This is a genomic window from Micromonospora sp. NPDC093243 (assembly GCF_044753725.1).
Taxonomy (GTDB): domain Bacteria; phylum Actinomycetota; class Actinomycetes; order Mycobacteriales; family Micromonosporaceae; genus Micromonospora.
On the sequence record NZ_JBIVNT010000010.1, the window covers coordinates 115,344 to 170,364 of the forward strand.

At 70.9% G+C, this 55,021-nt stretch carries 59 protein-coding genes (2 of these 59 only partly in view); 28 read left to right on the top strand and 31 right to left on the bottom strand.

The genetic code is table 11. The annotated features are described in order from the left end of the window. Positions 1 to 136, bottom strand: the start of a protein-coding gene (locus tag ACIP9D_RS28875) for a sugar phosphate isomerase/epimerase family protein (RefSeq protein WP_350874667.1). Its footprint begins 683 nt before the window's first position; only the first 136 of its 819 coding nucleotides appear in the window; it begins with the start codon at positions 134 to 136; its stop codon lies beyond the left edge, outside the window. Next, the gene (locus ACIP9D_RS28880; protein ID WP_350874666.1) at positions 133 to 1,173 is read right to left on the bottom strand and encodes a zinc-binding dehydrogenase; all 1,041 of its coding nucleotides are present in this window, start codon (positions 1,171 to 1,173) and stop codon (positions 133 to 135) included. The genes ACIP9D_RS28875 and ACIP9D_RS28880 overlap by 4 nt, the downstream gene beginning before the upstream one ends. Positions 1,174 to 1,290: 117 nt before the next feature. Between ACIP9D_RS28880 and ACIP9D_RS28885 the strand changes: the two genes are divergently transcribed. The 5 genes from ACIP9D_RS28885 (at position 1,291) to ACIP9D_RS28905 (ending at position 6,011) form a co-directional block, all read left to right on the top strand. Beyond that, the gene (locus tag ACIP9D_RS28885; protein WP_350874665.1) at positions 1,291 to 2,685 is read left to right on the top strand and encodes an extracellular solute-binding protein; all 1,395 of its coding nucleotides are present in this window, start codon (positions 1,291 to 1,293) and stop codon (positions 2,683 to 2,685) included. After that, complete coding sequence (locus ACIP9D_RS28890) at positions 2,682 to 3,641, top strand: sugar ABC transporter permease (protein ID WP_350874663.1); 960 nt, start codon at positions 2,682 to 2,684, stop codon at positions 3,639 to 3,641. The genes ACIP9D_RS28885 and ACIP9D_RS28890 overlap by 4 nt, the downstream gene beginning before the upstream one ends. After that, positions 3,641 to 4,507, top strand: a complete 867-nt coding sequence (locus ACIP9D_RS28895) for a carbohydrate ABC transporter permease (RefSeq protein ID WP_350874662.1) — start codon at positions 3,641 to 3,643, stop codon at positions 4,505 to 4,507. The genes ACIP9D_RS28890 and ACIP9D_RS28895 overlap by 1 nt, the downstream gene beginning before the upstream one ends. A gap of 256 nt (positions 4,508 to 4,763) precedes the next feature. Continuing rightward, positions 4,764 to 5,378 (top strand): methyltransferase domain-containing protein, encoded by a 615-nt coding sequence (locus tag ACIP9D_RS28900; protein WP_350874661.1) that lies wholly within the window; start codon positions 4,764 to 4,766, stop codon positions 5,376 to 5,378. A gap of 30 nt (positions 5,379 to 5,408) precedes the next feature. Continuing rightward, positions 5,409 to 6,011 (top strand): class I SAM-dependent methyltransferase, encoded by a 603-nt coding sequence (locus ACIP9D_RS28905; protein ID WP_350874660.1) that lies wholly within the window; start codon positions 5,409 to 5,411, stop codon positions 6,009 to 6,011. Between the two features lie 17 nt (positions 6,012 to 6,028). Here ACIP9D_RS28905 and eccB read toward each other — a convergent pair whose 3' ends face one another. Then, positions 6,029 to 7,417, bottom strand: coding sequence for a type VII secretion protein EccB (gene eccB, locus ACIP9D_RS28910; RefSeq protein ID WP_350874659.1), 1,389 nt, complete (start codon positions 7,415 to 7,417; stop codon positions 6,029 to 6,031). A gap of 158 nt (positions 7,418 to 7,575) precedes the next feature. On the opposite strand from eccB, the gene ACIP9D_RS28915 reads away from it, so the two are divergent. Continuing rightward, positions 7,576 to 7,938 (top strand): hypothetical protein, encoded by a 363-nt coding sequence (locus ACIP9D_RS28915; RefSeq protein WP_350874658.1) that lies wholly within the window; start codon positions 7,576 to 7,578, stop codon positions 7,936 to 7,938. Positions 7,939 to 8,022: 84 nt separating this feature from the next. Here the strand turns inward: ACIP9D_RS28915 and ACIP9D_RS28920 are convergent, their stop codons facing one another. After that, positions 8,023 to 8,247 (bottom strand): GntR family transcriptional regulator, encoded by a 225-nt coding sequence (locus ACIP9D_RS28920; protein WP_350874657.1) that lies wholly within the window; start codon positions 8,245 to 8,247, stop codon positions 8,023 to 8,025. Between the two features lie 240 nt (positions 8,248 to 8,487). Between ACIP9D_RS28920 and ACIP9D_RS28925 the strand changes: the two genes are divergently transcribed. Both ACIP9D_RS28925 and ACIP9D_RS28930 read left to right on the top strand, forming a co-directional pair. After that, entirely contained in the window at positions 8,488 to 8,691 is a 204-nt protein-coding gene (locus ACIP9D_RS28925; protein WP_350874656.1) for a hypothetical protein, read from the top strand. Positions 8,692 to 8,827: 136 nt separating this feature from the next. Continuing rightward, the gene (locus ACIP9D_RS28930; RefSeq protein ID WP_350874655.1) at positions 8,828 to 9,544 is read left to right on the top strand and encodes a spermidine synthase; all 717 of its coding nucleotides are present in this window, start codon (positions 8,828 to 8,830) and stop codon (positions 9,542 to 9,544) included. 43 nt (positions 9,545 to 9,587) lie between these two features. Here the strand turns inward: ACIP9D_RS28930 and ACIP9D_RS28935 are convergent, their stop codons facing one another. The 6 genes from ACIP9D_RS28935 to ACIP9D_RS28960 form a co-directional block, all read right to left on the bottom strand. Next, on the bottom strand, positions 9,588 to 9,860 hold the full coding sequence (locus ACIP9D_RS28935; protein ID WP_350874654.1) for a hypothetical protein: 273 nt from the start codon (positions 9,858 to 9,860) through the stop codon (positions 9,588 to 9,590). A gap of 7 nt (positions 9,861 to 9,867) precedes the next feature. Next, positions 9,868 to 10,092, bottom strand: coding sequence for a hypothetical protein (locus ACIP9D_RS28940; protein ID WP_350874653.1), 225 nt, complete (start codon positions 10,090 to 10,092; stop codon positions 9,868 to 9,870). Beyond that, a complete protein-coding gene (locus ACIP9D_RS28945) occupies positions 10,089 to 10,601 on the bottom strand; it encodes a GntR family transcriptional regulator (RefSeq protein WP_350874652.1) in 513 nt (170 codons plus the stop codon). Before ACIP9D_RS28945 ends, ACIP9D_RS28940 begins: the two co-directional genes overlap by 4 nt. Positions 10,602 to 10,740: 139 nt before the next feature. Further along, positions 10,741 to 11,625 carry an RNA polymerase sigma factor SigJ gene (gene sigJ, locus ACIP9D_RS28950; RefSeq protein ID WP_350874651.1) on the bottom strand — a complete coding sequence of 295 codons (885 nt, stop codon included), beginning with the start codon at positions 11,623 to 11,625 and terminating at the stop codon, positions 10,741 to 10,743. A gap of 114 nt (positions 11,626 to 11,739) precedes the next feature. Beyond that, complete coding sequence (locus ACIP9D_RS28955; RefSeq protein WP_400451278.1) at positions 11,740 to 12,165, bottom strand: hypothetical protein; 426 nt, start codon at positions 12,163 to 12,165, stop codon at positions 11,740 to 11,742. Continuing rightward, complete coding sequence (locus ACIP9D_RS28960) at positions 12,113 to 12,547, bottom strand: hypothetical protein (RefSeq protein WP_350874649.1); 435 nt, start codon at positions 12,545 to 12,547, stop codon at positions 12,113 to 12,115. Before ACIP9D_RS28960 ends, ACIP9D_RS28955 begins: the two co-directional genes overlap by 53 nt. 175 nt (positions 12,548 to 12,722) lie before the next feature. Between ACIP9D_RS28960 and ACIP9D_RS28965 the strand changes: the two genes are divergently transcribed. The 5 genes from ACIP9D_RS28965 (at position 12,723) to ACIP9D_RS28985 (ending at position 16,119) form a co-directional block, all read left to right on the top strand. Next, complete coding sequence (locus tag ACIP9D_RS28965; protein WP_350874648.1) at positions 12,723 to 13,340, top strand: copper resistance CopC family protein; 618 nt, start codon at positions 12,723 to 12,725, stop codon at positions 13,338 to 13,340. Between the two features lie 152 nt (positions 13,341 to 13,492). Continuing rightward, a complete protein-coding gene (locus ACIP9D_RS28970) occupies positions 13,493 to 14,239 on the top strand; it encodes an SDR family oxidoreductase (RefSeq protein ID WP_350874647.1) in 747 nt (248 codons plus the stop codon). Further along, positions 14,236 to 14,679, top strand: a complete 444-nt coding sequence (locus ACIP9D_RS28975) for a hypothetical protein (protein ID WP_350874646.1) — start codon at positions 14,236 to 14,238, stop codon at positions 14,677 to 14,679. The genes ACIP9D_RS28970 and ACIP9D_RS28975 overlap by 4 nt, the downstream gene beginning before the upstream one ends. A gap of 120 nt (positions 14,680 to 14,799) precedes the next feature. Next, positions 14,800 to 14,976, top strand: coding sequence for a hypothetical protein (locus tag ACIP9D_RS28980; RefSeq protein ID WP_350874645.1), 177 nt, complete (start codon positions 14,800 to 14,802; stop codon positions 14,974 to 14,976). Positions 14,977 to 15,114: 138 nt separating this feature from the next. After that, the gene (locus ACIP9D_RS28985; protein ID WP_350874643.1) at positions 15,115 to 16,119 is read left to right on the top strand and encodes a hypothetical protein; all 1,005 of its coding nucleotides are present in this window, start codon (positions 15,115 to 15,117) and stop codon (positions 16,117 to 16,119) included. Positions 16,120 to 16,211: 92 nt separating this feature from the next. On the opposite strand, the gene ACIP9D_RS28990 is transcribed toward ACIP9D_RS28985, so the two are convergent. The 4 genes from ACIP9D_RS28990 to ACIP9D_RS29005 form a co-directional block, all read right to left on the bottom strand. Beyond that, positions 16,212 to 18,038, bottom strand: a complete 1,827-nt coding sequence (locus ACIP9D_RS28990) for an acyl-CoA dehydrogenase (protein WP_350874642.1) — start codon at positions 18,036 to 18,038, stop codon at positions 16,212 to 16,214. A gap of 57 nt (positions 18,039 to 18,095) precedes the next feature. Beyond that, positions 18,096 to 19,625: an ATP-binding protein gene (locus ACIP9D_RS28995; protein ID WP_350874641.1), complete on the bottom strand. Its 1,530-nt coding sequence runs from the start codon at positions 19,623 to 19,625 to the stop codon at positions 18,096 to 18,098. A 117-nt stretch (positions 19,626 to 19,742) separates the two neighbouring features. Next, positions 19,743 to 20,495, bottom strand: a complete 753-nt coding sequence (locus ACIP9D_RS29000; protein ID WP_350874640.1) for a dienelactone hydrolase family protein — start codon at positions 20,493 to 20,495, stop codon at positions 19,743 to 19,745. Between the two features lie 121 nt (positions 20,496 to 20,616). After that, positions 20,617 to 21,315, bottom strand: coding sequence for a helix-turn-helix domain-containing protein (locus ACIP9D_RS29005; protein ID WP_350874639.1), 699 nt, complete (start codon positions 21,313 to 21,315; stop codon positions 20,617 to 20,619). A 58-nt stretch (positions 21,316 to 21,373) separates the two neighbouring features. Here ACIP9D_RS29005 and ACIP9D_RS29010 point away from each other — a divergent pair, with 58 nt between their 5' ends. Continuing rightward, on the top strand, positions 21,374 to 22,207 hold the full coding sequence (locus tag ACIP9D_RS29010; RefSeq protein ID WP_350874638.1) for an alpha/beta fold hydrolase: 834 nt from the start codon (positions 21,374 to 21,376) through the stop codon (positions 22,205 to 22,207). Positions 22,208 to 22,238: 31 nt separating this feature from the next. Here ACIP9D_RS29010 and ACIP9D_RS29015 read toward each other — a convergent pair whose 3' ends face one another. Continuing rightward, on the bottom strand, positions 22,239 to 22,706 hold the full coding sequence (locus ACIP9D_RS29015) for an SRPBCC family protein (protein ID WP_350874637.1): 468 nt from the start codon (positions 22,704 to 22,706) through the stop codon (positions 22,239 to 22,241). 170 nt (positions 22,707 to 22,876) lie between these two features. Here ACIP9D_RS29015 and ACIP9D_RS29020 point away from each other — a divergent pair, with 170 nt between their 5' ends. The 4 genes from ACIP9D_RS29020 (at position 22,877) to ACIP9D_RS29035 (ending at position 27,225) form a co-directional block, all read left to right on the top strand. Next, complete coding sequence (locus ACIP9D_RS29020; RefSeq protein ID WP_350874636.1) at positions 22,877 to 23,821, top strand: ion transporter; 945 nt, start codon at positions 22,877 to 22,879, stop codon at positions 23,819 to 23,821. A 175-nt stretch (positions 23,822 to 23,996) separates the two neighbouring features. Then, positions 23,997 to 25,166, top strand: coding sequence for an acyl-CoA dehydrogenase family protein (locus tag ACIP9D_RS29025; protein WP_350874635.1), 1,170 nt, complete (start codon positions 23,997 to 23,999; stop codon positions 25,164 to 25,166). Beyond that, positions 25,166 to 26,011 (top strand): PhnD/SsuA/transferrin family substrate-binding protein, encoded by an 846-nt coding sequence (locus ACIP9D_RS29030; RefSeq protein WP_350874634.1) that lies wholly within the window; start codon positions 25,166 to 25,168, stop codon positions 26,009 to 26,011. The genes ACIP9D_RS29025 and ACIP9D_RS29030 overlap by 1 nt, the downstream gene beginning before the upstream one ends. Then, positions 26,008 to 27,225 (top strand): ferritin-like domain-containing protein, encoded by a 1,218-nt coding sequence (locus ACIP9D_RS29035; protein ID WP_350874633.1) that lies wholly within the window; start codon positions 26,008 to 26,010, stop codon positions 27,223 to 27,225. Before ACIP9D_RS29030 ends, ACIP9D_RS29035 begins: the two co-directional genes overlap by 4 nt. 64 nt (positions 27,226 to 27,289) lie before the next feature. Here ACIP9D_RS29035 and ACIP9D_RS29040 read toward each other — a convergent pair whose 3' ends face one another. Beyond that, positions 27,290 to 27,817 carry a GNAT family N-acetyltransferase gene (locus ACIP9D_RS29040; protein WP_350874632.1) on the bottom strand — a complete coding sequence of 176 codons (528 nt, stop codon included), beginning with the start codon at positions 27,815 to 27,817 and terminating at the stop codon, positions 27,290 to 27,292. Between the two features lie 101 nt (positions 27,818 to 27,918). Here ACIP9D_RS29040 and ACIP9D_RS29045 point away from each other — a divergent pair, with 101 nt between their 5' ends. Further along, positions 27,919 to 28,563, top strand: a complete 645-nt coding sequence (locus tag ACIP9D_RS29045) for a class I SAM-dependent methyltransferase (RefSeq protein ID WP_350874631.1) — start codon at positions 27,919 to 27,921, stop codon at positions 28,561 to 28,563. A gap of 79 nt (positions 28,564 to 28,642) precedes the next feature. Here ACIP9D_RS29045 and ACIP9D_RS29050 read toward each other — a convergent pair whose 3' ends face one another. Both ACIP9D_RS29050 and ACIP9D_RS29055 read right to left on the bottom strand, forming a co-directional pair. Then, the gene (locus ACIP9D_RS29050) at positions 28,643 to 29,044 is read right to left on the bottom strand and encodes a carboxymuconolactone decarboxylase family protein (protein WP_350874630.1); all 402 of its coding nucleotides are present in this window, start codon (positions 29,042 to 29,044) and stop codon (positions 28,643 to 28,645) included. 179 nt (positions 29,045 to 29,223) lie between these two features. Further along, positions 29,224 to 29,724 (bottom strand): hypothetical protein, encoded by a 501-nt coding sequence (locus tag ACIP9D_RS29055; protein ID WP_350874629.1) that lies wholly within the window; start codon positions 29,722 to 29,724, stop codon positions 29,224 to 29,226. A 199-nt stretch (positions 29,725 to 29,923) separates the two neighbouring features. Between ACIP9D_RS29055 and ACIP9D_RS29060 the strand changes: the two genes are divergently transcribed. Next, positions 29,924 to 30,337, top strand: a complete 414-nt coding sequence (locus ACIP9D_RS29060) for a DUF6817 domain-containing protein (RefSeq protein WP_350874628.1) — start codon at positions 29,924 to 29,926, stop codon at positions 30,335 to 30,337. A gap of 56 nt (positions 30,338 to 30,393) precedes the next feature. Then, complete coding sequence (gene coaD, locus ACIP9D_RS29065) at positions 30,394 to 30,864, top strand: pantetheine-phosphate adenylyltransferase (protein WP_350874627.1); 471 nt, start codon at positions 30,394 to 30,396, stop codon at positions 30,862 to 30,864. Here the strand turns inward: coaD and ACIP9D_RS29070 are convergent. Beyond that, complete coding sequence (locus ACIP9D_RS29070; protein ID WP_350874626.1) at positions 30,843 to 31,571, bottom strand: alpha/beta hydrolase; 729 nt, start codon at positions 31,569 to 31,571, stop codon at positions 30,843 to 30,845. The genes coaD and ACIP9D_RS29070 overlap by 22 nt on opposite strands. Positions 31,572 to 31,620: 49 nt before the next feature. On the opposite strand from ACIP9D_RS29070, the gene ACIP9D_RS29075 reads away from it, so the two are divergent. Continuing rightward, entirely contained in the window at positions 31,621 to 32,316 is a 696-nt protein-coding gene (locus tag ACIP9D_RS29075) for a YafY family protein (protein ID WP_350874625.1), read from the top strand. An 86-nt stretch (positions 32,317 to 32,402) separates the two neighbouring features. On the opposite strand, the gene ACIP9D_RS29080 is transcribed toward ACIP9D_RS29075, so the two are convergent. Further along, positions 32,403 to 33,296, bottom strand: coding sequence for an SGNH/GDSL hydrolase family protein (locus ACIP9D_RS29080; protein ID WP_350874624.1), 894 nt, complete (start codon positions 33,294 to 33,296; stop codon positions 32,403 to 32,405). Between the two features lie 164 nt (positions 33,297 to 33,460). Here ACIP9D_RS29080 and ACIP9D_RS29085 point away from each other — a divergent pair, with 164 nt between their 5' ends. Continuing rightward, positions 33,461 to 34,720: a hypothetical protein gene (locus tag ACIP9D_RS29085; protein ID WP_350874623.1), complete on the top strand. Its 1,260-nt coding sequence runs from the start codon at positions 33,461 to 33,463 to the stop codon at positions 34,718 to 34,720. A gap of 44 nt (positions 34,721 to 34,764) precedes the next feature. Here ACIP9D_RS29085 and ACIP9D_RS29090 read toward each other — a convergent pair whose 3' ends face one another. After that, entirely contained in the window at positions 34,765 to 35,160 is a 396-nt protein-coding gene (locus ACIP9D_RS29090; protein WP_350874622.1) for a VOC family protein, read from the bottom strand. A 45-nt stretch (positions 35,161 to 35,205) separates the two neighbouring features. Further along, entirely contained in the window at positions 35,206 to 35,832 is a 627-nt protein-coding gene (locus ACIP9D_RS29095; protein WP_350874621.1) for a TetR/AcrR family transcriptional regulator, read from the bottom strand. 139 nt (positions 35,833 to 35,971) lie between these two features. On the opposite strand from ACIP9D_RS29095, the gene ACIP9D_RS29100 reads away from it, so the two are divergent. The 3 genes from ACIP9D_RS29100 to ACIP9D_RS29110 all read left to right on the top strand — a co-directional run bounded on the left by ACIP9D_RS29100 (position 35,972) and on the right by ACIP9D_RS29110 (position 41,654). Continuing rightward, the gene (locus tag ACIP9D_RS29100; protein ID WP_350874620.1) at positions 35,972 to 36,832 is read left to right on the top strand and encodes an SDR family oxidoreductase; all 861 of its coding nucleotides are present in this window, start codon (positions 35,972 to 35,974) and stop codon (positions 36,830 to 36,832) included. Between the two features lie 40 nt (positions 36,833 to 36,872). Continuing rightward, the gene (gene rox / locus ACIP9D_RS29105; protein WP_350874619.1) at positions 36,873 to 38,297 is read left to right on the top strand and encodes a rifampin monooxygenase; all 1,425 of its coding nucleotides are present in this window, start codon (positions 36,873 to 36,875) and stop codon (positions 38,295 to 38,297) included. Positions 38,298 to 38,711: 414 nt separating this feature from the next. Beyond that, entirely contained in the window at positions 38,712 to 41,654 is a 2,943-nt protein-coding gene (locus tag ACIP9D_RS29110) for a beta-L-arabinofuranosidase domain-containing protein (protein WP_350874618.1), read from the top strand. A gap of 163 nt (positions 41,655 to 41,817) precedes the next feature. Here ACIP9D_RS29110 and ACIP9D_RS29115 read toward each other — a convergent pair whose 3' ends face one another. From ACIP9D_RS29115 to ACIP9D_RS29155, 9 genes are all read right to left on the bottom strand, one after another. Further along, positions 41,818 to 43,032 (bottom strand): low temperature requirement protein A, encoded by a 1,215-nt coding sequence (locus tag ACIP9D_RS29115; RefSeq protein ID WP_350874617.1) that lies wholly within the window; start codon positions 43,030 to 43,032, stop codon positions 41,818 to 41,820. 190 nt (positions 43,033 to 43,222) lie between these two features. Beyond that, on the bottom strand, positions 43,223 to 43,801 hold the full coding sequence (locus ACIP9D_RS29120; protein ID WP_350874615.1) for a dihydrofolate reductase family protein: 579 nt from the start codon (positions 43,799 to 43,801) through the stop codon (positions 43,223 to 43,225). After that, positions 43,798 to 44,997 carry an RNA polymerase sigma factor gene (locus ACIP9D_RS29125; RefSeq protein WP_350874614.1) on the bottom strand — a complete coding sequence of 400 codons (1,200 nt, stop codon included), beginning with the start codon at positions 44,995 to 44,997 and terminating at the stop codon, positions 43,798 to 43,800. Before ACIP9D_RS29125 ends, ACIP9D_RS29120 begins: the two co-directional genes overlap by 4 nt. Positions 44,998 to 45,017: 20 nt before the next feature. Further along, positions 45,018 to 45,371, bottom strand: coding sequence for a YciI family protein (locus ACIP9D_RS29130; protein ID WP_350874613.1), 354 nt, complete (start codon positions 45,369 to 45,371; stop codon positions 45,018 to 45,020). A 40-nt stretch (positions 45,372 to 45,411) separates the two neighbouring features. After that, positions 45,412 to 45,825, bottom strand: coding sequence for a DUF6069 family protein (locus tag ACIP9D_RS29135; protein ID WP_350874612.1), 414 nt, complete (start codon positions 45,823 to 45,825; stop codon positions 45,412 to 45,414). A 64-nt stretch (positions 45,826 to 45,889) separates the two neighbouring features. Further along, positions 45,890 to 46,705, bottom strand: a complete 816-nt coding sequence (locus ACIP9D_RS29140; RefSeq protein WP_400451287.1) for a GNAT family N-acetyltransferase — start codon at positions 46,703 to 46,705, stop codon at positions 45,890 to 45,892. Beyond that, positions 46,650 to 48,224 carry an IPT/TIG domain-containing protein gene (locus tag ACIP9D_RS29145; RefSeq protein WP_350874610.1) on the bottom strand — a complete coding sequence of 525 codons (1,575 nt, stop codon included), beginning with the start codon at positions 48,222 to 48,224 and terminating at the stop codon, positions 46,650 to 46,652. Before ACIP9D_RS29145 ends, ACIP9D_RS29140 begins: the two co-directional genes overlap by 56 nt. A 202-nt stretch (positions 48,225 to 48,426) precedes the next feature. Then, entirely contained in the window at positions 48,427 to 49,443 is a 1,017-nt protein-coding gene (locus ACIP9D_RS29150) for an acetamidase/formamidase family protein (protein WP_350874609.1), read from the bottom strand. Further along, entirely contained in the window at positions 49,440 to 50,879 is a 1,440-nt protein-coding gene (locus ACIP9D_RS29155; RefSeq protein ID WP_350874608.1) for an APC family permease, read from the bottom strand. The genes ACIP9D_RS29150 and ACIP9D_RS29155 overlap by 4 nt, the downstream gene beginning before the upstream one ends. Positions 50,880 to 51,245: 366 nt before the next feature. Between ACIP9D_RS29155 and ACIP9D_RS29160 the strand changes: the two genes are divergently transcribed. Beyond that, positions 51,246 to 54,614, top strand: coding sequence for an endo-1,4-beta-xylanase (locus ACIP9D_RS29160; RefSeq protein ID WP_350874607.1), 3,369 nt, complete (start codon positions 51,246 to 51,248; stop codon positions 54,612 to 54,614). Between the two features lie 109 nt (positions 54,615 to 54,723). Next, positions 54,724 to 55,021 carry the 5' end (the start) of a GNAT family N-acetyltransferase gene (locus tag ACIP9D_RS29165; RefSeq protein ID WP_350874606.1) on the top strand. 386 nt of this gene lie beyond the right edge of the window, so the window shows 298 of its 684 coding nt (coding positions 1-298); its start codon is at positions 54,724 to 54,726; its stop codon lies off the right edge, out of view.

The following is a 55,021-nucleotide window of genomic DNA, read 5'->3' on the forward strand; positions in this document are numbered from 1 at the left end:
GTCGACGGGCGAACGCCAGGTCGCCGCGGCCGCGCAGCTCGATCGCGTCGAAGCCGAGCGCAACGGCGAGGGCGTACTTCTGGATCAGGTCGGTGCCGGGCAGCAGTTGCTCCTGGCAGGCGATCGGAATGGTCATCGGAACCTCAGCACCACTTGGAGGACGTCACCGTCACCGCGGTCGAGCAACGCCAGCGCATCGGCCACCGCGCTGGCGTCGACGACGTGACTCACCAGGGGCAACGGGTCCACGGCGCCCTCGGCCACCAGATCCATGAAGGTCTGGGCGACCCGGGCTCCGGTCCACCGGCCGGCCATGCCGGGCGCCGGTGTCGGCCCGGAGACCTGGGCCGCCACCAGCTGGATCCGGTTGTGGTGGAACTCCTCACCGAGGCCGAGGCCGTCGGCCTGTCCCTGGTAGAAGCCGGCGGCCACGACGCGGCCGGCGTGGGTGGTGGCCCGGATCGCCTCGTGCAGCGCCGGGTACGCCCCGGACAGCTCGAGGCAGACATCGGCGCCCCGGCCACCGGTGGCGCCGCGCAGTACCGCGGCGGCCGACTCGCTGCCCGCGTCGACGGCCGCCCGGGCGCCGTAGCGGGCGGCGTGGGTCAGCCGGCTGGCGACCCGGTCCACGGCCACCACCCGGGCCCCGGAGAGCACCGCCAGCCGGGTGGCGAGCAGCCCGATCACGCCCTGCCCGAAGATCCCGACCCAGTCGCCGAGGTGCAGGTCGCCGGCGAGCACCGCGGTGAGCGCGATGGCGCCGGGGCGGGCGAAGACCGCGGCGAGCGGGTCGAGCCCGGGTGGCAGGGGCTGGACGGTGTCGGCCGGCAGGACCGCCTCGGCGCGGTGGCCCCAGATCCCCCAGACGATCTGCCCGGGATGTCGGTCGGTCACCCCGGGCGCCACCTCGACGATCTCGCCGACCTCCTCGTAGCCGAAGCCGACCAGCGGGTAGGGCACCGGGCTCTGGCGCGGCACGAACATCCGGGCGGCGTCGTCCCAGTCCTTGCTGAGCCGCGGGTTGCTGCCTCGGTAGAGGGTGAGCTCGGTGCCGGCGGAGATGCCGGAGTAGCAGGTGCGGACGCGGACCTGGCCCGGACCGAGCGGGTCTGCGGGGCAGGGCTCCAGGCTGATCCGTCGGGGCCCGGCGAGAGAGACAACCCAATTGACCATGAGTCACATCCCGGTAGCGCCGGGTTCCATCGTAGAACAAAAAATCGGTATATGTCTTGTAATTGATCAATCGAAGGGGTTGAATCCCGGATGTACCCTTCGAGAGGAGTGCCGCCGATGTCATTCACTCCGATGCGGACCCTCGCCGTCACCCTGATCATGGCACTTGCCGGGTCCACCCTGCTTGCCTGCGGCGACGACGAGCCCGAGAGCGACAGCAAGAAGATCACCGTCTGGAGCCTGGAGGACGTGGCCGACCGGGTCACCGCCACCAAGGCGATCATCGCCGACTTCACCGCCAAGACCGGGGTGCAGGTCGAGCTGGTCACCGTCAACGAGGACCAGTTCCCCGCGCTCATCGCGTCCAGCGCCGCCGCCGGCGAGCTACCCGACGTGGTCGGCTCGGTCTCGCTGGCCGGCATCCGGACCCTGGCCGGCAACGAGCTGCTGCACCCCGACGCCAACGGCGAGATCGTGGAGCAGCTCGGCCGGCAGACCTTCTCCGCCCGGGCGCTGGAGCTCACCGCCGACGACGGCCGGCAGCTCTCCGTGCCGAGCGACGGGTGGGGCCAGCTGCTCGTCTACCGCAAGGACCTCTTCGACGCGGCGGGCCTGCCCGTCCCCGACACCTACGAGAAGATCGCCGCCGCCGCGGCGCGGCTGAACACCGGCGGGATGGCCGGGATCACCGCGGCGACCGCGCCCGGAGACGTTTTCACCCAGCAGACCTTCGAGCACCTGGCGCTGGCCAACGGTTGCCAGCTCACCGACGACGCGGGCGGGGTGACGCTCGACTCGCCACAGTGCGTCGAGGCGTTCCGGTTCTACGGCGACCTGATGCGCACCTCGTCGGTGCGGGGCGCCCAGGACGTGGACACCACCCGGGCCACCTACTTCGCCGGCAAGGCGGCCATGCTCATCTGGTCGCCCTTCATCCTCGACGAGCTGGCCGGGCTGCGTAACGACGCCAAGCCGACCTGCCCGCAGTGCCAGGCCGACCCGACGTTCCTCGCGAAGAACAGCGGGTTCGTCACCGCGATCAAGGGCCCGAACGGGGCCCAGCCGGCCCAGTACGGCGAGATCAGCTCGTGGGCGGTGCTCGACGGCGCCGCGGCCGAGTCGGCGAAGACGTTCGTGGCGTACATGCTCGACGACGCCTACCCGCGCTGGTTCGGCATGTCACCCGAGGGACGCTTCCCGGTACGCAAGGGCACCACCGGCGATCCGGAGAAGTTCCACACCGCCTGGAACACCAGCCAGGCCGGGGTCGACGCGAAGAAGCCGCTCGCCGACGTCTACGGCGAACCCGTCCTCGACACCCTGCGGACCAGCCCGGACACGTTCCAACGCTGGGGGCTGACCCAGGGGCAGGGCAAGCTCGTCGGCGCCATCCTCGGCGAACTGCCGGTGCCCAAGGCGCTCGCCGACGTGGTGGCCGGCAAGTCCGACGCCGCGGCGGCCGCCGGCCGGGCGAAGAAGGACGTGGAGGCGATCAAGGCCGGCGTCAATTGACCACCACCGCACCGGGCCCCGGCCGCTCCCCCACCCGGGAGCGGCCGGACCCGGACCGCCGCCGCCGACCACTGACCCTGCGCCGGCGCGAGTCCCGGGCCGGGCTCGCGCTGGTCGCGCCGACCCTGCTCGTCGTGCTCGCGGTGATCGGCATCCCGATCGTCTGGACCGTGGTGCTGGCCTTCCAGCGGGTCCGGCTGGCCACGCTGCGCCGCACCGGACTCTTCGGCGAGTTCACCCTGGACAACATCGACCGGGTGCTGCACACCCCCGGTTTCGCCGATTCGCTCTGGACCACGCTGGTCTACAGCGTCGGCAGCACCCTCGGGTCGATCGTGCTCGGCCTGGTCGCGGCGCTGGTCGTCCGCCGCCCGTTCCGGGGCCGCACGCTGGTGCGCGCCTCGATGCTGCTGCCCTACGTGGCGCCGGTGGTCGCGATGACCTTCGTCTGGCAGGTGATGCTCGACCCGCAGCTCGGCATCGTCAACCACTGGGGCCAGCGGCTGCTCGGTTGGGACGCCCCGGTGCCGTTCCTCTCGCAGGACTCCACCGCGCTCTGGACGGTGATCGCCTTCGAGTCGTGGCGATACTTCCCGTTCGCGTTCCTGTTCCTGCTCGCCCGGCTCCAGGCGGTCCCCGGTGAGCTGGAGGAGGCCGCCCGGGTCGACGGCGCCACCCCCACCCAGCAGTTCCGGCACATCCTGCTGCCCCAGCTGATGCCGGTGATCGCCCTGCTCGGGGTGCTGCGGTTCATCATGACGTTCAACAAGTTCGACGACGTCTACCTGCTCACCGGGGGTGCCGCCGGCACCGAGGTGGTCAGCGTCCGGGTCTACGAGTTCCTCACCGCGCGTACCGACATCGGCGCGGCCGCGGCGCAGGCGGTCGTGCTGGCCGTGGTGCTCATCGTGTTCGTCGTGATCTACCTGCGCTTCTTCGGACGGAGGGTGGACTGATGGACCGCGACCAGGTCGAGACGGTGAGCCTGCGCTGGCTGCGGCGGCTGGTGATCGCCGCGTTCCTGCTGGTCACCGTCTTTCCCTTCTACTACATGCTGGTGCTCTCGGTGCGCCCGATCGAGCGGCTGCTGCTCGACCCGGGCGCGCTGGTGGTCGGCCTCGGCGAGCTGACCGTGGCCACCTACGCCGAGGTGCTGAAGTCCACCGACAACGGCGGCCAGGGTTTCCTCACCTTCATCCGCAACAGCGGGCTGGTAGCCGTCGCGGCCACCCTGCTCACGCTGGTGGTGTCGATTCCCGGCGCGTACGCGGTGTCCCGACTGCGCTTCTTCGGCCGGCGCCAGGTGCACTTCCTCTTTCTGGCGGTATACCTCTTCCCGTCGATCGTGATCGCGATCCCGCTCTTCGTGGTCTTCACCCGGGCCGGGCTGCGCGGTTCGTTGATCGGGCTGGTGCTGGTCTACATCTCGCAGACGCTGCCCGTCTCGGTCTACATGCTGAAGAACTACTTCGAGACCATCCCGGTCAGCCTGGAGGAGTCGGCCGCGATCGACGGCGCCGGCCGGCTCGGCATCATCCGACGGATCAGCCTGCCCCTCGCCGCCCCGTCGATCATGGCGGTCGCCCTCTACGACTTCATGATCGCCTGGAACGAGTTCCTCTTCGCCCTGCTCTTCCTGGTCGACAAGCCGAACCGGTGGACGGTGTCGCTGGGGCTGGCGCAACTCGCCGACGGGGTGGAGGTGCCCAAGACGGTGCTGATGGCCGGCTCGGTGATCCTCACCCTGCCCATCGTGATCCTCTTCTTCGCCAGTGAGCGGCTGCTCACCGAGGGCCTGACCACCGGCGCCGAGAAGGGCTGACCGGCGCGGCGGCGGCCCGGTGGGGCCACCGCCGCGCCCGAGCACCACCGAGCGCGGCCGACCGCTGACCAGCGGTGACATCAACCGGCATAAGTCCTGACGTGCCGGTCAGATTCGCCCCACGCAGGTCGCCCAGGCCGTACCATCGGGGCCAGCCACTTTGCAGCGCAACGGGGGACATAGCCGGTCGGCCGTTCGGGTACGACCGGTTCACACGTGCATACCCTCCGTACACCAGCAGGCAAAGGAGCCGGCAATGCCTCGGGCAGGCCAGGACGATCCCACCCAGACCGAGGGCGAGGATTACACTCGCCGGTTGCAGCGGCTCGGCGGCGCACGCTGGAAACAGCTGCTGGACGTGCAGACGCCCTACCGGTGGAACCTGCGCCGGCTGCATCTCGGCCGCACGTTGGACGTGGGCTCCGGGCTCGGCCGCAACCTCGCCAACCTCGACGGCAACGGGGTGGGGGTGGATCACAACCCGACCTCGGTCGAGCACAGCCGGGCCGCCGGGTTCGAGGCGTACACCATCGAGGAGTTCTTCCGCTCCGAGCACGCCCGCCCGGACGCGTTCGACTCGCTGCTCGCCGCGCACCTGCTCGAACACCTGCCGGCCGACGAGGCCGTCAAGGTGGTCGAGTCGTACCTGCCCTTCGTCAAGTCCGGCGGAACGGTGGTGTTGATCACCCCGCAGGAGCGCGGCTACCGCAGCGACGCCTCGCACGTCCGGTTCGTGGGGTTCGCCGAGGCGGCCGAGGCCTGCCAGGAGCTGGGCCTGAGCGTGACGCGGCAGTACTCGTTCCCGTTCCCCCGCGCGTTCGGCAAGCTCTTCACCTACAACGAGTTCGTGACCGTGGCCCGACTGCCCTGACCCCACGGCCGCCCTGGCTACGGTGGGGGCATGGGCAACCCGACCCGCTGGGCCACCGACACCGGCCCGGCGCACTCGCAGTGGTACATCGACCGGTTCCGGCGACTCGCGGCCGAGGGGGTGGACCTGGCCGGTGAGGCGCGCCTGGTGGACACCCTGGTGCCCCCGGGTTCACGGATCCTCGACGCGGGCGCGGGCACCGGCCGGGTGGGTGCCGCGCTGGCGGCTCGGGGACACACGGTCGTCGGCGTGGACGCCGACCCCGCGCTGGTCGAGGCGGCCCGCGCCGATCACCCCGGCCCGCGCTGGCTGGTCGGTGACCTGGCCGAGCTGGACCTGTCGGCGCAGGGCGAGGCGGAACCGTTCGACGCGGCCGTGCTGGCCGGCAACGTGCTCGCCTTCGTCGCGGCCGGCACCGAGCCGGAGGTGCTGCGGCGGGTCGCCACCCACCTGCGCCCGGACGGGGCGCTGGCGGTCGGCTTCGGCACCGACCGCGGCTACCCGCTGACCGCGTTCGACGCCGACGCGGTCGCCGCCGGGCTGCGCCTGGAGCACCGCTTCGCGACCTGGGACCTGCGGCCCTGGCGGGACGACGCGGACTTCGCCGTCAGCGTGCTGCGCCGCCCGGCATAGCCAGCGGCGGGCCGCGCTCAGCCGGGCGCGGCGACCGCTCGCGCCGCCGCAGGGTCGAGGGTCGCGCCGGCGGGCACCAGGCTGACCAGGCCGGCCGGCAACCGGGCCGGTCGTACGTCGCGATAACCGAGCATGCCGAGCACTCCTCGGTCGGCCAGCACGTACCGGCGGCCGAGGTCGGTGACGACCGACACCGCGCCACCGGACGCCCCGGGCGCCGCGACCGCCTCGACGACCGCGCCGCGACCCGGCTCCACCACGACGTGGTCGGCCCGCGGCCCACCGGGCGTCCCGGCGGCGACGCGCGGCGCGGCGACCAGGTCCGGCAGGGGTACGCCGACGTGCACCTCCGCCACCCCGGCGTCGTCGCCCACCCGGGCGCAGAGCCCGCCCGCGTCGACGGTGGCCAGCTTCGGCGGCGCCGCCGGCGGGGCGGTCGGACCGGTCGGGGTCAGGTCGGGCACGGCGGGCAGCGCGGCGAACCGGCCGAGCGTCATCGCCTCCGGCTCTCCCTGACCTGTGCGGGCCAGCAGCAGCCCGGCCTGCAACTCGGTGATGCCAGCCAGCCCCTCCCGGACCACGACCGCGTACTGCCGACCACCGCCGGAGTTGCGCACCAGGTAGACGTCGCCGACCCGCGCGCCGGGCACCCGCTCGGAGCCGCGGCCCAGACTGGGCAGCGTGGGCGGCACCAGGTCGACACCGGCCGGCAGCGCGTTGAGCAGCGCCGGCGCCACCGACACGGCCCGGGCGCGGGTGGTGGCCAGCGCGGCCAGCACCCGGGTGGGGTCGCGGATGAGGTAACGGCGCTGGTGCCAGACCAGGTGCAGCCCGCCGTCGGGGTGGCGCAGCAGCAGCGCCTCCTCACCGAGCGGTCGACCGCGACCGACGTCGGCGCCGATCAGCAGCGCCGAACGGGAGCCGGAGCGGTCGGCGTCACTCGCCGGCACCGAGCAGACCGTCCACGGCGCGGTCGACAGTCGGGCCGGGGCGGGCAGCGAATCCGGCGCGTCGGCGATGCCCAGCGGCAGCCCGCGCGGCACGCCCTCGATCGACCGGCGGGAGACCAGCACCGTACGCGACTGCTCGGCGCCGACGATCAGCAACGCCGAGGCGTAGTTGAGCACCGGATGCAGCTTCTGCTCCCGGTACACGTACCGGGCGCCGGACTCCTTCTCCACGATCACCGCGCCGGCGTCGCGCCAGCTGCTGCCCCCGCCGGTGAAGAGCCCGTAGAGCGCGAAGCCGCCGAGCCCGATCGCCGCCACCAGGACGCTGGCCAGCGCGGCACCGGCCAGTCGCCGGAACGGCGACTGCACCGGGTCCGTCTCCCGCATGACCAGCGCGGCGACCGCCCGCTGGACGGTGAACTGGTACGAGTGCAGCTGGTCCTGCCGCGACGGCATGGGATCCCTTCCGGTGGGTCGTCCGGGGCACAGGATAAGCGTTCCGTCGATCCCTCGTGGACCCTCCGTGGTGGCCTTCCGACCCGGTCGCGGACGTGGTCTCGACGGTCCGGTGCCGGGGACAGGGACCGCCTCGGGCGCACCGGTACGGTCGCCTGATGGATTCCGTAGCCGGCGGCCGGCCGTGGCAGCGACCCGACCGGGGCGACCCGGTGCTGCCCGGGCCGGGCCAGGGCCTCGCGGCGCTGGCGCTGCTCTGCGCGCTGCTCGCCCCGGCCAGCTGGTTGGCCGTGGCCTGCGCCGTCGCGTGGGTCATCGACGGTCAGGACGCGACCGGGGACGCGCTCCGCTTCGTGGATCTCCTCGGGGTCGCCGTCACGACGCCGGTCGCGCTGCTGGTCACCGGCGCGCTGCTCGTACTCCTCCGACGCGAGTCGGGTCTGCGCCGCCCGGTCGGCACGGTGGCGGTGGTGGCGTCGGTCCTCATGGCACCGGCGCTGGCGCTCGCCTGGCCGGGCTGAGCCCGCCCCCGGTCACCGGCTGCCCGACGAGGATGACCGGCACCGAGCGACCGGGCGTCCAACCGACAGGTTCGAGCGGTCTGGCTACTCGGGCTCGGCGACGAATACGCCTTGCCCCTGCTGGCCGTAGACGAGGTTCCGCTCGTGCAGCTCCTTGACCGCCCGATACGCCGTTGACCTCGCGACGTTGTAGAGCTCGCCGATCTCGGACACGGATGGCAACTGATGACCGGGCGGGTACTCGCCAGAGGCGATCTTCTGCTCGATGTCGTCCGCGACGCGACGGTAGTGCGGTGGTCTCGTTGGCATGATCGGCTCTCCTGGACTTCAGCGGAGATCATGTTTCCAGCCACGGCCTGATCGAGACAAGCCGACAACACAGCGAAGTGAAGACAGTGAGAACTTGACTACGGTGAGACAGTGGATACAGTGAGACAATGGTCAGGGGCTCCTGGACTTCAGCAACCCGAGGGCTCCCCGGTCACCGCAAGGCTTGGCGCAGCCCCTGCGGGCGGAGCCAATCGCGATCGCGCGGGAAGGTACCGACCAATGCCGATCGATGAACCGGTCTCGAAGGCCACCCAATTGTTCATGGCCAAGCGGGTGCTCAATGCTCACTGGACTCGGGCGCTCGACCGGCCATGGCGAGTAGGTGGGTGCCTGGAATGCCGAGGTCATCAGAACTGTGCGCAGCTTGATTGGGCCCTGGCCCTGATGGCGGACGTCGCCTCGGTGATGTTCCAGAAGCCGTGATCGGTGAGTGTTCAGAACCAACGCGGCATTCGACTCCTGTTGGCCTCCCCCGGGCGGCGCGCGTGGCCGTGTCCGGCGCGGCGGTCGCCGCTCGGTAGCATTCCGGGACGGATCCGGCGGAAAAGAGGGCACCGACGTGGGCGCGCGCTTCGAGGAACTGGCCTGGCGGGAGACCCCGATCGGCGCCATCAGCCTGCGCCGGCGGCGGGATCCCGCCCTCCAGGTCGAGGTGTACGAGGTGAAGCTCGACGACGAGTTCCTGATGTCCAGCCTCTTCCCGGTCGCGGAGATCGAGCTGGCCAGACTGGGGCTGGCCCCGCTGCCCGGCGGCGACCTGGACGTGGTGGTCGGCGGGCTCGGCCTCGGCTACACCGCGCGCACCGCCCTCGCCGACGACCGGGTGGGCTCGCTGCTGGTGGTGGAGGCGATCGAGGACGTCATCGACTGGCACCAGCGGGGTCTGCTGCCGTTCGCGGCCGGGCTGGCCGACGATCCGCGGACCCGTTTCGTCCACGCCGACTTCTTCGCCGCCGCCGCCCGCGACGGATTCGACCCGGACCGCCCCGGCCGCCGCTTCCACGCGGTGCTGCTCGACGTGGACCACTCGCCGCGCAACCTGCTGGATCCCGGGCACGCCGCCTTCTACACCCCGGACGGGCTACGCCGGCTCGCCGAGCACCTGCACCCGGGTGGGGTCTTCGCGCTCTGGTCGGACGACCCGCCGGACCCGGACTTCCAGCGGAGCCTCGCCGCGGTGTTCGCCACCTCCCGGGCGCACGTCGTGCCGTTCGCGAACCCACTGACCGGCGGCGAGTCGGCAAACACCGTCTACGTCGCGCAGCGCGCCGACTGAGCCGGCAGGCCGGCAGGTCCTGCGGCCGGGGCGGGCGGACGGCTCACAGGACGGCGAATCCCGCTCGCCAGGAGGGATACGTCGGGGTCCAGCCGAGGTGCTTGCGGGCGTAGTGGTTGCTCGCTCCCCGCGCCCAGCCGTGCCGCTCGCCGTCGGTCACCGCGGGAGCCGCGACCCCCACCGCCACGCAGAACGCGGGTACCCACTCCGCGGCCGGGGCGGGCTCGTGGTCGCACACGTTGACCGCGCCGGACGGCCAGTCCAGAGCGGCGAGCGCGGCGGCGACGGCGTCGTCGACATGCAGCAGGCTGCTCACGTCCGCGTCAGGGCTGATGCGCCGGGGTGAGCAGCGCGGCCTGACCCACGGCCTCGTCCGGGCCGGCCCCGCCCGCGCCGACGGTGAGCGGGGTGACGGTCAGGCCCGCGGCACCGAGCACCATGCGGTGAGGGGCCAGACCGGGATTCTCGGTGGCGATGGCGCGTACGCCACGCCGGTGCAGCGCCCGCGCCAGCAGGGACAGACCCTGGGTGAATCCCGCGGTGATCACCACCGCGTCCGGGTCGCAGCGCACCCCCGGGTGCGCGCGAGATACCCGGCCAACGCCGCCCGCAACGCCGGCAGCCCCGTCGGCTCGGGGTAGTCCAGCGTGCCGCGCGACGCCGTCGCCAACGCCCGGCGGACGCTGCCGGCCCAGGCCGCGCGCGGAAACGAACCGAGATCAGGTATTCCCGGCCGCAACTCGATGGCCGACTCGGACGCCGTCGACGGCCGTGGTTTCCGCCGCGAGTCGGGCGGCTCATGGCGTACGTCCGCGACCCGGGTGCCCGAGCCGGGCGCCGACACCAGCCACCCTTCCGCCACCAGTTGCGCGTACGCCTGCACCACCGTGCCCCGGGCCAGGCCCAGGTCAGTGGCCAAGCTCCGGCTCCCGGGCAGACGCGACCCTGCCCGCAGCCGGCCGGTTCGAACGCTCTCTCGTAGCGCACTCTCCAGCGAACGACCCGGGAACCCCGCATCCCGATCGAACTCCAGGTGCAGGTCGAGTGACTCGGCCATCCGCCAACGATCTCATCCGTGCGGCCGGCACGACGTGTTCGACGACGACTCAGGCAGCTCGTCAGCCGATCCACGGCCAGCCGCCGCTGAACCGCCACACACCACATGCGGTCAGGTGATTCGCCTCGACACCGACGGGTTATCGCTGGAACCGGGTCAGCTTCTGCGGGTTGAGGATGATCAGCACTCGTTCGATCCCGTCGGGTGAGGCGTCGACGGTGACCAACCCGACGGCGGTTCCTGCCCGCGACAGAAGGATCGCGGCCTCGCCGTTGGATTCGACGATCTCCAACGAGAGGTCGCTCCCGAACTTGCGGACCAGCCCCAGGATGTAACGCGCCACGTTGTCGCGTCCGACGATGGGCAGCTGTGCGGCCCGGACGGCGCCGCCGCCGTCGGCGTAGGAAACGGCTGTCTCGGCGAGCAGTTGCTCGAGCTGGGTCAGGTCTCCGGATCGGGCGGCGGTGAGGAATGCACGCAGCAGACGGCCGTGGTCCGCGCGGGCGACCGGATCGCGCCGCTCCTGGGCCAGGTGCATCCGGGCGCGTCGGCCGAGCTGCCGCGCGTTCGCCTCACTGATGCCGAGTACCTCGCCGACCAGCCGGAACGGGTAGTCGAACGCCTCGTGCAGCACGTACACCGCCCGCTCGGCCGGGGTGAGCCGTTCCAACAGGAGCAGCACGGCAAGTTCGAGCGACTCGTTGCGTTCGGCCTGGAACATCGGGTCGGCGGACGTGTCGACGGGCTCGGGTAGCCACGGCCCGGGATAGAACTCGCGGCGGGCACGAGCCGATGTCGCGGCGTTCAGAGCGATTCGAGAGGTGGTCGTGATCAGGAAGCCGATCGGGTCCCGTACCTGGCTGCGATCGGTTTGCTGCCACCGAAGCCAGGCGTCCTGCACGACGTCCTCCGCCTCCGTGACGCTGCCGAGCATCCGGTAGGCGATGCCGAAGAGCCGGGGACGGACCGCGTCGAACACCCCCAGGGCGTCGATCAGTGTCCCCTCGTTCCCTAGCCCTGCCATGACTGCCCGCCTCGTCCCTTCTGTCCGCGGCTGTGCGGATGAACTCGCTCCACTGCCGATATCGCCGCTGTCGCTGAGCACCCGCGCACAGGTGGATACCCCCGCACGGCCCTACTAGAGCTTCGGCGCGTCACGCCAGGCACGCCATCGTCGGGGCACCGGGCCCGCAAGAGCGGAGTGACCTGCTCGGTCGACGATCTGGCCGCCGGTACGGCGTGGGTCCGATTCGAGTAGGCCGACGCAGATCCGCACGAGCGTGCCGACGAGCCAGGTGACCGGGCGGTCGATCCTGTCCTGTTCGTCGTCCTGCATGGTGTACCAGCGGACGTACGTTTCCCGTACCGCGTATTCCGCCGCCGCGGCCGAGTCGAGCAGGCAGTGTGCGATGTTCTCGAGGAGGCGTCGTTCGGCGACGACCGCGCAGAACGCGCTGGGTAGCGGAGCCGACCGAGGTGGCCGGCGGGATTCGGGAACCATCGTTCTCCCCTCAGTGGGCGGCCGGAGCCGGCGCGATGCCGAGCCGAGCCGCTCGGTGGTCACGCAGCACCGTGAGCAGGGTGATCACCAGGCCGACGAGCGCCACGGCCGCGTTTCCGGTGGTGAGAAGAATCGCCTCCCCGACGGTGGCGTTCTCCATGTTGGCGAGGTGATAGAAGAAGTGCGGCACTCCGAAGATCGAGTAGGCCGCCGCGGCGGGGATGACGAAGTGGGCCTTGGGTTTGACCGCCGCGATGCCCAGCAGCAACGCGATCGCCAGTGACGCGGTGCCGAAGTCCCGCGCATAGTGCTCACTGAACGGCGGCGTGAGGTCCACCGTCGGGAAGTCCGTGTAGAAGCTCGCTGGCCAGATCGCGTTCCAGAGCCCGACCACGGCGTTGTCGACGAACAAGATCGCCAACGCGATGCGGATGATGACGGTCACGAGTTGTTGCTCCTTCCGCTGTCCCGACCCGGCGTCCGAGGTGTCACCGGTACGGACCGAGCAGCTCTGCGATTCGTGACAGGTCGCCGAGCGGCCGGCCCTGCTGTCACGAATCGCGGCGTCGCTCGGTCCCACCTTCGGACGCCACGGTCGTCTGCGGCGGAGGGAGCATGCCATGTACAGACGTGTCGCCGAGGGCGTGACCGGCGAGCCGGGCACCGGCCGGGCACCCCTCATTCGTCGTATCGTCGGGTTGATCGTCGCGGTCGCGCTGGCTGCTGGTCTCCCGCTGGCGGTCGCGCCGACCCCGGTGTTCGCCCACGGCGCGACGCACTCGATCACGCCGGCGGACGGTGCCGCGCTCCCGACCGCCCCGCGCCGGGTCGAGGTGGTGTTCGCCGCCGCGATCACCCCGGACAGCACCGTCACGATCATGGACCGCACGGGAACGGACTGGGCCGGCGGTCGGCCGGCCGTCAGAGGCGCGACGCTGGTCCAGCCGGTGGACGCTGGTATGCCCGACGGCGGGTACGAGATCAGCTGGCGCGCGACCTTCACCGACGGACACCCGGTGGCCGGCAAATCCGGGTTCACCGTGGGGGCGGGCGCGGCGGCGAACCCCTTCCGAGCGCGGGTCACCCACGGTGGCGTGGTCGCGTTCTACGCCGCCGCAGGCGTGGCCGTACTCGCTCTCCTTGTCGCGATCATGACGCTTTCACGCGGTGTCTACACCGCCGGCAGGCCTGGCTCGCCGGCCCCGGCGCGGGGCGAGCGTGAGCAGCCCACGCTTTAGGGCGTTTTGCTGAACTTCGGCCTTGGCGGGAAGTCAGATAGGTAGGACCAACAGTGCTGGCACAGCGGTTGATGTCTCCTTCACACCGGCGCCCGGGCCCGGGCGACGCACCACTGCAGCGTCACGGCTGACGCGGATCGGGAGTTACTTCAGTGCGTATCGCGGTAGCCGGCGGGACCGGCTGGGTCGGAAGACGCGTCGTCGACACCGTCGGGGCTGCCGGCCACGAGCCCGTCGTGCTCGCCCGCTCGACAGGCGTGGACCTGATGCGCGGCTCCGGGTTGGACGACGCGCTGAGCGGCGTTGCGGTCGTGATCGATGTCAGCAACGTGGTGACGACGAGCCGGAAGAAGTCGGAGAGGTTCTTTGGTACGGCGACCGGCAACCTGCTCGCTGCCGGCCAGCGCGCCGGTGTGCGGCACCACGTGGTTCTGTCGATTGTCGGCGTCGACCGGGTGAATTTCGGCTACTACGCAGGCAAGCGACGCCAGGAGGCGCTCGTTCTGGACGGCCCGGTACCCGCGACGGTGCTCCGCTCGACCCAGTTCTTCGAGTTCGCCGCGCAGGCGGTCGCCTATGGCGGACCGGTCGCCGTGGTGCCCCAGATGCTCAGCCAGCCGATCGCGGCCCACGAGGTCGCCCGCTGCCTGGTCGACCTCGCCTTGGCAAACCCGGCCGGCTTGGTGTCGGACATCGCCGGCCCACAGCAGCTGAGAATGCCGGACATGGCTCGTCGCCTGCTGCGTGCCGGGGGCAGTCGCCGCGTCGTCCTGCCGCTCCGCCTTCCGGGACGCACCGGTCAGGCCATCGCCGGAGGTGGCCTGCTGCCCGCCGGGCCCGGCCCCCGAGGCCAGCAGACCTTCGACGAGTGGCTGGCGAGCCCGGCGGCTCTGCGGTGACCGCGCTGATCCGGATCGCCCTGGCCGTCCTCTTCCTCGACGAACTCGTCGTCGGGTTCTGGAACCAGGCCTTTCCCGAGAGCTTCTACAGGAACTTCCCGACCGTCACCCTCACCCCGCCGTTCAGCGAGCACTACGCGCGAGACTTCGGCGGAGCCACCCTCGGCCTCGCCGTCGTCCTCGGCATAGCGTTCGTCGCGCCTCGCGCCGTGTTCACCATCCCCGCGGCGGCGGCCTTCTCGACCTTCGCCATACCCCACTTCTTCTTCCACGTGACCCACCTCGACCACGCCACCCGTGGCGAGGCCGTGTTCCTCACGGCTGGCAATGCCGTCGTCGCCCTGCTCGGCCTTCTCGTCATCGCCCTGACCCTTGTCCGGGACGCCAGGCATCGCCGACGGCACGGCGTCGAACGGCCCCCGAGCGGAGCCGGATCTTGAGGTACGGCGACCTTCGGTGAGAACCGACACGTCCGCCCAGCTCAGGCATGGTGTGAGCCGTACCGGGAAGGACGGCCGGGAGCCGCCCGTCGCGCGGGCGGCCGGCACAGGAGGTGGAAGATGCGGGCCATGCTCTGGGTCGTCGGCGTGATCGCCGGCGCGCTCATCCTGCTCGGGCTACTCCTCGAAGCGGTCCGCTGGCTGGTGATCATCGGTGCGGTCGCCCTGGTCGTGGTGGTCGTGCTGGGTGTGCTGAAGGCCTGGCAGTTGATGCATCACTCCCCTGGACGCCGCTGAGGCGCGGCCGCCGGCCGATTCCTCCCCGGTTTGGGGTCTGTCGGAAATCCGACCGCCCGCAACCTAATCATGGGTCTTCACGTGTTGCGTGCAACATGTGTCCGGATCACCGGGCACAGCCGCACGGGGGAGGAACCCATGACCCACATCGCCCGACGCCGGATGCTCGCCGGCGTCGCCGCCGGTCTGCTCACCGCGTCGCTCGGCGTCGCCACCGGATCCGGCGCCGCATCCGCGGAGTCCGTCCGGCCCTGCTCGGTCAGCCCGCTGCCCTACCCGGCCGACTCGTACCGCGCTTCGGCCGACGCGATCGCCCCCACCGGCCGGTTCATCGCCGGGTCCGGCCTGCGCACCAGCGGCCCGGTGAACGAGCCGCTGCTGCTGATCTGGGAGGGCTTCCGGCTCACCACCGTGGTGTCGCCGCTCGCCGAGACCGTGGTGGACGTCAACAACGACGGCGTCGTGGTCGGCTACGGCTGGGTCAACGGCTTCAGCCAGCCGTGGCGATACCGCGACGGGCGGGTGCAGCCGCTGCCGGTGCCGGCCGGCTCCGAGGGCACCGTCGTCACGGCGATCAACACCGCCGGGGACGTCGTCGGGCACAGCAACCTCGCGACGACCGGCGAGTTCATCTCGGTGATCTGGCCGGCGGCGCGGCCGGGCACGGTCGAGGTGCTCGACGCACCCGCCGGGGCAATGGCGGTTGGCATCATCGACGACCGCACCATCGTCGGCACCGCCGGCTACCTCGGTGCGTCGACCGGCTGGATCCGTCACCCGGACGGCCGGCTCGCCGAGCTGACCATGCCCGACTCCCTGTCCACCACGGTCAACGGCGCGGGCGGTCACTGGGCGATCGGGCTCGCCAACCAGGGCGGCAGCAATTCCACGAAGGTCCGGTGGGACCTGCGGACCGGCGTCGGGACGGCCCTCGACCCGCGGCTGCCTGTGGTCAGCGACGTGAACGCCGCCGGCGTGGTCGTCGGCGGCGACCGGCTCACCCGGGGCGGCGGCTCGGTGCTGCTGCCGGGCGGCGGCACCGGCGTCGGAGTCGGCGCACGGGCGATCGCCGACAACGGTGTGGTGGTCGGCTTCCGCAACAACGACGGCGACGTTCGCCCGATCCGCTGGATCGGCTGCTGATCGAGCGCCGCTGACCTGCCGCACCGCACGTCAACGGTAGTGGCCGCCGGCCGTCCCTTGGGACGGCCGGCGGCGACCGCGTGCCGAGGATGTCAGAACCAGTCGTCGCGCATCTCCAGCGTGGTCCGGTCGAGGCTGGCCAGCAGGTCGAACTGCGGGCCGGTGCGGGGCAGCTCGTACCGGAAGAAGTAGCGGGCGGCCTGGCGCTTGCCGGCGTGCAGGTCGGCGTCCGCGGAGGCGGCGTCTCCCCCGGCGCCGGCCGCCGCCTCGACGGCGAGCAGCTGCTCCAGCCACATCCAGGCGATCACCACGTGACCGACCGCCTCCAGGTAGAGGCTGGCGTTGGCGAGCGCGACCTCCGGGTCGCCGCCGGCCCAGAGCCGGCGGGTGACGGCGGTGACCCGGTCCACCGCGGCGCCGAGCTGCCCGGCAAGGTGCGCGGCCTCCCCCTCAAGCGTTCCGGCCCGGCGCACCGTGTCGCCGATCGTCTCGACCAGCAGCGCCAGGCCCGCCCCACCGCGCATGGTGACCTTGCGGCCGAGCAGGTCCAGCGCCTGGATGCCGTGGGTGCCCTCGTGGATCGGGTTGAGCCGGTTGTCCCGCCAGTGCTGCTCCACGTCGTGGTCGCGGGTGTATCCGGCGCCGCCGTGCACCTGGATCGCCAGGTCGTTGGCGGCCAGGCACCACTGCGCCGGCCAGCTCTTGGTGATCGGGGTGAGTACGTCCAGCAGCAGGCGGGCCCGGTCGCGCTCCGCCGGTTGCGGCGCGGTCTTCTGCTCGTCCAGCAGCCGTCCGCAGTAGAGCACGAGTGCCAGCGCGCCCTCCACGTAGCTTTTCTGCGCCAGCAGCATCCGTCGCACGTCCGGGTGGCCGATGATCGGCGTCTGCGGCACGGCCGGGTCCTTTCCGGCGAGCGGACGGCCCTGCGGCCGCTGCCGGGCGTACTCCAGGGACTTGAGGTAGCCGGTGTAGCCGAGCGCGGTGGCGCCGGCGCCGACCCCGATCCGCGCCTCGTTCATCATGTGGAACATCTGCGCGAGGCCCTGGTGCGGCTCGCCGACCAGGTGACCGACCGCGCCCGGGCGCCCGTGCGGGCGGTGCGCGCCGTCGCCGAAGCTGAGCAGCGTGTTTGTGGTGCCCCGGTAGCCCATTTTGTGGTTGAGCCCGACCAGTGCGACGTCGTTGCGGTCGCCGAGCGCACCGTCCGGGCCGACCAGCACCTTCGGCACGACGAAGAGCGAGATTCCCTTCACCCCGGGCGGGCCGCCAGGGATCTTGGCCAGCACCAGGTGGACGATGTTCTCGGCCAGCTCGTGGTCCCCGCCGGAGATCCACATCTTCGTCCCGTACAGCCGGTACGTGCCGTCGTCCTGCGGCTCGGCGCGGGTGGTGATGTCGGCCAGCGAGCTGCCCGCCTGCGGCTCGGAGAGGCACATGGTGCCGAAGAACCGGCCCTGCACCATCGGACGCACCCAGGTGTCGATCTGGTCCGCGCTGCCGTGCGCGAGCAGCAGGTTGGCGTTGCCGAGGGTGAGGAACGGGTACGCCGAGGTGCCCACGTTGGCCGCATGGAGCCAGGCGAAGCACGCCGCCGCGACGGTGTGCGGCAGCTGCATCCCGCCGACCGACTCGTCCAGACTGGACGCGAGCAGCCCGGTCTCGGCGAAGACGTCCAGCGCCGCCTTCACCTCGGGGATGAGCCGCACCTGGCCGCCCTCGAAGGTGGGCTCGGCGAGGTCCGCCGCGCGGTTGTGCGGGGCGAAGTGCTCGGTGGCAAGCCGTTCGGCCAGCTCCAGCACCGCGTCGAACGTCTCCCGGGAGTGCTCGGCGTAGCGTGGCCGCTCGGTCAGCCGGGTGACGTCCAGCCAGTCGTGCAGCAGGAACCGCAGGTCACGCCGGCAGAGCAGGGTGGACGACACGGGTCTCCTCTCGAGCGTCCCCGGCGATCGGAAGCCACCGCGGGCCGGGCGGGCGGCTCAGCCGCGACGCAGCCCGGCGATCGCCTCCCGCAGGTCATCCTGGCTGATCGGCCCGACCGGCGCAGCACCCGTCGCCTCACCCATCGCCTTGGCCAGCTGGACCCGCCGGAGCACCTCGCGGAGGTCCGCGCCGGTCAGCCCGGGGCTGACCGCGGCCAACCCGGCCGGGTCGATGTCGTCGGCGAACATCCGGAACCCGGACGACTCGTGCCGGTCGACCAGGTCCCGGATCATCTTGGTGATGATCGCGGCACGACCGGCCTCGTCGGGCGGCGGGATCGACAGCTTCACGTCGAAGCGGCCGGAGCGGACCAGCGAGGCGTCCACCCGCTGGGGGAAGTTGGTGGTGGCCACCACGATCACGTTCGGGTTCTCCTCGATCAGCGTGTTCATCTCCTGCTTGAAGATTCCCGCCACCGCGTTGACCGCCTGGCTCGCGGCGTCCCCACCGGCCCCGGCGTAGCTGATGATGCTGTCGAACTCGTCGAAGAGCAGCACCGTCGGCGCGCGGTAGCGGCGCGCCTCGCGGAAGATCTGCTTGATGTTCCGCTCGGAGCCGCCGAGCCACTTGTCCAGGATTTCCGGGGTGCGGATCTCCCGGAACTCCGCGCCGATCTCGTTGGCCAGCGCCCGGGCCAGCATGGTCTTGCCGGTGCCCGGGGGGCCGTACAGCAGGATCCCCTGTGGCCGGCGGGCGCCCCAACGCGCCATCACCTGCGGATGCCGGAACGAGATGGCGATCTCCCGGAAACGGGCGACCACCTCGTCCAGGCCGCCGACCTGGTCGAGGCTCACCGTCTCGCTGCGCGGGGCCTTCCGCGCCCGGGTCGGTGCGACCGGCCGAGCCAGCACGTACGTCCCGCCGCGCAACACCCGCGGTTCCGGGTCGTCGCCGACGATCTCCCGGACCACCTGCAGCACCACGGTGACCAGCGCCCGCAGGTGCGCCGGGGTGACCGCCGAGGCGACCGCGGCGGCGCGCACGGTGACCAGCCGGCCGCCGCCGACCGCCGGCTCGTCGCTGATCTCCGGATCCAACCCCAGCTCCGCGGCGGCGCGCAGCACCGCGACACCGGCCGGGTCGCCGACCGGCGGGCGCTCGGCCACCGCGGCCGGCGCCGGCCGGTCCAGGCCCAGGCGCCGGGAGGCCTCGACCGCCATCCGGCCGGCCCGGACGGCCAACGGCCCGACCGGTGCGCCGGTCGCGGCCAGGCGCCGCACGAGCAGCATGCCGGCCGGGCCGGCGGCGCCGGCGGCGAGCCAGCGCAGCGGATGCTCCGGCCTGATGGGCTGGGCGGTACGGATGGTGGCGGCCATCCGGCACCTCTGCACGCCGTCGACGACCGTCGGGGCCAGCGTGAAGCCGACCTGGTCGACCGGGGCCGGGAACGGGCCCTCCAGGCGCACCTCGACCGGTCCGGTGCGGGCCGCGGCGAGCAGGGCGTCGGGGTCGACGATGGTGACCTGGCAGCCGAACAGCTCCACGGTGTCGGCGCCCGGTCGCAGGCCGTGATCCGGTTCCGGCATGGCATCCCCGTTTCTCGAACGGCGCTGACCAGCGAAGTCTGACACCTGCCCACGGCACTCGCCACCGGACGACCGCCGCACCACACCTGCTCGTCCGGGCGCGACGCGGGCCCGGGGTCAGCGGCGGAAGGTGCGCTCGAGCAGGTCGAACATCGCGTCCCAGTGCCGCTCGGTGGCCTGCTCGTCGTACTGCGCCGTGTCGGCCATGGTGAAGCCGTGGCTGGCGCCCGGGTACACCTCGGAGCGGTACCGCACCCCGGCGGCGTCCAACGTCCGCTCCAGCTCCGCGATCTGCTCGGCGGTCATCGACCCGTCCTGGTCGGCGTGGGCGAAGTACAGCTCGCCGGTGACCGCGCCGACGCCCCGGTGCGGGCTGTCGGGCGCGTCGGTGACCACCCGGCCGGCGTGGAAGCTGGCCAGCGCGGCGATCCGGTCCGGGTACGCCTCGATGGCCCGCAGCGCGTTCATGCCGCCCATGCAGTACCCGACGGCGGCGACCGGCGCCTGCGCGACGTCGTCGCGCGCGGCGAGGAAGTCCAGGTACGCCGCGGTGTCGCGGTTGATCACCTCGGGGGTCAACGCCATGATGTGCGGCGTGATCTCGCCGAACAGAGCGCCCCGGTGCTCCGGCTCGGCGAGCCGGGACAGGTCGAACAGCGGCGTGCGGCCGGCCCGGTAGAACAGGTTGGGCACCAGCACGAGGTAACCCCGCGCGGCGATCCGTTCGGCCATCTCGGCCAGCCGGGGCCGCAGCCCGAACGCGTCCATGAAGACCAGTACGGCTGGGAAGGGACCGTCGCCGTCCGGCCGGACGAGGTACGCGTCCGCGACCCCGTCTCCGGTCTTCACGTCCACCGTCGTCGTCTGCACCCGCAGCCCCTTTGTCCGGAATACCGTCGTCCCGACGAACGCTACCCCTCACCGCTCTGCCGCTTCCCCCGCCCCGGAAGTGCTCCGGCCGGTCGCGGCGCGCCACGGCGGTGCGGACGGCTCAGGAGCGGCTCGGTGGGTCGGTGCCGAGCAGGCCGGTCAGCAGGCCGCGCAGCGTCCGCTCGAAGAGGTCCGTCGCGGGTGCGGACGCCGGTGGTTGGCGAAACGCCGCCACCAGGTGCGGGTACGCCGCGAGGTCGAAGCCGGCGAAGGTGAACGGCGGGGCGGCGGCCTCGTTGCGGGCGAAGAGGCTGACCACGCCGGTCATCATCGCGATCGCCTCGAACTTGGCTGCGACGGAAGCGCCCAAGGGGGCCATGACCCGCAGGCAGTTGTCGAACCAGGCCAGCGCCTCCGGCCCGATGCCGGAGGGCCGGTGGATGACGTCGACGAGCCAGCGGTGGCGCTGGAACAGGGCCAGTTGCCGGCGGGCCAGCAGCAGCAGGTCGTCCAACCAGTCGCCGTCGGTCTGCGGGTAGGGCCGCAGCTCCCCCACCACCCGGTCGGTCATCAGGTCCAGCAGGTCGTCGCGGGACGAGAGGTACCGGTAGAGCGAGCCGGCGCCGGTGCCCAGCGCGGCGGCGACCGCCCGCATCGACACCGCGGCGAGTCCGTCGGTGTCCGCCAGGGCGATGGCTGCGGCCACGATCGCGTCGCGGCTGTGCGCCGGGGCGGGACCGCGACTGCCGCGCTCGGCTCGGATCCAGATCGGTTGTCGCCCGGAGTCACCGTCGCCGGGAGAGGTGGATGCGTCGCTCACCGATTCACTGTAAACTGCAAACGACGTTCGCAGTTTAGATAGTAGGAGGTGGCGGGTCATGACGCGGATCACCGCACGGGACGGCGCGAGCATCGTGCTGCACACGATTGGCACCGGTCCGGGGATCGTGGTGGTGCACGGTGGAGGCGTCACCATCGACGTCTACCGCCGACTGGCGGCGGCGCTGGCCGACCGGTTCACGGCGCACCTCTACAACCGGCGCGGGCGAGCGGACGCCCCGCCCCGGTCGGAGCCCTACCACTTCGAGCAGGACATCGACGACCTCGCTGTGGTGCTGGAGCAGACCGGCGCCCGCAACGTCATCGGGCACAGCTCCGGCGGCTTCATCGCCATGCGGGCCGCGCTCCGGCTGCCGATCGACCGGCTCGCGCTCTACGACGCGGCGATCTCCGTCGACGGTGGGTTCCCCGCCGACTGGTTGGACGCCGCGGTCGAGGCGCTGCGCGCCGGAGACACCGCTCGGGGCATGGCCATCACCGCGGGCGGTATCAACACCCAGTCGGCGTCGGCGAAGCTCCCGCTCGGCGTGCAGACCGCGATCTGCCGGCTGTTCCTGCGTACCCCGATCGGGCGGACCATGGGTGAGCTGCTGCCGATGACCCTGGACGAGTCGCGCCTGATCCACGAGCACGACGGCCCCGCCGACCAGTACGCCGGGATCACCGCCGAGGTGCTGCTGGCGTGCGGCGCCGACGGCCCGCCCTACTACCCGCAACTCAACGAGGCGCTGGCCCGGGTGTTGCCCCGCGCCCGGACCCTGATCGTGCCCCGCAGCGGCCACGACGCCATCAACCGGGCGCGTCCGAGACTCGTCGACCCGTTCGCCGCGTTCTTCGCCGCCCCGGTGACGCCGGAACGGGCGCACCTCTGACGGTCACGGAAACGCCGGTCACCCGGGGTGCTCAGGCCCCGGTGTGACCGGCGAGGAACAGATTGCGCCGCGCGACGAGTCGGTGCAGATACGGCCGCAGGACGAGGCTCGCCACGATGGCGCCGACCGGTCCCATCGGGGCACTGAACTCGATGACGTCCCGCATGATCGTGACCGAGGGGTCGAGCGGATCCGGCGCGAAGACGTGCTCGTGGTGCCATCGCCGGAACGGGCCGCGGACCTGCTCGTCGGTGAAGCCGTCCGGCCGCTGACAGTCGGTGATCCGAACGGTCATGCGCCAAGGGACGCCGAAGTGCCGCGCTCTCCAGGTAACGACATCGCCCGCCGTCAGCCGGCCGCTCGTGACGCCGTCGACCGCGCGCTCGGCACTGGCCCCCATCGACTCGGTGTGCAGACCGACGTCCAGGCAGGCGTCGAACACGGCCTGCGGCGCTGCCCTCACCGTCGTGGTCAGCTCGATGCGCGGCACGCCGTCCACCCTAGGCGGGTAGCCCGCTCACCCTGTCGCGGCCTCCGCTGGCGCCTCGGCGAGGCAACGACCTTGGCTAGGCTGTTCGGCATGCCCGTACGCCGCCCGCACCGCGACGATGCCGGCCAGGGGTGGGCCCGGACCGCAGCGTCGACGCGTACGACGGGACTGGCGACCCGGTGACTGGACCACCCGCGCCTGCCCAGCGGGGCAAGCCGGCCGCGCCCACCCGCCGCCCTGGACTGGCCGCGGCCTGCGATCGACTGGCCCGGTCCCGCCCCTTCGAGATCGGCATCGTCGTCGTCATCCTCGCCAACGGGGTGGTCCTCGGTCTGGAGACCTATCCGGACCTGGTGGCGGCGGGCGCGGCGCTGCACGGGCTGGAACTGTTCTTCCGCGCCGTGTTCGTCGTCGAGATCGCCATCCGGCTGGTGGCCTACGGGCGTCGGCCGCAGGACTTCTTCCGGCACGGCTGGAACGTCTTCGACTTCGCGGTGATCACGGCGATCTTCATACCGGGCCTGCACGGCGACCCGGCCCTGCTGCGCGTGGTGCGGGTCGCCCGGATGGTCAGGTTGGTGCGGTTCTCTCCGGGGCTGCGCACCATCGTCTCCGCACTGTGGCGCAGCCTGCCGGGCGTCGGCGGTTTCCTCGCCCTGGCCGTGGTGACCCTCTACGTGTACGGCATGGCCGGCTGGCTCATCTTCGGCAGCACCTATCCGGAGCAGTACGGTGACATCGGCCGGTCCCTGCTGACGCTGTTCGTGCTGCTGTCCCTGGAGACGCTGCCGGACCTGATCGAGCAGGGCATGGCGATCTCGCCGTGGACCCTGCTCTACTACGTCAGCTACGTCGTGATCACCGTGAATCTGCTGCTCAACATCCTCATCGCAGTCATCGTCAACTCGATGGAGGAGGCACGCCGGTTGGAGATGACCGAGCGGCTCGCCCCCGGGTACGACGAGGACGGCGACGGCGTACCGGACGAGGTGGACCGCATCGCGCTGACCCAGCGGCTCGACGACCTGCGGGCGGTCATCGCCGAGCTGGAGCGGGAACTGCGGATCGACCGCGACGACGGGCACGGCCGGGCGCACCGCCAGGACGCCACCGCCCGCCGCTGAGCGGCCGGGGCGAGCACCCTCCACCGCGCCTGAACCGGTGGTCCACGCGCCCTGCCCGACGACGCCGAGGCCAGCGCCTCGCAGGCAATGACGACCATGCGGCGCTCTCGCGCGTTGGTCTCCACAGCAGATAGTCTCGACGGCGGTCCCAGTGGGTCGACCGAAGGACATTCAGATGACGGCGACCGTCGACAATGCCCATCCCGTCACCGACGACCCGGACACCCTCGGCACGGTGATCGAGGACGTGATCCGACCCCAGGCGCCGACCGTCGACCGCGGCGGGGCCTTCCCTCGGCAGGGCATCGACGCCCTCGCCGGCGCCGGTTTCCTGAGCCTGGCCTCCTCGACGGAGGTCGGCGGCGGTGGGCAGGGAATGCGCCCGGTCGCCGAACTCATCGAGCGGCTGGCCGCCGAGTGCGGATCCACGGCGATGGTGGTCCTCATGCACTACGCGGCGACCGCCGTCATCGAGGCGCACGGCCCGCGCGAGGTGCGCGAGGCCATCGCCGCCGGCGAGCACCTGAGCACGTTGGCTTTCTCCGAGTTCGGATCGCGCAGCCACTTCTGGTCGCCCACGGGCACCGCGACCGCGACCGACGACGGCACCGTACGGCTCGACGCCCGCAAGAGCTGGGTCACGTCGGCCGCCGAGGCCGACAGCTACGTCTGGTCGAGCCTTCCGCTGTCGCCGGGGGCCGGTCCGATGACGCTGTGGCTCGTCCCCGCCGGCAGCGCCGGCCTCGATGTCACCGGCGACTTCGACGGGCTCGGCCTGCGGGGCAACGGCTCCCGACCGATGACGGCCGACGGCCTCGGCATCCCCGCCGACGCGATGCTCGCCGCCGACGGCGCCGGCCTCGACACCGCGCTCGGCGCGGTTCTCCCCTGGTTCCTCGTGCTCAACGCCGCCTTCTGCCTCGGTCTCGCGGACAGCGCGGTCACCGAGGCCGGCCGGCACCTCACCCGGACCACACTCACGCACACCGGCGCGGCCCTGCGCGACGCGCCCGTCTCCCGACGCGACTTCGCCCGGCTGAAGATCCGCACCGACGCCCTGCGCGCCTTCCTCGGCGACGCCCTCACGGCGCTGGAGACCGGTCGGGAGGACGCGATGCTGCGGGTGTTGCAGGTCAAGGCGCTCGGCGGCGAGACGGCCGCCGAGGTGACCGACGGCGCGATGCAGCTCTGCGGTGGCAGCGCGTTCCGCAAGGAGTTGGGGCTCGAACGCCGATTCCGTGACTCCCGCGCCGCCCGGGTGATGGCGCCGACCACCGACGCCCTGCTCGACTTCGTCGGCCGCGTCGCCACCGGGCTGCCGCTGCTCGACGAGGCCAACCGCTGATGCCGGCGCCAGCTGTCCTGATGGGCGCGGTGGCCTACGACCCCAAGGTGGTGACCATCTGGGAAGGCTTCCGCGCCTGGCTGCGCGGGCGCGGCCTGGACTTCGACTTCGTCCTCTACTCGCACTACGAGCGGCAGGTCGAGGACCTCGTCGCCGGGCGGATAGACGCGGCCTGGAACTCGCCGCTCGCCTGGCTGCGCGCCGAACGGCTGGCCGCGGCCACCGGTGGCGCCGTCAGCGCCCTCACCATGCGTGACACCGACCGGGATCTCACCTCGGTCGTGGTGGTGCGTGCCGACTCGCCGGTGCGCCGGGTGGAGGACCTCGCCGGGATGACGGTCGCCGTCGGCGCCGTGGACAGCCCACAGGCGACACTGATTCCGCTCGGTTACCTCGCGGCCGCCGGAGTCGAGGTCGGGATACGCAGGTTCGACGTCGGCGTCGGCCTGCACGGCGACCACATCGGCGGCGAGCGCGACGCCGCCCGGGCCCTCGTGGCCAAGGAGGTGGACGCCGCCTGCATGATCGACGCCAACCACCTGGCGTTCGTCCAGGAGGGCACGCTACCCAGCGAGGGCACCAGGATCGTCGCGCAGACCGCGCCCTACGACCACTGCAACATGACCATCCGCGAGCCGGCCTCCGCCGGGGTCAAGCTCTTCGGCGAGCTGCTGCGCGGCATGTCGTACGCCGACCCGCAGGTCCGGCCGCTGCTCGACCTCGAAGGGCTGACGGCGTGGGAAGAGGGCCGCACCATCGGCTACCACGCCCTCGCCAGCGCGGTCGACGCCGTCGGGTTCTACGCGGCGGACGGGCGGGTGACCGCCGAGGACTACCAGCCGTGAGCACCGCACCGGCGGCCGACGTCGAGGTGCAGCTCGGTGCCCTGGGCTTCGGCCGCGGCGCGTACCTGCTGGTGCAGCGGGCCCTGGCCGGGCTGCCGCCGGGCGGCCGGGTAGCGGTCTCCGGCCGCGATCCCGCCCTGCGCGTACACCTGCCGGCGTGGTGCCGCAGCCGGGGTCACCGGGTCGAGTGGCCGGACCCGGCCGACCGGACGGACCTGGTGGCGGTGATCGTCCGCGGCTCGGCGGACGACGAGCGCTGGTTCGGCGCGGAGCGCGCCGGGCCGGCCCTGCCACCGGCGTTGAGCAGTCGCCCGCCGTCCCGCTGGGGGCTCGGCGCCCGTGGCGCGCTGCTGGAAGCCGGCGGGCCCGAGGCCCGCTTCGACCTGGACGAGCGCGACCTGGTGTGGGCCGACGTCGCGCCGAAGCTGTACGCGCAGGCCGCCGCGCGGCAGTGGGACCCGGAGACCGCCGTGCCGTGGCACGACGCGTTCACGCTCCCGGCTGACGTCGAGGCCGCGGTCGTGCAGGTGATGACCTACCTGGTCGAGAACGAGCAGGCCGCGCTCGTGGTGCCGGCCCGCTTCGTCGGTCGGATCCACCCGCACTTCCGCGAGGTGGTGCAGCTGCTCGCCGTGCAGGTGGCCGACGAGGCCCGACACATGGCGGTGTTCAGCCGACGGGCGCTGCTGCGGGGTACGGAGCTGGGCACCTCCTCGGCGGGTGGCCGGCAGTCGCTGTTCACCCTCGTCGCCGAGTCCGACTTCGCGCTCGCCTCGTTCCTGCTCTCCGTGCTCGGCGAGGGCAGCTTCGTCGACCTCCTGTCGTTCCTGGAGCAGAACGCCCCGGACCCGGTGACCCGCCGGATCTGCTGGCTGGCGATGCAGGACGAACGACGCCACGTGGTGTTCGGCATGGCGCACCTCGAACATCAGGCCGCCGTGGATCCTTCCCTGCGTGACCGGCTGCGCGCGGCCATCCACCGCCGCCACGACGCGCTGACCAACACCGCGGGCCTCAACGCGGACGTCTTCGACGCCCTCGTGGTGCTCGCGGCCGGCGGCTGGAACCCCGACGACGTGGCTGCCGGCTACGACCGGGTGCAGGAGCTGCAGAACGCGATGGACCAGGGCCGCCAACGCCGGCTCGTCCGGCTGGGCTTCCGCAGCGACGAGGCGGCCGCGCTCTCCGCCCTGCACACCCGCAACTTCATGTAGCCCCGCCGGCCAGCCTCGGTTGTCTCTGCCACGAACCGTCCGCCTGGTCTCGTCGGCACGTGGGTCAGAGCTTCACCCAGTAACGGCGCACGGCGCCGAGTTCGGTGTCCCAGACATCCTCGAGGACACCCCCGTGGCGCTCGATCGTCTTCGCCGAGGCGACGTTGTCGGTCGCGCAGCAGATCAACACCCGATCCAGGCCGAGCCCGCGCGCCTCCTCGAGCATCCGCCCCAGCGCCCAGGTGGCCAGACCTCGCTGCCGGGCCGACGGCCGGATGCCGTAGCCGATGTGACCGGCGATCCGCTGCAGGAAGTCGTTGGCGAGCTCGTGCCGCAGAGCGATCCCGCCGAGCACCTGGTCACCCTCCACGATCCATCGGTACGTACAGTGCGCCTGGCCCGCCTCCAGCGGCGTCGCCGGGTCCGACTGCGCGGTCAGCCGGGCCACCCAGGCCGCGAACCCGGCCGGCGAGTCCACCTCGTCGGACGGCCGCAGCCCGAACCCGTCCTCGTGGACGCCGGGACCCCAGTCGTCGCGTGCTTCGAGCCAGGCGGTGTGGAGGCTGACGGTGGGCGCGATCAGTTCGGGCACACGGTGACGATAGCCTCCCCCACGACGCTGGCCCGGGCGCGACCGATCCGCTCGCCCTGGCAGCGGTGACGGCGCTCCGCCGGGTCACTAGCCTCTCCGGGATGAGCGACCAAGGTTGGTTGGCGGACACCCGGGCCTCCTATGACACCGTCGCGGTCAGCTACGCCGACCAGGTACGCGACGCTATCGCCGGGGAGCCCTACCTACGCGGGAGTCTGGCGATGTTCGCCGACCTGGTCCACGCGGCCGGCGGCGGGCCGGTGGCCGACGTGGGCTGCGGACCGGGACACGTCACCGCCCACCTGCGCGAGCTGGGCGTCGACGCCTTCGGCATCGACCTCTCCCCCGCGATGGTCGGCGTGGCCCGGCGTGATCACCCCGGCCTGCGGTTCGAGGTGGGCTCGATGACGGACCTGGACCTCGCCGACGCCTCGCTCGCCGGCCTGCTCGCCTGGTGGTCGCTGATCCACGTCCCCGACGACACGGTCGGTACGGTTCTCGGCCAGTTCCGGCGGGCGCTGCGTCCCGGCGGGTTGCTGCTGCTCGGCTTTCACATCGGCGACCAGTCGCGGCTGAAGACCCAGGGCTACGGTGGCCACCCGATGAAGGTCCACGTCCACCGCCGTCAGCCCGAGCAGGTGACAACCTGGCTTCGCGACGCCGGATTCACCGTCGAGGCCCAGCTGTTGATCGACCTGGACGAGAGTGTTCCCGGGGCCATCCTCTTCGCCCGCCGCCAGCCCTAACTCGGCCTGAAGCCCGTCGAAGGCACGCGAGTCGGGCACGCGCCGTGCGCCCAGATCGCTGTGCGAGCAGGCCGATCGGTCACCCCTCCGCGAAGACCTGGGTCGCGACCTGATAGCCGTCGAACGCGCGCGCCACGCCGGCGTAGACCGCGATCTGCACGAACACCTCGGCGATCTCTTCCTTGGTGACACCGGCCTTGAGCGCGATGCGGAGCTGACCGCGCAGCGGCTCCAGGACGCCGAGGGTCGCCGCGATGGTCACGGACACCAGCGCCCGGGAGCGGGTATCCAGGTGCTCCGTGCGGGGCCAGGCGTCGCCGAAGGCGTGTACCGTCGCGATCCGCTTGAAGTCCGCGCCGTTGGCCGGTTCACCGGGGTTGGCACCGAGGAAGCGCTCCAACCGGAAGCCCAGCAGGCGCTCTGCCGTGTCCAGCGCGGCGGCGTACTCCGGGTCGGTCGCCGCGGGCTCGTTCGTCGTCACGACGCCCACTCTGTCATTCGCCATCGTGAAGCGGGCGAGTCCGCGCATTTCGGCTACTCCCGAGATCCAGCACGGCATCCCCCGTAGTCCGCACTACCCTCGCCGCTGGCGCCGGAGACAAGACGTGATTTCCGGCGACAGCGGTGAAGGAGGCGAGTCGGCCGCTGTGGGCGGCGCGCTCAGAAGTTGACGCTGACTCCGGCCGCCTTGCAGGCCGCGGTGATGTCCGCCCCGGCCTTCTCGAAGGCGGCGTTGTCGGCGGCGCCCACCGGGTCCGCGGCGGCTGCCGCCTTCGAGGCCTGCGCACCGAACGACGACATGGCGGTGGCCACGTCGCTGTCGCCCCCGGCGGACGCGAGCGTCGCCATCTGCTCGCTCATCTCGGTCAGGATCTTCTTGAAATCCGCCGGTGACGGTTCGCCGGACTGCATCGCCGCGATGAGCGCCGCCTTCTGGTCATCGCCGACCTTCTTCGCGGACTCGCAGAGTTCCTTGTCGCTCCTGCCGCCTGCCGCAGGCGACGACGGCGCCGAGGAGGGGGTGACATCGGCCGAGGAAGGGGCCGCCGAGACAGCAGGCGAGGGGCCAGCCGTCGTCGCAGCGTCCTCCTCACCACAGGCGGCGAGAGCCATCAGGCAGGCAGAGATCAAGACAACGGCGGGAACGCGGAGAGCCTTCACGGGCGCACGCTAGCCGAACCACCTACTTTGATCAACTTGGCCGATGAGCCGCCACGCCGGTTTGGAACCGCTCCTCGGTGCGCCAGCGGGAGCCGGCCGTACAGGGGTGCAGCCAGTGCCAGACGTGTCCACGGCGCTGTGACATATCGCCCACACCCAGGGGCCAGCGAATCCGACAGCCGATACCTACAGTCGGGCCATGGACACCGACAACGGCGTGCGGGTCTGGCTCCGCCGGCATGGAGCTGAGCAGATCGCGCATCCCGGGGGCAACCTGTACGCCCACCTGTGCCGAGTCAGCGAACGACTCGCCGCGCTCGGCTGCGGCACCGAAGTGCAAGCCGCGGGTCTCACCCACGCCGTCTACGGCACTGACGGGTTCGACCTCGCCCTGCTTGATCGGGCCGATCGTGCGGTGCTACGAGATCTCGTTGGCGCCGACGCCGAGGAGCTTGTCTATTTGTATGGCGCCTGCGACCGTAGCCGCAGCTGGCGGGAGCTGCCTGCGGTGGCGGACCGGCACGGTACCTACTTCCGGGATCTGTTCGCCTCTTGGGCCCCACTGGCGTCTGAACAGGTCATCCGCGATGCGCAGCGGGTCTTGCGGCCGTGACACCCGAACCATCGGCAGGGCCACGTTCGACAGCTCCCAGCCCCGGTCGCGTACGTGTGCGAGCCGTCTACCCCGGTAGCTTTGATCCCTTCACTCCCGGGCATCTGAATGTGGTGAACCGGGCACGCGACCTCTTCGACGAAGTGGTCGTGCTCGTCGCCGTCAACAGCATCAAGCATCCGGGCACCGGCGAAGAGGAGCGAGCGGCCGCTGTTCGGGCCCTTCTGCCGGTCGAGTGGACCTCGGTCACCGTTGCGGCCTGGAGCGGGTTGACCTCCACCTACTGCCGTCACCATGAAGTAGGAGTGATCGTCCGCGGCCTGCGTAACACCACCGACCTTCGGACCGAGTACCAGCTCGCCGCGATGAACCAGTCGCTGGGTGTCCCCACGGTATTTCTGCCCACGCAGCCCGAACTGGCCGCGGTGTCTTCGACTGCGGTACGCACGCTGGGTACGTGGCCTTCGTCGGCGCAGCCGCAGACTGCCGGGCATTGGCGAACCCCTCATCGGACCGCCGGCGGATAATTTGAGACCGCAACCGGTGTCTGGCGTGCATCGAGGAATCGCGTGATGGAGGCCGCCACGGCCCGGTGGTCTTCGAGCATCGGCAGGTGCCCCGCATCCAGTTCGTTCTGCCAGGCGGCGCCGAGGCGCTGGGCGCATCGTCTCTGCAGCGCGATCGGCAACTCACGGTCACCGCTGGTACGCAGGTAACCGCGCCACCCGCTCCACTCCCGGTGGGCGGTCCCGTCTCGATAGAGGCCAGGTGACTCGGGGGTGAAGTCGGCGATGATGCGGTCGGCGACCTGTTCGGCCAGGCCGTGGGCGAGGCCCCGTCTGATCGCCGAGTCAGGTGGCCGGGTCCCGGCGAACCGCATGACGGCGCCGAGCAGCCACCGGTTCGGCATCGGCATCGCCGAGATGAACGACCCTCCCGGCCGCGGGATGACTGCACTGATCGCCAGGAACGCACGGACACGCTCGGGTACGAGCCGGAGGACTTCGGAGCCGATCACACCGCCGGCCGAGTGCGCGACGATCACGAACCCGCCCGTTGGCGCCGAGTCGATGGCTGCCTGGGCGTAGTCACGCAACCGCGCCTGGCCATTCTCAGGTCGGCAAGCGACCCGGGTTTCCCGCCCCTCGCCGAGACGGCGGCGGACGTCATCCCAGATCCAGTCAGGAAGCCCGGCGCCGCTGAGGAACAAGATCGGATCGTGTGAGGTGCTCATGACAGCATCGTCACCCGGACGGATGTCACCGGCATGTCACTATTTACGGATGAGCCGCACCGACCGTCTCTACGCCCTGCGTGAGGAACTGCGACGGGCGGGGCCGGCCGGGCGCACCGCGGAACGGCTCGCCGAGGTCTTCGAGGTCAGCGTCCGCACGATCAAACGCGACATCTCGGCCCTGCAACACAGCGGCTTTCCGGTCTGGGCGCGACCCGGTCCCGGCGGCGGCTACGTCGTCGACGCGGCCGCGACGCTCCCGCCGGTGAACTTCACCGACGCCGAGGTCTCCGGCCTCGCCGCCGCCGTGGCCGCCCACCGCGGGCAGCCCTTCGACAGCCACGCCCGCGCCGCCCTCGTCAAGGTCCTCGGCGTCATGGACAGCCGCGCACGAGAACACGCGACCGCGTTGAACCAACGCGTCTGGATCGACCACACCGACGCTCCTGGCGGTGCGCGCACTCGACGAGCGATCGAGCAGGCACTTCACGAACAACGCGTGCTCGTCGTGCACTACCGCGACGGGCACGGCACGCACACCACTCGCCACCTCGACCCCGTGCTCCTGGCCCGCACCCAGGGACACTGGTACCTCGTCGGGCACTGTCGCACTCGTCAGGCGATCCGCTGGTTCCGCCTCGACCGGGTGAGTGCCGCACACCTGACCACCCAGCCGGCCGCCCGCATCCCCGTCGAAGCCGTCGGCACACCGCCCACGACCGCTGAGGCCATCGCCGATCTCTGACGCCGCCTGCCGTCGCGGACCACTTCGCCTGAGCCGGGGTCCCGCCGCTGCGCGACGGGACCCGGCTCAACCTTTCGCACGTCCGATCAGCTGTTCAGCCTCGCGAGCAGGGCATTGGCCATGCCCTGCTCGCCTCGGGCGTTCGGGTGGAACGGGGCAGCCGAGTTCTGCGGCACCAGTCCCTCGACCCACCGGGTACTGCTGCTCTTGCACGCGTCGCGGCCGATCGACGGGGTGTAGACGTCCGCGTAGATCGCGCCGTTCGCGGTCGCGGTGCTGGCCAGCATCGCGTTGAGTGACTTCTCGATGCCGCGCAGGTACGGCACGTCCTGGTAGGCGATCGGGACCACTGGCCAGCAGCCGTATCCGGTGTCCGGCAGGATCGCCGGGTACCCGAGCACCGCGACCCGCGCGCCCGGCGCGGCTTGGCGGACGGCCTGCAGCACGGCGGTCACCTTCGGCGCGGCGGCGGCGATCCTGGCCTGCAACTGGTCGGTGCCGCCAGCGGTGTACCGGTCCTTGCACGGCGAACCGAGCGGGCTGCTGAGACTCGCCTCCGCGCAGTCGCTGATGATGCCGGAGAAGCCGATGTCGTTGCCGCCGATCTGCACCGTCACCAGCGCCGTGTTCGACGTGACCGCGCTGAGCTGTGGCGGCACGGTGATGCCCAACTGGCCGCTGCCACCGTAGAGGATGTCGTCGGTGGTGGCGCCGGAGCAGCTCACGTCGGCGAACGACGACGAGCCGGCGGACGCGGCCGTCAGCGAAGGGTAGTTGCGGTTGGACCGCAGGCAGTTCAGGTCGACCTGGGTCGGGATCAGCGGGCCGGCGGTGTACGAGTCGCCCAACGCGACGTAGCGCCCGGCGGGCACGGCGGCGCCGGCAGGTGTCGCGACGGTGAGCAGCACGCCGGCGGTGGCCGCAGCGAGTGCGGCCAACCGGGTGGCTGCCCGCAGGAGCGGCAGGCGGGGACGGGTCATGGCGCCTCCCAAGGGAGTCACGGTGGTGGTGCCGAGATCCTGTCGCTACTAATGACGTCCGTCAATATTAATGGCTCTCATTAATTGCTGTGCCGAAGTGTGGGCTGACGGGGTACAAGAAACCGGAGGCGCTGTCGTGGTCGGTCGGGGCAGACTGCCTGCCGATGAGTGGTGCGACCGAAGACGCCGGCCCCGACTGGTATTACGCGAGCCCACGTACCCTGCTGGGGTCGCTGCAGCGCGGCCTTGGCCGCGGCGCGCACCGCGCCATGTCCGATCCCGCCGCCGCCGACCTCATCATCGACTGCCTGCGCCGGGACTACCGCTGGTCCTGGCAGGTGGACGAGCGGGAGGTCTACCTGGCCAGATTGGTGCGTGACCTGCGGCTGCCGGTTCAGCCGATCGCGGCACGTCTGTGGGCAGCCGCCCCCGAGGAATCGGACGACGGCAACGAGTTCGCCAACACGCTGGGCGTGTTGGAGGTTCTCGGCCGAGCCGGGGTCGGCGAGGTGGTGGCGGAGGTGCGCCGCTATATCGACAGCGGTGAGCGGTGGCTCGAAGCCCTGGAAGCCGTGGCCCGGTCCTGGCCGATCCGCTGGTGGGATGACCTCTATCCCGTCGTCGCCGACCGGCTCGACTCGACCACCCGCGAGCGGATCCTGTGGCGCTCAGCTCCCTGGACCGTATGGACCGCGCGCAGTGCTCGGATCGCCACCGCGGTGGACGCAGCAAAGCGCCGGCGAGCGCCGGCCCGCCCGTACGCCGACACCCCGACCACGGCCCTGCTCGACCTGCTGCGGGATCCCGGCCGTGTCACGGATTGGCGCCCGGCATTACGCGAGCTGCGCCGGCGGCCACCCGAACGCGCGTTGCTCGAGATCGTCGACACCCTGGTCGCCGCCGGCGTCGGGCACCCGCTCGCCGCCGCGATGGGACAGCTCGGCACAGTCGCCCTGCCGGCGGCGAGGACGTGGGCGACCACGTCGTGGCACCCGTTGTTCTGGACCGGAATGCGGCTGTTGGCGGCGCACGGCGGGCAGGCCGACGTGCCAACACTCGTCGCCGGACTCGACTGGCTGGACAGCCGCCCTGACGACCTGTGCGGGTACGACGACCTGGTGAAGGCTCTGGCCCGGATCGGCGGCCCACAGGCAACGGCAGAGTTAGCTCGGTTGCGCCGGTTGTGGTTCAGCCCGCATTCGTACGAGAGGGCCGACTACCTGAGGGCGCGGCTGGCCCTGGACCCCCACGGAGCCTCAGGTTGTCTGTCCGAAGGGCTGTGGGACTGTGAATCGGAGGTGCGCCTGCTGGCCGCTCAGCATGTGACCCTTGACGATCGATCCCGTGACCGCCTGCGCTACCTGCGCGACGATCCGATCGAAGCTGCCGACGTCCGCGCCGCCGCAGCAGCACGCCTGTCCTGATCAGCCGCAGATCAGCTACGACGGGGCCGATGCTCGCTCGCGGGCTAGTTCTGCGGTGCCAGGGTGCGTAGGACGTCGAACTCGTTGCCCTCCGGGTCTGCCATGACCACCCAGTTCCGGTCTGACCCCTGGCCCACATCCGTCCTGGTGGCGCCGAGGCCGAGCAGTCTGGTCACCTCGTCCTCGGTGCTGCCGTCGATCGGGCTGACGTCGAGGTGAAGCCGGTTCTTCCCGGTCTTGCCCTCGGGCACCCGGATGAACAGCAGGGTGGGCGACATCTGGCGGGCCCGAACGTCCTCGACTGTCGGCACCCACGAGCCGATCTCGACCTTGCCCTCGCTACGGTCGATCACCTTGAAGTCCAGGACTTCGCACCAGAAGGCCGCGAGCCTCTCCGGATCGTGGCAGTCAACGACCAACTCGGTGAACCTGCTTGTCATGACTCTCCCAGGTAGTGCGGGCGGGGCTCTCGCCGTGGTCGGAAATCAGGTCGTCGGTGGCGTCTTGGTTTCGATGTCATGCGCGGGTTGGCCGAGGGCGCGGAGGGCGTGTGCCACGAGCGTGTGCAGCTGTTCCTGGTCGGGCATGCCGAGGTGGAAAACGAGCCGGTGATAGAGGGGCCCGTAGACCAGGTCGACGGCCACGTCCAGATCGGCGTCGGCGGCGAGCTGCCCGTCGAGCTGAGCTTGGTGCATGCGCTTGTTGAATGCGCTGATGCGTGGCCGGACCAGCCGCTCTCGTAGTTCCTGTGCCAGCTCGTCGTCGTGCAGGGCTTCGGCAATGAGGCCGACGACGGCGGATGTGTTCGAAGGCGTGAGTAGGGCGATGACCGCTGTGAGCTGGGTGCGTAGGTCAGTGGCGAGGTCGCCGCTGTACGGGTGTTCGGCGACCGTGGTCGCCACGTCGTTGACGGCCTCCAGGACGACGGCTCCCTTGGAAGGCCACCACCGGTAGATCGTCTTCTTGCTGACGCCGGCGCGGGCCGCGATGGCCTCGATCGTGAGCCGCCCGTAGCCGAGCTCGGCGCACAGCTGCAGCGCCGCGTCGAGGATTGCCCGGCGACTGGCCTCGTTGCGGCGCAGAGGGTTAGGCGATGTGGGCACGTTGTCCACCGTACCAGGAAACGACACGTGCCGTGTTGACACCTCGGCTGCACGACACGTAGCGTGTCGCCATCGACGGCCGTCCAACACGTGACGTCGAACGACAGCGAGAAGGTCCAGTCCTTACATCTGAGGGGAATTGATGGAAATGGCAGGCAGTGCGGGTTCGCGGGTCTGGTTCATCACCGGGGCCAGTCGTGGCCTCGGCCGCGCCTTCACCGAGGCCGCCCTCGCCGCCGGCGACCGGGTGGTCGGGGCGGCCCGCGACACGTCACCACTGGACGATCTCCGCACCGAACACCCGGGTCGGCTGCTGACGCTGCGGCTCGACGTCACGGACCGTTCGGCGGTCTTCGACGTGGTCGGCCGGGCCGCCGCGCATTTCGGCCAGCTGGACGTCGTGGTGAACAACGCCGGGGCGTTGTTCACCGGGATGGTTGAGGAGTTCACCGAGGCCGAGGCCCGCGCGCAACTCGAGCTCAACTTCTTCGGCGCGCTGTGGGTCAGCCAGGCCGTCCTGCCCCGGCTGCGGGAACAGGGCAGCGGGCACATCGTGCAGATCTCCAGCATCGGCGCGCTCGGCGGTTTCCCCAGCACCGGGCTGTACAGCGCGAGCAAGTTCGCGCTGGAAGGCCTGAGCGAGGCACTGGCCGCCGAGGCCGCCAGGTTCGGTGTCAAGGTCACCATCGTCCAGCCGGGTGGCTACTGGACCGACCTCTACGCCAGCAGCCGGGCAACCACGCCGAACCCGGCGTACGACGCGCTGCGCGCGGAGTTGGCCGAGCAGTGGGCGGAGGGGTCGATCGACAGCGAACCCCGGCTGGCGGCCGACGCGCTGATGACGCTGGTCGGTAGCGACGAGCCGCCACTGCGGCTGCTGCTGGGCAGCATGGTCTACGACGTGGCCTTCGACATCTCGAGGCGACGCATGGACACCTGGGCCGGCTGGGAAGCGGTGAGCCGGGCCGCCGAGAAGGCGGTCCCGGCCCCGAACGGCGAGCCGGCCTGACCGCCATGCCGCGGGAGAACACCTACCGATTGGACGGTTCATGTTCGACGTGATCGTTGTGGGCGGCGGCCCGACCGGCCTGATGCTGGCCAGCGAGTTGCGGCTGCACGACGTACGCGTGGTCGTGGTGGAGAAGGAGGCGCAGCCGACCCGGCAGGTTCGTGCGCTCGGCCTGCACGTACGCAGCATTGAGGTGATGGACCAGCGCGGTCTGCTGGAGCGATTCCTCGCGCACGGCCGGCAGTACCCGGTCGGTGGCCTGTTCGCCGGCATTTCCAAGCCGTCGCCTGATATGCCGGACACCGCACACGCGTACATCCTCGGCATTCCACAAACCACGATCGATCGTCTATTGGCCGAGCGCGCCGGCGAGCTTGGCGCCGAGATCCGGCGCGGGTGCGAACTGGTCGGGCTCAGCCAGGACGAACACGGCGTGACCGCCGAGCTGGCTGACGGCACGCGGCTGCGCTCGCGCTACCTGGTCGGTTGCGACGGCGGCCGCAGCACGGTACGCAAGCTGCTCGGGGTCGGCTTCCCCGGCGAGCCCGCGCGGGTCGAGACGCTGCTGGGCCACATGGAGGTGGCCGTGCCGGCGGAGACGGTGGCCGCCGTGGTGGCCGAGGTCCGCAAGACCCACACGCGGTTCGGCGTCACGCCCTTCGGCGAAGGGGTGTACCGCGTTGTCGTGCCCGCCGAGGGGGTGGTCGAGGACCGTACGGTTGCGCCAACCCTCGAGGAGGTCAGGCAGCGGCTGCGGACGTTGGCCGGCACCGACTTCGGCGTGCACTCACCGCGCTGGTTGTCCCGGTTCGGTGACGCCACCCGGCTGGCCGAGCGCTACCGGGTAGGCCGGGTGCTGCTGGCCGGCGACGCGGCGCACATCCATCCGCCGACCGGTGGGCAGGGCCTCAACCTCGGCGTCCAGGACGCGTTCAACCTCGGCTGGAAATTGGCGGCCGAAGTCGGCGGCTGGGCGCCGGACGGGCTGCTGGACAGCTACCACACCGAACGGCACCCGGTGGCCGCCGCCGTGCTGGAGAACACCCGCGCCCAGATCCAGCTGATGTCCACCGAGCCGGGTGCCCAGGCGGTGCGTCGCCTGCTGTCCGAGCTGATGGACTTCGAGGAGGTGAACCGGCACCTGATCGGGAAGGTCACCGCGATCGGGGTTCGCTACGACTTCGGCGACGGCCACGACCTGCTCGGCCGACGGCTGCGGGACGTGCGGCTGAAGCGCGGGCGCCTCTACGAGCTGATGCACGCCGGCCGCGGGCTGCTGCTCGACCAGGCCGGGCAGTTGTCAGTGGCGGGGTGGACGGATCGGGTCGACCACGTCGTCGACGTCAGCGAGGAGTTGGATATCCCGGCCGTGCTGCTGCGCCCGGACGGCCACGTGGCCTGGATCGGCAACGACCAGCAGGACCTGCTCAACCACCTGCCACGGTGGTTCGGTCCCGCCGCCTGAGACAGCTCCAACGTGGAGGGCAAAGCCCTGGCCAGCGTCCCTGCTGGTCAGGGCTTCTTGCCTGTGTCGGGACGGCCGGATTCGAACAGCCGCAGGTAGCGGTTCTCGGGAGGGTCAGGGGGCCACGCCCGCAGGACGCCGCCGCGGTCACACGGCACCCGCTCCCCCATCGACACGCGCAGACCTCTTGACCGTGGTGTAGTGATCGCTAACATAGGCAACGAGTACGTGCAGTAGCGCTCTCACCACCGACAGAGCGCCATCCTGCCTGAGCAGATCCCCCGCCACCGCCTGCTGAGCCGTCCGGCAACGCGTCATCATGTTAGCGCGAACATTGCTATCCCAGCGGCGAGGGCGGCGGGTGTCCCGTCCCGGCCAGCGACCTGGTCACAGCCCGAGAACGAGGAGAGTGACGTGAGCAAGCAGTTCTCCCGGCGGAACCTGTTACGCATCGGCGCATTGGCGGCCGCCGCCCCGGCCGCGATGACCCTCGCGCCAACCGCGCCCGCATTTGGTTCGGGCGGTACCCACAGCGGCCGAGACGGCGCCGGAAGCAAACACCCGCGGCCGGGCTGGGAGGCCGCCAACTGGCGAGTCAAGCCCTTCGCGCTGAACCAGGTCGCCCTGCGCGACGGCATCTTCCAGCAGAAGCGCGACCGGATGCTCAACTACGCCCGGAACTACCCCGGTACCGGCGGTGTCTTCGACGGGCCGGACCGCATGCTGCACCTGTTCCGGGTCAACGCCGGCCTGCCCGCTCCCGGGACCTGGCCGGGCGGCTGGGACACCCCGAACCACCTGCTGCGCGGCCACTTCACCGGTCACTACCTGACGATGCTCTCGCAATGTTGGGCCGACACCGGCGAGGAGGTCTTCCTCGACAAGCTCGACTACCTGGTCGAGGAACTGGGCAAGTGTCAACGGGCGCTGGACGCCCGGCCGGTGGGTCGGGTGCCGGGCCGTTCGGGCAAGGCGGTACGGCTCAGCGACCCGCACCCCAACCAGTACGTCCTGCTGCCCGCGGGCATCCTGGCGGACGTCGCGGACGTCACCATCGCGGCCTGGGTGAACCTCGCGGCGGCGCAGAACAACCCCAAGATCTTCAGCTTCGGCACGAGTGCCAACGTCCACCTCTCGCTGACCGCGCGGGTCTCGGCGACCAACCCCGGTCCGCGTTTCGCGATCACCAACAGCGGCGCCAGCGCCGAGCAGCGGATCAGCGGAGACAGCGTTCCCGTGCCGGTCGGTCAGTGGGCGCACGTCGCGGTCACCCTCTCCGCCACGGACGGCACCGGTCGGCTCTACGTCGACGGGGTCGAGGCCGGCACGGCCGCCATCACACTCAACCCGGCGAGCCTCGGCGCGACCGGCAACAACTGGATCGGGCGCGGGCAGAGCAACAACGACCCGCTGCTGAACACGTCGGTCGACGACTTCCGGATCTACCGTCGAGCGCTGAGCGGGGCCGAGGTTCAGGCGCTCGCCGCTGAACAGGCGTCGGCCCCGGCCGCGTCCCCGGAGGACCTGGTCGCCTGGTACCGCTTCGACACCGAAGGCGAGACCGCCCGCGACCACTCGGGCAACCGGCGGGACGCGAGAATCATCGGCACCAGCTACCGCGGTTTCCTGGCCGCGTTCCCGGAGGGCCAGTTCAGTCGCCTCGAGCCGCCGACCCTGCAGCCCAACAGCGGGCCGAACGCGGTGTGGGCGGTCTGGTACACCTGCCACAAGATCATGCGAGGGCTGCTCAACGCGTACCACCTGACCGGCAACGAGGAGGCCCTCGACATCGCCTTCCGGATGGGCGACTGGGCCCACCAGCGGCTCAGCCGCTACAGCCAGGATGAGCTGGATCGAATGTGGACCATCTACAGCGCCGGCGAGGCCGGGTCGATGAACGAGGTGATGGCGGAACTCTCGGCGCTGGCCCACGGCGCCAAGAAGCGAGCGCAGTACCTGGCGACGGCGAAGGCTTTCACCTTCACCACCCTCTTCGACGCCTCCCTCGCCGAGCGGGACGAGCTCAACGGACGCCACGCCAACCAGTACATGGCGCCGAACATCGGCTACCTGCGGATCTTCGAGCGGACCGGAGACCGGGACTTCCACGTCGCGGCCAAGCACTTCTGGTCGATGGTGGTGCCGCACCGCACCTTCAGCAACGGCGGCGCCGGCCGGAGCGAACACTTCGGCCCGCGCGGCGTCATCACCGCCGGATTCACCTCAACGTCGGACCCGAGACACGCCGAGACCTGCTGCGCCTACAACATGCTGCGACTGACCCGGAACCTCTTCTTCCACGACCCGGATCCGGCCTACATGGACTTCTACGAGAAGGCCCTGCACAACCAGATCCTCAGCTCGCGGCGGGACGTGGACAGCGTGACCAGCACCGAGGTGACGTACCACCAGAACATGTGGCCGGGCCGCTCGCGCCGGATCGGCAACACCGTCGAATACAGCCGCTACGGCGGCAACGGCAGTTGCTGCAACGGCACCGGCCTGGAAAGCCACACCAAGTACCAGGAGACCATCTACTTCCATTCGGCCGACAAGTCGACGCTCTACGTCAACCTCTTCATCGCCTCGACCCTCACCTGGCGCGACCGAGGTCTCGTCATCACCCAGGAGACGCGGTACCCGACCGAGGGGTCGAGCCAGCTCCGCTTCGAGCAGGGCGGCGGGCGGTTGAAGGTCCGGCTGCGGGTGCCGTCGTGGGCGACGCAGGGCTACACGGTACGGGTCAACGGGCGCCCCCAGCGGCTGGAGGCCAAGCCCGGCAGCTACGTCACCGTCAACCGACGCTGGAACCGCGGCGACACGATCGACATCGACATGCCGATGAGCTTCCGGGTGGAGAAGGCCCTCGACGACAAGTCGGTCCAGTCGATCATGTACGGCCCGACCCTGATGGTGGTCCGCGACGCGACGCCGAGCTACCGCGAGTTCAGCTTCTATCGCGACCTCAAGCTCAACGGCGACCTGGCCAGCTCGATCCAGTCGACCGACGTGCCGATGCACTTCACCACGCACGGCTACACGCTGGCGCCGTACTACATCTCCGACCCGGTGCCCGGCGAGTTCAACGCCTACCACCCGTACGTCAAGCGGGTCGAGCCCGAGGTGGTCTTCGGCACGATCGGGTCCGGAGTGCCCAACGACGGCGTACGCGACGAGAACGGCGAGACCTTCCTCGACCGAGTCTGGGCGGAGGCACCGTTCGCCAGCCACTGGCACTTCCTCCAGCGGGTGCGGCTGGTTTCGGCCGAGTGGGTCACCGCCGGCCGGCACACCGAGGAACAGCGGCAGGCGATACTCGACGCCGCCAACCAGGCGCAGCGCGACCTGGACGGCTGAGCGTCGCAGCGCGGGGCCGGTCCGGGTGGTGTCACCGCCCGGCCCGGCCCCGCGCTGCGGCCAGCCCCACCCCCGACTCCGTGGCACCGGCGGTGTCGAGTTCGCCGTCCAGGCCTGGCTGCCCGCGCGGCGCTGTCGCCGGGTGGCCAACGCCGGGTACGCCTCAGCGAGGCGGCGAGGCCTGCTCCAGTGGGCGCCCGTGGGCTCGGACCGCGTCCGAGACGGCGACGCCGAGAAGGACGGCGGCAGCTGCCGCGGCGACCCAGAGTGGCGGCAGGCCGACCATCACCGGCGCTATGCACGCGAGGACGACGATCCCGATCGGGCGTGGCCGGGACACGCGGGCGAAGGCCACATACTCGAACAATGAGCGCCCGGCGAGGTAGAGCGCGGGCCCGCCGAGGATGGCGCCGACCCAGGCGGGTTTGGCGTGTCCGGTTGGATCTATGAGGACGAGTTCGGAACCGGCTGAGGTGGCGAGGATGCCGGCCACCATGAGCAGGTGGGAGAACTCGGCCGACCGACCGAGCCTGCCTGGGTCGGCGGATGCCGCGATGGCCTCGCCCAAGATCTGGCCGGCCCGGTAGAAGTAGATCCGCCACAGCAATACCGTGGTGAGGAACGACAAGGTAAGGGCCAATGTTCGTTCAGCCACGATCGGACCGCGTAGGAGACTCGATCCTGAGGTCAGGATCGTCTCACCAAGTGCGACGATGACGAGCTGCCAGTAGCGTTCGGCCAGGTGCTCGCCCGCCACGGCCCACGGGGACACCCGTGCGCGACCCAGCCGGGGTACCGGCCAGCCGAGTCTGCCTCCCAGGTAGTCGATCGCCAGGGCCAGCGTCCACAGCAAGTTGCGCGTCAACTCCGGTGCGAAAGCTCCGGTGAGCCACGGGACGGCCGACGCGCCGAACCAGACGAGCGCCAGCATGTTGACACGGCGCAGAGCGTGACCCCGCATGGTGAGTACGAAGAAGAGGGTGCGGCCCACCTGGATCGCGGTGTACGTGCCCGCGAAGAGCAGGCCGGTCTCGGCGAGAGCCCCGGATATCGCGACCGCCAGGAACAGGCTCCCCAGCATCGTCGCGACGACAACGACCTGGATCGCCGGCTGGAACGGGTCGAATCTGCTGGTTGTCCACGCCGTCTGGGCCCAGATCCACCAGAGGGCCAGGAGCAGCAGCAGCGTCTCGCCGTTTTCCGAAAGGGTAGTGGTCAATGTCTCGGCGACGTGGCCCCTGGTGTAGTCCAGCACCAACTCGTGCACGATCCGGGTGAGCGCGAAGACGTACACCAGATCGAAGAACAGTTCCAGGAAGGTCGGCCGCTGCGGACTTTCACGTTTGCGCAGCAGGTTGGCCGCCCTGTTCGTCGTCACCTACCCGCCCGCTTCGTCCGCTTGTCGCTCAAGCAGTCGTACCACGTCGCCGCGCCGTCCACGGACAAGACGCACCTCCCGATCACGGAAGGCGCCTGACGGCCGACGAGGGCTGCCGCCGCGCCGAGTGTCGCGCTCTCCCATTCGGGCTACGGCCAGGTGACCGACGTGCTAGGCGCGTTCCGCGGACTCAGACATGCAGGGTGGGCTGGTAGGTGAGTTCCTGGGTGCGACCGTCGAGTGTCCGGCTCTCGATCAGTTCCAGGTCGAAGTCGGCCGCCCCCTGGAAGATCGGCTCCGTCCCGGTCTGACCGCTGATCACCGGGAAGAACGTCACCTGGACGCGGTCGACCAGACCGGCGGCCATCAGCGCCCGGTTCAACGAGAGGCTGCCGTGCGAGCGCAAGGGCACCTCGGACTCCTCCTTGAGCCGGGCGACGGCGTCGACGGCGTCACCGCTCACGACGGTCGCGTCCGGCCAGTCCAGGGGTCCTTCCAGGGTGTTCGACACCACCGTCGCCGGGAGGCTCCTCATCCGGGTGACCCAGGCGTCACGGACCTCGGACTCGTCGGTGCTCGCGGCCAGCATCCGCGCGAACACCCGGTACGTGACGGCCCCGAAGACCATCCGCTGCTCCTCGCCGTACAAGGCGAGGCGGTGCTCAAGCAACTCGGGGCCCTGCTTACCCCAGTAGCCGCCCCAGGCGCCGCTGTTGGTGCCGAAGCCATCGAGGCTGGAAAAGACGTCGAAGGTGTAGGTAGCGGTCATGGTGCTCTCCTTGTGCGGGTGAGTTGGGTACGACGGTTCTGCAGGAAGGCGCGCTCGGTCTCGTTGGTGGCCAGTCCCATGGCCTCGTCGTAGGCGGCTCGGGCCTCCGTGTCGCGTCCGAGCCGGGTCAGCAGTTCGGCCCGGGTGGCGGGCAGCCGGTGGTAACCCGGGAGATCGACGTCCTCCAGCGCGGCGAGAGCCGCCGCCGGTCCGTGCACCTCGGCGACGGCGACCGCACGGTTGAGCGCGACGATCGGGGTCGGCGCGAGCGCGATGAGCTGGTCGTAGAGTGCCAGGACCTGCGGCCAGTCGGTGGCGGCGCCGTCGGTGTGCACCGCGCTGATCGCGGCCTGGATCTGGTACGGGCCGGGCCGGTTGCGCCGCAGGCAACGGCGGACCAGGTCGTGGCCTTCGGCGATGAGTGCCCGGTTCCACAACGACCGGTCCTGGTCGGCCAGCAGCACCAGTTCGCCGGTCGGGTCGAGCCGGGCCGGGCGGCGCGCCTCGGTCAGCAGCAGCAGGGCGAGCAGGCCGAGGACCTCGGGCTCGTCGGGCATCAACGCGGCGAGCTCGCGGGCGAGCCGGATCGCCTCGGTGCACAGGTCCGTTCTGATCAGCGGTCCGGCGGTGGACGCGTAGCCCTCGTTGAACATCAGGTAGAGCACGGTCAGCACCGGCGGCAGCCGGTCCGGCAGCTCATGTTCGGCGGGTACCCGGTAAGGAATGCCGGCGTCGCGGATCTTCTTCTTGGCGCGCACGATTCGCTGGGCGACGGTCGCCTCCTGAATCAGGTAGGCCCGGGCGATCTCCGGTACTTCGAGGCCGCCGAGCAGGCGGAGCGTGAGGGCGGTCCGCGCATCAGGGGCGAGCGCCGGGTGGCAGCAGGTGAAGATGAGTCGCAGCTGGTCGTCTTTCACCGGTCCCACCTCCTGGGGCTCGTCCTGTTGGTGCAGCAGCAGTGCCTGGGCGTGCCTGGCCTCGCGGGTCGACTCCCGGCGGAGCCGGTCGACGGCCCGGTTGCGTGCGGTGGTCACGATCCAGGCGCCCGGGTTCGGCGGCGGGGTCTGCCACTTCTGCAGTGCCGTGGTGAAGGCGTCCTGGACCGCCTCCTCGGCGAGGTTGATGTCACCGAGGAGGCGGGCCAGGGTGGCGACGCAGCGGCCGTACTCCGCGCGGTAGATGCTCGCCAGGTCCATGTCGGGTGACCGGCTTCTGTTCAGGCTTGGGACAGGTCGTCGAAGGGGCGGACCTCGACCGGGCCGCAGGCCGCCGCGCACTTCTCGGCCCAAGCCAGCGCCTGGTCCAGGTCCGCGCACTTGATGATCCAGAATCCGGCGATGTGCTCCTTCGTCTCGGCGAACGGCCCATCGCTCATGGTGGTGGTGCCGTTCTCGACCCGGACGACGGTGGCGCTGTCCGGCGACAGGAGTCCTCCGGCGAAGACCCAGGCGCCCGCGCTCTGCAGTTCGTCGTTGATCCGATCGGTCTCCCTGAACATGGTTTGCATCTCCTCGTCAGACGGCGCGGGCGCGCCCTCGACGAAATGCACGGAAAGCAGGTACTGCTTCATGACGGTCCTCCGGTAGCTCGACGGTGGGATGGTGACGGGGTCAGGCGGCCAGGCGGCGCGCGACAGCGGGGATCACGATCGCGGCCGCGACCAGGTGGGTGAGCATCAGCAGCGCCTTGGTGCCCGCCCCGGCGTCGGCGATCACGTCCGGCACCAGCGACAGGACGGTCAGCACCACCGTTGTGCGGACGAACGTGCGCCGCGGACGCCGGGCGAAACGGGACAGCAGCGCGGCGATGGCCACGCCGATCAGCGAAAAAGTAGCGGTCAACACGCCGAACCCCGCGACCGGAATCGGGGCGCCGCCCATGTCGAGGCTGACCCCTGCCGCGTGGCCGGCGGCGGCGACGGCCATGGTGGCCGCGCTCGCGGCAACCGCGGCGATGACACCGGTCAGGATCAGCGTACCGATGCTCGACGTGGTGGCGCGGGTCGTGTTCGCAGTGGTGGTCATCGTGGCCTCCAGTAGGTGCACGGACCGGCTCGGTGCCGGGCTCTCACCAGGGCTACGAAAAGGATCAACCCCAATCGACAAGCACGCCCAAATCTTTTTCGAGACACCAGACTCCGGGTGTAGGTCGAGGCAGTTCCCGGGCATAGCAGACGAACCCGACGGTACGCCGGTGACGCTCTCGGGTTCGATGAGCCGCGCGGCCCGCGCGGTGTTCCATGCCCAGCCCCCGGCAGAGCGCCTGCGACGCGGTGTTGTCGGGATGGGTCACGGCAAGGACTGTCTGCGGGCCCGCGTCAAATGCGCACTGCAGGACCGTGCGTGCGGCTTCGCCGGCGTAGCCGTGCCCCCATGCGTGGGGGTGGAAGTACCAGCCGATCTCCGTTTCGCCCGTTGGCGGCAAGGGTTCTCGACCGCTGGAAGCCAGGATGCCGACGAGCAGGAGCGTACCCAGCGGTTGTCCGCTGTGGCGGTCCTCGACCGCCCAGACGCCGTGCATCCCTTCCTCGCGCCCACGCCAGCGCGCGATAGTCGCCAACGCGTCGTCGTGGTCATGAATGACGCGGGGCGGACTTGTTGGAACGCGAGCTAGCGGTGTGGGTGCACGTCGCGGGAGCGCGTCCCATGCCCATCGAAACTCTCTTTCCCGAGGTGCACGGACTGCTGCGACTGCCCCCTTGACGCGACGCGCGGCGTGCTGCAACGCCGTCTCGAACGCATCGTGCAGGCATTTCAGGTGCGAGCACCAGAGGTCCTCGATTCTGGCGTCGTCGCCACCCGGACCGGCCCGGGCCGTGCCCCGGCATCTGTGCCGGGGCACGGCTGGGTCAGGCCAGCCAGGCGCACTGCCTGCGGCGGCGGGTCGCCAGCAGCAGCACCGCACCGGTGAGCAGCATGGTGAGGCCGGCCGCGACGGGCAGGCCGAGCGAGGCTCCGGTGACCGGCAGGTTTGCCTGGTAGTGGAACGCGGCCTCGTTCGACGTACCACCCGGCGTGGTCACCCGGAACTCGGCCCTGCCCGCCGCGCATGGCGGCGTGCGGAACGTCAACGACCGGGCGTCCGCCGCGACGGTGACCTCACCCCCGGCGATCGTCCGTCCGCAGATGCCGACGGTGGTCTGGCCCGGGACGAACCCGCTGCCGCGGACGGTCACGACGGTGCCGCCCGCGGTGCTGCCGTGGTCAGGGAAGAGCGACTCGATCCTCGGCGCGACCGCGACCGGCCGGTAGGTGAACGTGCCGGCGTTCGAGGTACCGGCCGGAAAGACCAGGTCGACGGTCGCCGGACCCGCCGGGTTCGGCGGAGTCACCACCGTGATCGTCGTGCCGGCCGGGTTGACGGTGAAGCCGGTGCCGGCCACCCCGGCAAAGGTCACCCCGGTCGCCCCCCTGAACCCGGAACCCGTGATTGTCACGGTCGTGCCGCCGGCGGTCGGCCCCTCCCCCGGCGTCAGACCGGTCACCTCGGCGCTGGTGCCGTCGGCCAGATAGGTGTACGACAATGCCGGCGCGGAGCCACCGGCCGTGGTGACCACCACCGCCGCCGGGCCCACCGTCCCCGGCGGCGTCACCGCCGTCAACGACGTTCCGTCGGCGGTCACGACCACATTGGTGGCGGCCACGTCGTCGAACGTCACCACCGTGGCGTTCGGCACGAAGCCGGTGCCGGTGATCGTCACCGGCTGACCACCCGACTGCGGGCCGGAATTCGGTGAGATCGCCGACGCCGTCGGCGGCACCTCCGTAGGGCTCTGGCAGGAGGCTTCGGCGAGGATCACCTGCCCGAGCGAGAACTGCACCGGTTCAGCGCCATCGAGGCCGGAGACGGAGAGCTGCGCGCGCACGTTGATCGCGATCACGTTGTTCGGCGTACCGGTGAGCTGGCGGTCGACGACGGCGCGCAACGTGGCATTGGTCAGACCGGTGACGGTGACGTTCGCGGTGAACTCCTGGGCCGTGTCCCGGATGGTGATCTGCTGACCGAAGACCGCGATGTCCTCGCCGGTGGCTCCGGCGCTGGTGTTGCCGGCGCTGCATTGGGCGGTGACCCCCAACCCGGAGACGTCCAGCACCTCGACGCCGAGGACGCTCAGCGCGAAGTTGGCGAGCTGGGACGAGGCGGACGACGTGGTCGGCCCGCGGGTGGCGGTGACCTGCGCGACCGTGCCGGTGGCGACCACGTTCTCCGGATCAGAGAGGGTGACGTCCACCGACGTCTCGTCGTCCGTACCGCCACCGGGCGGGGCGCTGACGCTTCCAAAGGTGCCCTGGGCTTGGACCGACTCGTCGCCGGGGTCCCCGACCAGGTCGAGGACCACGCCCCGCGCAGCGGCATCGCCCGGAGCCGCGAGCGCCGGCCGCGCCAGCCCCAGACCGGCCGCGCCAGCCATCAGCAACCCCACCGATGCCACCGACAGTCGTCGCCAGACAGGTCCCATCGCTTCCCCCGTTCACCTCAAGCAGGTGCTGGGCGCGGAACCTGGATCCACGCCACTCAAAGGCGAAACGAGACAGAGAGCGGCGCGCTATGGGTATGACTACTAAGAGCGCGTGAACAACCACGCTTCGTCACTGCATCTGCCGCCCGAACGGCCCCTGCCCCGGTCAGCGGTGGGTCAGATAGTGGCGGGCCGTCTCACGCAGCCGGGCATGCATCCCCTCGTACCCGCCGACCCCGCCCAGATAGCGCTTGTCCACCTTCGCCACCATCGTGTAGTTCGTGTCGCACACGTTGCCGACCGGAGCCTCACCGGCCTGGCTGACCAGTTGGTACGCGTCGAGCTGGTCCAGCCCGACCAGCTCGGCGGTCCAGGTGACCAGGTCGTGCTGGCTGATTCGGTAGGCGTCCTCCAGCGGACGGGCCGAGCCGGTGGACATCAGTGCGTCGTCCGACTCCAGCCGCGGCCACGGGGTGCCGACCCCCTTGACGACGTCCACCACGACCGTGGTGTTCATGGCCGCCTCGATGCCGGTGCCGCACACCTCGCCGTGACCCTGCCGGCAGTGCCCGTCGCCGAGGGCGAAGAGCGCTCCGGACACGTTCACGCCGAAGTACGCGGTGACTCCGGCCCGCAGCTCAGGGGTGTCCATGTTGCCGCCGTGCGCGTCCGGGGTGATCGTCATCCGCGCCTCGAAGGCACCCGGCGCCACGCCCGCGGTGCCGTGCATCGGATCCAGCGGCAGCGCCACGGTGTAGTCGCCCCGGCGTGCCCGGTACGTCGCCGTGCCGGCGGCGACGTCGACGTCGTACCGCCAGACCACCTCGTCGAGCGGCGGTTGCAGGGTCGCCGTGGTGTGGGTGCCGGTGAGCGCGCCGAAGTGGGGAAAGGTGGTGGACACGGCCCAGTCCCGGGCCGGCTCGATGGAGATGAAGTGCACGGCGAGGGTGTCCCCGGGCTCGGCGCCCTCGACGTGGATCGGCCCGGTCACCGGGTTGAGGTACGGGAACTGGCAGACCTGCGACGGCAGGTCGTCGGTGCTCCGGACCCGGCCGCCGAAGCAGTCCTCGGTGTACAGCTCGAGGATCGTGCCCGGGCGCACCCGCAGCACCGCCTCGCGCCCGCCGAAGGTGTAGGAGAGTTCGTCCGGCTCCGGCCGGTACTTCACCACGTCCGTGTTCACTGCGGCTCCTTCACCGGCTCGTCGGTGCTGTCTTGGGCGACTTCGGCGAGCGCGGCGAGCTCGGGACGCCGGCCCGTCAGGTAGAAGGCCAGCAGGACCAGCAGCCCGACGCCCAACCAGACGAAGCCGAGCACCTGGGCGGCGACCTTGGCGTTGATGACGACGTAGAGCAGGATCAGGAACCCGATCACCGGCACCACGAGGTGCCGCAACCAGTCCCGACTGCCGTTGCGCACGACGTAGTGGGTCACGACGGAGACGTGCAGCGCCAGGAACGCGGTCATGGCACCGAAGTTGACCAGGGTGGACAGCAGCGAGATGCCGTCGTCCCGGCTGGCCATGTAGAGGCCGAGCGCCAGGGAGATGGCGGCGACCAGCACGGTGGCGTTGGCCGGCACCTTGTGTTTCGGGTTGATCCGGGCGAGGAAGCGCGGCATCTGCCGGTCGCGGGCCATCGCGTACAGCAGGCGGGAGGTTGCGGCCTGCGCGACCAGGGAGTTGGCGAAGCCCCAGGCGATCGCGGTGGCCAGGGCGGTCAGCCCGGCCAGCCAGCCCCCGCCGGCCGCCCGGGCCGCGTCGTAGAACGCGGTTCCCTCGGGGTCGCCGTTGTCGAGCAGGCCGGGTGCGTCCGGCACCAGCAGGGCCGCGACCCACGTCTGCACGACGAACAGGGCACCGGCCAGCAGCAGCGCCGCGATCATCGCCCGGCCGATCTGCCGGGCCTCCTCGCGGCTCTCCTCGGCCAGCATGGAGATCCCGTCGAAGCCGAGGAAGGAGAGCACGGCGATCGACACCGCGCCGAAGACCAGCGGCCAGGAGAAGGTCTCCGCGTCGAACAGCGGCCGGAGCGAGAAGCCCGCGCCCTTGCCCTGCGCCAGCGCGATCACGCCGACGACCAGGAAGATCACCAGAATGACCAGTTCGGCGGCGAGCATCACCCGGTTGACCCGGGCGGTCATCCGGATGCCGAAGTAGTTGACGACGGTGTTGAGCACGACGAAGGCCGCCAGCCACGCCCACACCGGCACGCCGGGCACGAGGGAGTGCATGGCCACGCTGGCCACCAGGTAGAGCAGACCGGGCACGAGGACGTAGTCGAGCAGGATCACCCAGCCGGCGAGGAAGCCGACGGGCGGTGCGATGCCGCGACCGGTGTAGCTGTAGACGGAGCCGGCCATGGGGAACGCGCGGACCATCTGCGCGTACGACAGGGCGGTGAACATCATCGCCACCATGCCGATGATGTAGGCCAGCGCGACCATGCCGCCGGAGCCGGCGTACACGCTGCCGAAGATGCCGAAGGGGGCGATCGGCACCATGAAGATCAGTCCGTAGATGAGCAGGTCGGTGAAGCTGAGCGTCCGACTCAGTTCCTGTCGGTAGCCGAACTGTTCGACCTGGGTGACTGTCTTGGATGGGTCGGGAGGTTGAGTCACGGCACGCCTCCTTGATCTGCTGAGGCCGCACGTTAGTCCAGCCATCGACGAACATCTAGATCGATACGCCTGGATTGAGAGCATCGCGAAATCACGCCGCAGAAAAAGTCAGGCTTGACTGTTTGACGGCGAGCCCGACGGTCACCGCGCGGCGATACCGCCGGCGCCGCCAGCGCCGGCTTCCCGGAGTCTCGTCACCCGGGTCCGGACAACGGAGATCGGCCGCGTCGCCAGAGCCTTCTGGTCCGAAAATTCTTCGAAACGTTCCGGAAAAGCATGCGTCGCCATAACATTCACGCACTTGGAAGTCCTCACCGAATGCCAGCACCAACCCGCCGACGCTCTCCGATCGCCTAAGGACCCCCGATGCGACTCTGGCACTCGTCTCGTCGAACACGACGCCGGTCGCGACAGCTGGCCGTGCTCTGCTCGACCGCGCTCGTCGCCGCCCTCGCGGTGGCGCCCACGCCGGCCGCCGCCGCGACCGTCCTCTCCACCACCTTCGAAACCGGCTCGTACAGCCCCTGGGGCCCACGTGGTGACGTGACCCTCGCCATTGCCGACGAGGGCCACGAGAGTCAGAAGAGCCTCTCGGTCACCGGCCGCACGGCCAACTGGCAGGGCCCCGCGACGAGCGCGACCGCTCTGTTCGAGCCCGCCACGCCGCACTCGGTCACCGCCTGGGCCAAGCTCCCGGCCGGCACCGACGGCAGCGCCGGCGTGCACTTCACCGTCGAGGCGACCCCGGCCAACGGAGGTGACACCACGTACACCTGGATCGGCGGAAGCGTCACCGCCACCGCAACCGGCTGGGTCCGGATCGGCGGCGACTACACCCTGCCCACCGGCCTCAGCTCCGCCACCCTCTACGTCGAGGCGGACGGAACCACCCCGTTCCTCGTCGACGACGTCGTGATCACCGGACCGGACGGCGGGCCGGGGGGACCGGCGCCCGGCACCGTCGTCATCGACACCGACTTCGAGGACGGGCTGGACGGCTGGGGACCGCGCGACGGCGGCCCGGGCGCCCCACGGGTCATGCTCAGCGACATCGCGCACAGCGGCGCCGCCGCGGCTCTGGTCACCGACCGGGTCAACCAGGGCGCCGGAATCGGCCGCGACGTGACCGGCCTGTTCGAGACGGGTGTGACCTACGCCTTCCGGGCGTGGCTGCGGTTCGCCGAGGGCCAGCCGACCGACCAGATCTGGCTCAGCCTCGCCAGCACCACCGGCGGCAGCCAGTCGTTCAGCACCCTCGCCCAGTTCGACACCGTCACCAACACCGGGTGGACCGAGGTGACCGGCAGCTTCACCATGCCGGCCGCGGAGAGCGCCTTCCTCTACTTCGAGAGCCGCTGGCAGGGCGCGGACACGACCGGCAACACCAGCGACTTCCTCGTCGACGACATCGTCGTACGGGTGCCCGAGCCCCCGGTCGTCGAGGACCTCACCGGCATCCACGAGACCACCGACTTCCCGGTCGGCGTCGCGGTCGACAGCCGCGAGACCGTGGGCGCCCCCGCCCAGCTGCTGACCCGGCACTTCAACCAGATCACGCCCGAGAACCACATGAAGCCCGAGGCCTGGTACGACGACGAGCGCACCTTCCGCCCGCACGACCAGGCGCTCGCCCTGATGGACTTCGCCCGGGACAACGACCTGCGGGTCTACGGTCACGTGCTGGTCTGGCACAGCCAGACCCCGGCCTGGTTCTTAAAGGACTCGGCGGGCCAGCCGCTGACCACCTCCGAGGCCCACCAGCAGGTGCTGCGCGACCGGCTGCGCACCCACATCTTCGCCGTCGCGGAGTCGCTCAGCGAGCGGTACGGCCGCTTCGGCTCCCCCACCAACCCGCTGTACGCGTTCGACGCGGTCAACGAGGTGATCAGCGACAGCGGCGAGTACGCCGACGGGCTGCGCCGCAGCGAGTGGTACCGGATCCTCGGTGAGAGCTACATCGACCTCACGTTCGAGTACGCGGACGAGGCGTTCAACGACGTCTACGCCGCCGAGGGCGCCGACCCGGTCACCCTCTTCATCAACGACTACAACACGGAGCACAGCGGCAAGCAGGTCCGCTACCGGGCCCTCGTCGAGCGGCTGCTCGCGCGCGGCGTGCCGATCGACGGTGTGGGCCACCAGTTCCACGTCTCGCTGGCCACGCCGGTCAGCAGCCTGGAGGCCGCGCTGGAGTCGTTCGGGGACCTGCCCGTGACGCAGGCCGTCACCGAACTGGACGTCACCACCGGCACACCGGTGACCCAGGCGACCCTGATCGAGCAGGGTTACTACTACCGGGACGCCTTCCGGGTCTTCCGGGCGCACGGCGACGACCTGTTCGCCGTCACAGTCTGGGGGCTCACCGACGGCCGGTCGTGGCGGGCCGACAGCGGCGCGCCGCTGCTTTTCGACGACAACCTGAAAGCCAAGCCCGCCTACCACGGGGCGGTGGACGGCGAGCTGCCCGCCCGGCTGCGGACCGCCAACGTCTTCGCCGGCGACGTACCCCTCACCGCTGCCGCGACCAGCGACCTGGCCTGGCGCAAGCTGCCGCTGCACCCCGTCGGGGACCGGGCGCGGTTCCAGCTGCGCTGGGCGCCGGACCACCTGACGGCGTACGTCACGGTCACCGACACGACCGTCTCCGTCGACGACCGGGTCAGTTTTGTGTTGAACGGCGAGACCTACCAGGTCTCCCGGGACGGCAGCGGCGCGGTGCCGGCCGTGGCGGCCACCCGGGACGGCGGCTACCACCTGGTCGCCCACCTGCCGCTGGCCGACGCCGTGCGGGGTGACACGCTCACCCTGGACGTGCGGGTCACCGACAACGGCGCCACGTCCGGTTGGAACAGTCCCGGCGCGGTCGGCACTCTCACCCTGGTCGAGGAGCTGTCGTACCTGGAGGTGCGCGAGGTCGCCAGCGCGCCGGTCATCGACGGCACGGTCGACGCGGTCTGGGCCCACGCGGGCATGGTGACCACGGCCAAGCAGGTGTCCGGCACCAACGGCGCGACCGCCACCGTCCGGACCCTCTGGCGGGGCCAGACGCTCTACGTGCTCGCCGAGGTCGCCGACCCGGTGGTGGACGTCTCCGGCTCCGACCCGTGGACGCAGGACTCGGTCGAGATCTACGTCGACGCCGGCAACGCCAAGAACGGCGCCTACCGCTACGACGACACCCAGATCCGGATCAACGCCGACAACGTCGTCTCGTTCGGCACGGGTGACGAGACGTTCCAGGGCAGCCGGTTGCAGAGCGCGGCCGTCCGCACCGGGACGGGCTACACCGTCGAGGCCGCGATCAGCCTGCTGGAGTACGGCGGCCTCGGCACGTTCCACGGCCTGGACTTCCAGGTCAACGACGCGTCGAACGGCACCCGGACGGCGATCCGCAACTGGGCCGAGCAGGAGGGCGTGGGTTACCAGAGCACCGCCAGATGGGGCGTGGGCCGGCTGGTGGCGGGCTCCAACGTGGACGTCGTGGCGACGCGCTTCACCGCATGGCCGTCGGACGACGGCGGCGGTTACTGCGCCACCATCACCGCCACCAACCGAGGCGACAAGCCCGTCGAGTGGCACGCCGTGGTCAACCTCGAAGGCGACATCTACAACGCGTGGAACTTCGAGCGGGAGCCGATGGGTGGCGGCAGCTACCGGATCAGCGGCGTGGGCTGGAACCGGGTCCTGACCGCCGGCGCCAGCACGTTCAGCATCGGGTACTGCGCCAACCTGTGATGCCCGCGCCGGTGGCGGCCACCGTCTCGGTGGAGGCGGCCGCCACCGGCTCGGCACGGATGCGGGTTCCCGCGGCGGGTTGCTCACGTGCAGGTGATCTACTCAATGGATGAGCAACCTGCGAGATCTCATCGTCCGCTGGCAGCGCGGCTGGGGCGTGGCTCGCGAACTGCCCGTCGCCGAAGACGTAGGCGGCGCGTTACGGGTCCGGTGCATGCAACCCGGCCGCGACATCGAGTATGTCGCCCTCGATGCCGGCGAGGACCTCGCGTCGCTCGCCACGCTGGCTGAGCTGGTCGCCAGCGAGGACGCCGTCACGTGGCTGACCGTGCCCACCACCGACCCGGCGAGCGCGGCCTCGGCTCTGACGGCCGCCGGCCTGATCGTGCTCAAGCACTCGGAACTGC

Excerpts from the sequence above, each read along its gene's own strand:
- ACIP9D_RS28880 (WP_350874666.1), bottom strand. The coding sequence starts at position 1,173 with ATGGTCAATTGGGTTGTCTCTCTCGCCGGGCCCCGACGGATCAGCCTG.
- ACIP9D_RS28885 (WP_350874665.1), top strand. The coding sequence starts at position 1,291 with ATGTCATTCACTCCGATGCGGACCCTCGCCGTCACCCTGATCATGGCA.
- ACIP9D_RS28895 (WP_350874662.1), top strand. The coding sequence starts at position 3,641 with ATGGACCGCGACCAGGTCGAGACGGTGAGCCTGCGCTGGCTGCGGCGG.
- ACIP9D_RS28900 (WP_350874661.1), top strand. The coding sequence starts at position 4,764 with ATGCCTCGGGCAGGCCAGGACGATCCCACCCAGACCGAGGGCGAGGAT.
- ACIP9D_RS28905 (WP_350874660.1), top strand. The coding sequence starts at position 5,409 with ATGGGCAACCCGACCCGCTGGGCCACCGACACCGGCCCGGCGCACTCG.
- eccB (WP_350874659.1), bottom strand. The coding sequence starts at position 7,417 with ATGCCGTCGCGGCAGGACCAGCTGCACTCGTACCAGTTCACCGTCCAG.
- ACIP9D_RS28915 (WP_350874658.1), top strand. The coding sequence starts at position 7,576 with ATGGATTCCGTAGCCGGCGGCCGGCCGTGGCAGCGACCCGACCGGGGC.
- ACIP9D_RS28920 (WP_350874657.1), bottom strand. The coding sequence starts at position 8,247 with ATGCCAACGAGACCACCGCACTACCGTCGCGTCGCGGACGACATCGAG.
- ACIP9D_RS28925 (WP_350874656.1), top strand. The coding sequence starts at position 8,488 with ATGCCGATCGATGAACCGGTCTCGAAGGCCACCCAATTGTTCATGGCC.
- ACIP9D_RS28945 (WP_350874652.1), bottom strand. The coding sequence starts at position 10,601 with ATGGCCGAGTCACTCGACCTGCACCTGGAGTTCGATCGGGATGCGGGG.
- sigJ (WP_350874651.1), bottom strand. The coding sequence starts at position 11,625 with ATGGCAGGGCTAGGGAACGAGGGGACACTGATCGACGCCCTGGGGGTG.
- ACIP9D_RS28965 (WP_350874648.1), top strand. The coding sequence starts at position 12,723 with ATGTACAGACGTGTCGCCGAGGGCGTGACCGGCGAGCCGGGCACCGGC.
- ACIP9D_RS28980 (WP_350874645.1), top strand. The coding sequence starts at position 14,800 with ATGCGGGCCATGCTCTGGGTCGTCGGCGTGATCGCCGGCGCGCTCATC.
- ACIP9D_RS28985 (WP_350874643.1), top strand. The coding sequence starts at position 15,115 with ATGACCCACATCGCCCGACGCCGGATGCTCGCCGGCGTCGCCGCCGGT.
- ACIP9D_RS28995 (WP_350874641.1), bottom strand. The coding sequence starts at position 19,625 with ATGCCGGAACCGGATCACGGCCTGCGACCGGGCGCCGACACCGTGGAG.
- ACIP9D_RS29010 (WP_350874638.1), top strand. The coding sequence starts at position 21,374 with ATGACGCGGATCACCGCACGGGACGGCGCGAGCATCGTGCTGCACACG.
- ACIP9D_RS29025 (WP_350874635.1), top strand. The coding sequence starts at position 23,997 with ATGACGGCGACCGTCGACAATGCCCATCCCGTCACCGACGACCCGGAC.
- ACIP9D_RS29030 (WP_350874634.1), top strand. The coding sequence starts at position 25,166 with ATGCCGGCGCCAGCTGTCCTGATGGGCGCGGTGGCCTACGACCCCAAG.
- ACIP9D_RS29045 (WP_350874631.1), top strand. The coding sequence starts at position 27,919 with ATGAGCGACCAAGGTTGGTTGGCGGACACCCGGGCCTCCTATGACACC.
- ACIP9D_RS29060 (WP_350874628.1), top strand. The coding sequence starts at position 29,924 with ATGGACACCGACAACGGCGTGCGGGTCTGGCTCCGCCGGCATGGAGCT.
- ACIP9D_RS29070 (WP_350874626.1), bottom strand. The coding sequence starts at position 31,571 with ATGAGCACCTCACACGATCCGATCTTGTTCCTCAGCGGCGCCGGGCTT.
- ACIP9D_RS29075 (WP_350874625.1), top strand. The coding sequence starts at position 31,621 with ATGAGCCGCACCGACCGTCTCTACGCCCTGCGTGAGGAACTGCGACGG.
- ACIP9D_RS29080 (WP_350874624.1), bottom strand. The coding sequence starts at position 33,296 with ATGACCCGTCCCCGCCTGCCGCTCCTGCGGGCAGCCACCCGGTTGGCC.
- ACIP9D_RS29085 (WP_350874623.1), top strand. The coding sequence starts at position 33,461 with ATGAGTGGTGCGACCGAAGACGCCGGCCCCGACTGGTATTACGCGAGC.
- ACIP9D_RS29090 (WP_350874622.1), bottom strand. The coding sequence starts at position 35,160 with ATGACAAGCAGGTTCACCGAGTTGGTCGTTGACTGCCACGATCCGGAG.
- ACIP9D_RS29100 (WP_350874620.1), top strand. The coding sequence starts at position 35,972 with ATGGCAGGCAGTGCGGGTTCGCGGGTCTGGTTCATCACCGGGGCCAGT.
- rox (WP_350874619.1), top strand. The coding sequence starts at position 36,873 with ATGTTCGACGTGATCGTTGTGGGCGGCGGCCCGACCGGCCTGATGCTG.
- ACIP9D_RS29120 (WP_350874615.1), bottom strand. The coding sequence starts at position 43,801 with ATGACCGCTACCTACACCTTCGACGTCTTTTCCAGCCTCGATGGCTTC.
- ACIP9D_RS29125 (WP_350874614.1), bottom strand. The coding sequence starts at position 44,997 with ATGGACCTGGCGAGCATCTACCGCGCGGAGTACGGCCGCTGCGTCGCC.
- ACIP9D_RS29130 (WP_350874613.1), bottom strand. The coding sequence starts at position 45,371 with ATGAAGCAGTACCTGCTTTCCGTGCATTTCGTCGAGGGCGCGCCCGCG.
- ACIP9D_RS29135 (WP_350874612.1), bottom strand. The coding sequence starts at position 45,825 with ATGACCACCACTGCGAACACGACCCGCGCCACCACGTCGAGCATCGGT.
- ACIP9D_RS29160 (WP_350874607.1), top strand. The coding sequence starts at position 51,246 with ATGCGACTCTGGCACTCGTCTCGTCGAACACGACGCCGGTCGCGACAG.